This window comes from Enterobacter sp. 4974935 (assembly GCF_058661735.1).
On the sequence record NZ_JBZWGT010000003.1, the window covers coordinates 1,826,708 to 1,881,910 of the forward strand.

Sequence of the window (55,203 nt, forward strand, 5' to 3'; positions counted from 1 at the left end):
CAGCCGGTGCGCAAAGCGGGTCTTATATTCCGCAGACGTCCGTTTATGGCGGTTATCAGATGTACCAGCCAGTGACGGCGCCTGCTGGCCGGTCCTATGTCGACCAGAGCAAGCGTGAATACAACATTAATCTGTCGGGTGGCGTTGCGCCGGGAACTGACCTCGACCGGCAGCTCCGGGAAGCAGTCGAAAAACTCGACCGGGAAGAAAGAGCACGCCAGCGCTCAAGTATGCGCCATGACGGATGAGGGCTAAAACATGTTAATGGTACTGGGTTTATTTGTGTTTGAGCGCTGCACGCTGCCTTATCAGTCGATGCAGTACTCAAAGGACTACCGCTGGGCGTCAAACGACCGCATCGGTAAACCACCGGCTTATCAGTATCTCGGCGAGGGGGAAACCTCGCGCACGCTCTCGGGCGTGCTGTACCCCGAAATCACCGGCGGCCGCCTGTCGCTGACGACTGTCGAACTGATGGCCGACGAAGGGAGGGCATGGCCGCTAATTGACGGAACGGGCATGATCCACGGTATGTATGTCATCGATAAAGTGACCCACACGCACACCGAATTATTCAGCGACGGCGCAGCCAGAAAAATTGAGTTTAGCCTCTCGCTGAAACGTGTCGATGACTCGCTCGCGGCGATTTACGGCGACCTGAAAACGCAGGCTGACAATCTGGTGACGTCTGCCGGTAACTGGCTGGGAGGGCTGGCGGGATGATTACGGGTCTGAATATTCAGGCCGGGGCGCAGATTGCCCCGGCGTTTATGCTCACGCTCGATGGCGATGATATCACGCAGAATTTCAGCGACCGGCTAATCAGCCTGACCATGACGGACAACCGCGGATTCGAAGCCGACCAGCTCGACATCGAGCTCGATGACAGCGACGGGCTTGTCGAGTTGCCGCCGCGCGGTGCAAAGCTGACGCTGTGGTTAGGCTGGCAGGGATCCGCCTTGCTGAATAAAGGGAGTTTCACGGTCGATGAAATCGAGCACCGGGGCGCGCCAGATACGCTCACTATCCGGGGGCGCAGCGCTGATTTTCGCGGGTCGCTTAATTCACGCCGGGAACAGTCATGGCATGACACCACGCTCGGGGTCATTGTGGAGACCATCGCTGCGCGCAACAAGCTGACGGCCAGCGTGGCGGATACGCTGAAAACGATCCCCGTGCCTCACATTGACCAGACGCAGGAATCTGACGCGGTATTTCTGGCGAGGCTGGCGGAGCGCAACGGCGCATCTGTCGCGGTGAAGTTTGGGAAACTGTTATTCCTGAAAGCCGGTAGCGCGGTGACGGCCAGTGGCAAGCCTATCCCGCAAATGACCGTAGAGCGTGGCGACGGCGACCGGCATCAGTTCGCCATCGCTGACCGGGAAGCCTACACCGGCGTAACGGCAAAATGGCTGCACACCAAAGACCCGAAGCCGCAAAAGCAAAAGGTGAAGCTCAAACGCAAACCAAAGGTACAGCACCTGCGCGCGCTGCAGCATCCGAAAGCGACCAAAACCACGGCAAAGGCAAAAGCCAAAAAAGAGCAGGAAGCGCGCGAGGGTGAGTATATGGCCGGTGAATCTGACAATGTGCTGGAGCTGACGACCATTTACGCGACAAAGGCGCAGGCCATGCGCGCCGCTCAGGCAAAGTGGGACAAGCTGCAGCGCGGCGTCGCGGAGTTTTCAATCTCGCTGGCTATTGGCAGGGCTGATTTATTTCCTGAAACGCCGGTTGCGGTGAAAGGCTTTAAGCGCGTTATAGACGAGCAGGCTTGGATAATCAGCCGGGTGGTGCATAACCTTAACGGGAACGGCTACACGACGGGCTTAGAGCTTGAGGTTAAGGTTTCGGATGTGGAGTATGAAAGCGAGGAGTTAAATCAATAATTATGATTTAAGTATTTGTTAAATAAGGTTTTAATGGTTAAAATTAGCTCATCGGAAATTAAAAGAGGTGCTCGCCATGTTTCACTGTCCTAAATGCCATTTTGCCGCTCACGCTCGCACAAGCCGCTATTTTTCTGACACCACAAAAGAGCGCTATCACCAGTGCACAAACATCAACTGCAGTGCTACGTTTGTGACAACTGAGACGGTTGAGCGTTTTATTGTTTCGCCGGGTGAAGTAGTTCTGGCACCGCCGCACCCTGCGCCCTCAGGCCAGCAACAAATCACTTGGATGTAACCAAAAGAAAGCCCCGCAAACAAATGCGGGGCTTTCTTTTGGTTAATAAATAAAAAAATCGATAGATTTCGACTGTAGCGTGAGGGTATAAACTCATTGATTTTTATTGTTTTTTAGGGTTGTTGTTGAAGCTATGGATATTTGTATGCAAATATGTATTCATTATTGCTGATAAGCTTATCAGCTAAGTCGCCATAGATAAATTTTACACAGTTTCGATTAGATATCATTGTTACTAATTTTTTGACCTTTTAATTTTAACTTATAACTTTTGGCAATGGAGAAACATGAAACAGATTAAAATAAATACGATCCATGAGTTGGAGGTCTTGATAGATGAATTTGGTCAAGACGTATTATTTAGAGGGCAGCATACTCATTATGGCTCGCCCGGTGAACCATCTGTTATTGCTTCATTTGATCGCCAAGATTGTATTCCATCGGAAACCATCAAGTGGTCTCGCTATGCGAGCAAGGTCCTTGAGGCACTAATTGGTGAGCATGTTAATGACTTAGGCTATGTTCAAGCACTGTTACAACATTACGGATGGAGATCATTTTATGTTGATTGTTCTTCAAGTCCCGCGGTTAGTGCATGGTTTGCTAGTCATAAATCCACCGAATCATACCGTATCGACATGTGCGAAGACTGTGATGAAAACTTTCTATGGGAGAGAAAAAAATACGCTGGCTATGATTATGAGGAGGGAATAGGTCACCTTTATGTGATTGATAAAACGTTCGCAAATGGCATTGGTCTAATCGACCTTGCCACGTTAACAATTGAACCATTTTATCCCCGAACTGAAGCGCAAAAGGCCTGGCTCTTAGGACCTATGATGGGTAATGAAGTTCCTAAAGATTGCTTTATTGCTCAAATTACTGCAAACCGAGCTATTTTTCGTGATTATGCAGCCTTACATGGTTTAACCAATACAGATTCTATTTTCCCACCAGTGTCAAAAGATCCCATACTCAAGGCACTTTTAGATTTGCCATGGAGAGAAATAGAGTCATTACGTGATCCTAATTTCCCTGTGCCAGTTTTCAAACGCGCGCTTGAATTGCCTGAGTATCAGGATAGTTTTAAAAAAATCGCTTCGCCATCCACAGCATTTTATCAAGGTGGTAAAATTAGCGAAATTTTCAATTCGCTTGATACGATTAAGGGAGAACTTACTGGGGGTAAAGTTGTTTCAGCCCCTGGGGTAATGATTTTTGGTACTGCTCCAGTCGGATTCCCATTAAGCTTCCCTAAAATCGAAAAAATGCTTGAAGGTAAACCTTACCTTGCTTTTGAAATCGATGAAATTATTAAGCATCCCGGCATGGGGTATGACACTGTGTACCAAAAAGGAATTGGTATAATCAATCACGGAACAGATCTTTTTGAGATTTGCGAGTTAGTGGTCATGCATCCTGGTTTAAAGATGACGAAGGCTGGTTTATGCCCTGGGTGGTACTATCGCAGAAAACCATCCGGCTTATGGGAGCGTGAACATAACGATAATGAATGTGGCTGCAAAAACGATAGCATCCATAAAAGACATCTTTCAGCTCTTCTTATAGCTGAGCATGAACTTCGTTAACTAGAGCGAAAGCGGTTTAATCTCTGGATTTTTGAGCGGAAAGGTTCGATATCATATCATTAAGAGTAGGCCCCGCATCAGCAGGGCTTCAAGTATCGATGAGGTCAATATGTGGACGTGACCTGAAATAAATCCTTTTATTTCATTTGGTTGAAGCATTTAAAATGGCTCCCGAGGGAGCCTTTCATTTCAGAACACTTTTTTATACGGGCGAACCGTGACTTTCTCGTACACGCCGGCTGCGACGTACGGGTCTGCTTCTGCCCAGGCCTGCGCGGCTTCCAGAGATTCAAACTCGGCAATCACCGTGGAGCCGGTAAAACCCGCTGCTCCCGGATCGTTGCTGTCAACGGCAGGCATCGGGCCTGCGGTCAGCAACCGACCTTCATCCTGTAGCAGCTGTAAACGCGCCAGATGGGCAGGGCGAACGGAAAGACGTTTTTCCAGAGAATCAGGTACATCTTCAGCGTAAATCACATAAAGCACGGCAAAGCTCCTTAACCGGTAAAAGTGACATTTACGTTATGTGAAAGCACAAATGACTGCAATGTAAAGATAATAACAATGTTAAAACCCTGATCTGGATGCCCCTTTTTTGCCCTCTTATACGCTTAAATTGCGCCAGGACAAAGTGTCTTATTGAATATGATTGCTATTTGCATTTAAAATCGAGGTTCGGTTTTTTAACGTTGATGATTATGACTTCGATGACCCTTGATTTACCTCGCCGCTTTCCATGGCCGACGCTGCTTTCCGTCGTTATTCACGGTGCTGTCGTGGCGGGTCTGCTCTATACCTCGGTTCATCAGGTTATTGAAATGCCAGCGCCAGCGCAGCCAATTTCTGTGACCATGGTATCGCCCGCGGATCTTGAACCGCCGCAGGTTGCGCCGCCGCCGCCACAGCCCGTTGTTGAACCCGAGCCGGAACCCGAGCCGATTCCTGAACCGCCAAAAGAAGCGCCGGTGGTGATCCATAAGCCAGAGCCGAAACCTAAGCCGAAGCCAAAACCCAAGCCGGTCAAAAAGGTGGAAGAGCGTCCGAAACGCGAAGTGCGTCCGGTTGAGCCACGCACCACGCAGCCGGTTGAAAATGCCGCCCCGTCACGTCCGCTGATGAGTAACACCACGACCGCGACAAAACCGACGGTAACGGCGCCAGCGGGCCCGCGCGCGCTGAGCCGTAACCAGCCGCAGTATCCGGCACGTGCTCAGGCGTTACGTATTGAAGGGCGTGTACGGGTGAAATTCGACGTTACGGCTGATGGACGTGTGGATAACGTGGAAATCCTGTCCGCACAGCCGGCGAATATGTTTGAACGCGAAGTTAAATCGGCCATGCGCAGGTGGCGTTATGAAGCCGGTAAACCCGGCAATGGGTTGATTGTAAATATTGTCTTCCGCCTGAACGGCGGGGCACAGATGGAATAAAAGAAGCCTCCGCAAGGAGGCTTTTTTTTACCTGAGGATCAGCTCCGTGGGAGCTGGCGGGGCTTACCGTCGCTATCCACTGCCACGTAGATGAACAGGGCCTCCGTCGCCTTATAGCGCTGACCAATCGGTTCAGAAGAGACTTTTTTCACCCATACTTCAATGTTAATGGAGATAGACGTATTGCCGCGTTTTACGCAGCGTGCGTAACAGCACACCACGTCCCCCACCGCGACAGGGCGCAGGAAGGTCATGCCATCGACCCGGACGGTTACCACGCGCCCGTGTGCAATCTCTTTTGCCAGGATTGCACCGCCCATATCCATCTGCGACATTAACCAGCCGCCAAAAATATCGCCATTGGCATTCGTATCCGCAGGCATTGCCAGTGTGCGTAAAACCAGTTCGCCCTGTGGGGCGTCATTTGTTGTCATTGTTTTTAAACTCGTAACTGAAGACTTCAGGCGGGATGCTACTATGATTTCTGGCTGGAGAGAATAGGGTTAGCGCCCGCAGCGCGGGCGCCTGAAGGTCAGAAGGACATGGTTACGCCAGCGTAATAGGCGCGGCCCGGTTCGTTATAGGTAGATGCACCGTCATTTTCACGGTAAATCTGCTTGTCAAAGAGGTTGCTGATGCCGGCATTCAGGCGCAGGTTTTTGGTCAGCTGATAGTTACTGCCGATACCCACGATGGAATACGCGCCGATCTCTCTGTTGGACATCGCATTTTCCTCTTTGCGGATTTCAGCGTTTTCTCTGGGCTTCTGGCGGCCGTACATCGTCCAGCTTACGTTGGCTGAAAGCTTGCTGTTAACCTCCCAGTCCAGCATGGTGTTGACGGTATATTTGGGGATAATCGACAACGGATTACCGGTGTCTTTACTTTCAGACTGAATCATATACGTCGCATTAGTACGCCAGGTTAGCGTGTCGCGAATAACAGGGACGGTGAGGTTGCCTTCCAGACCTTCAACAACGGCCTTACCGCCGTTCTCCCATTGCAGGATATTTGCGCCGCTGCTTGTCTGCCCCAGCACGTCCGTTCCTGAAACGATCTTGTTTTTGTAATCATTGCGGAACCAGGTAATTCCAGCCTCGTAGCCTTCCAGGGCAAAGGCCAGGCCGATCTCTTTGTTCACGCTGATTTCCGGATCCAGATCCGGGTTACCTAACAGATAACAGCTTCCTTCGGAAACGTTATTCGGGCAGCCATTACCGCGGGTGGAAAGCAGATAGCCTTCGCTGGATTGATACAAGTTCGGCGCTTTAAATACCCGAGCGATACCCGCTTTAACCTTGAACATATCACCCAAATCCTGAGAGAGGTTCAGGCTCGGACTCCAGTTGCTGCCAAATTGATTGTGATAATCAAAGCGGAGCCCTGGGATCAGGTTGGTGCCCTGACGCGCTTCAATATTGTCCTCAAGATAGATGCCGGTGAGGTCAGCGCTGTTTTTGCTGTTGCGCTCAGAAGCCGTGCCGGGAACGCCGTTAATCACTTCTCCCGACACATTTGTCGACTGCATTGAGGCCGGATCGTTCAGTTCATCACGGTTCCATTCTGCACCCACGGTTAGCGTCTGTTCGACCAGCCAGAAGAAAGGAATGTTCAGTTCACCCGTTGAACGGTATGACTCCAGCCGGCTGGTATCGTATTTATCGCTATTGATCATCCCTTCAACTTTGCCCGTAGAGCCTTCTTCCAGTCGGGTGTTGTTGGTCTTTTCATAATAAACCCCGAACTTTGACTGACCCCAGTCCCAGATGCCGTTGTGCGTAATGCCATAAGACTGGCGGTACATTCGGTTGGTTTCGTGTCCATACAGGGACGACACCAGACCGTCAGGGCTGACGTTGCTGTTGCTGTATTGAGTATCACCCGCGTAGATATTGCCCTGGCGGCTGTAGCTGTAGTCGAAATCGATAATCTGCTGTGGTGTGAGTTTCCAGGAGAGCAGGGCATTAATGTCCTTGTTACGTACGCCCTCTCGCCCGGCGGCGTAAGAGCCGTTTTGCGCGGTGTTGATGTCCTGAGCATCTGCGTCGGTTTTGTTGATGTTCCCGTACAGGCGCATCGTTAACGCATCGCCCGCGAGGGGGCCGCTCAGATCAAAATTAGCGCGTTTCGTCGCCCCCTCTTTATCATTTTCAGGCTGGTTAGTGTACAGGGAGAGGGAGCCGTGCCAGTCGTTGGACGGGCGTTTGGTAATGATGTTGACGACGCCGCCGGCAGCCCCCGAACCATAGCGGGCGGCAGCTGGTCCCCGGAGTACTTCAATGCGCTCAACCATCTCTGGCGGAACCCAGTTGGTGTCCCCGCGGGTGTCGCGCTCCCCGCGCCAGCTGTAGCGCACCGAGTTACGTGACGTCACCGGCACACCGTCAATCAGAATCAGCGTGTTCTCTGGCCCCATACCGCGGATGTCGATCTGGCGGTTGTTACCACGACTGCCTGTCGCGCTGTTTCCGGTGAGGTTAACCCCGGGCATTTTGCGAATAATTTCCGAAAGATCGTTAACCGGTGGATCCTTTTCTATGTCCTTTGCCGTGATGATGGAAACCCCCGGCTGTTGCTTTAGGGCCTCTTCAGCGGTTGCCTGAACGACCATTGTTTCACCATCGGCGAGAGGATCTTCCGCTGCGTGCGCGCTCTGGTATAGCGTTGAAAGAATGGCGAGTGTAAGTGTAGCCGGGGCAAATCTTATTATGTTATTCATCAACTCATTTCCATTTGTTAAAAATGCGATGAAGAATATTAATGATAGTGATTCTCATTACAATAAAGCGACAGCAATCTCCATAAAATCTTCATGATTCAGACATTTTCGCAGGAAGGTTGTGGAGAAAAGGGAAGGCGGGAAAAGAGGCCAGACCGCGTGACGATCTGGCCAGAAGGATCAGTGCTTGTCATCCTGCGGCATGTGGCGATAAATATAAACGCCGCTGAGCAGGGTGAAGATAAGGGTCAGCGCCGTCAGGCCAAACACCTTGAAGTTGACCCAGATATTCTGCGGCAGCCAGAATGCGATATAGATATTCGCCAGACCACACAGAATAAAAAATAGCGCCCAGGCGATATTCAGACGCCCCCACACAGCCTGCGGCAGCGTCAGTTCTTTCCCCAGCATGCGCTGGATCAGCGGCTTCTTCATCACCCACTGGCTGATGAGCAGCGCGCCCGCAAACAGGCCGTAAATCACTGTGACCTTCCATTTGATAAATTCATCATTGTGGAAGAACAACGTCAGACCACCAAACACCGCCACCATCAGGAAAGTGATGAGCGCCATCTTTTCAACTTTGCGATAGCGAACCCAGCTGTAAATCAGCACCACAGCCGTTGCCACAATCAACGCCAGCGTGCCGGCATAGATGTCGTACAACTTATAAAAAGCGAAAAATACGATCAGCGGTAAAAAATCAAGAAACTGCTTCATTCTGCGATCCCGGTTACTGACGAATTAACATGTACAGGCGGAACAAATAGACCAGCAGTACAGCTGAAATCAGATTGCTCAGCGTATTGGCGACAACCGCGCCGACGTTTGGCGTTAATACCGCAAAATTCGGCGCAAACAGCAACAGTAGAGTCTTGGCCAGCAACCAGCTGATAACGGCCGGGGCGACCAGACGCATATTCGCCCACGCGAGCCTTATACTGCTGCGCATGGCGGTGAAAATACCCATTTTGTCCTGCACAACCATTACTGGCGCAAATGAAAGCACGATAGCCAGCAGCACGCCCGGAACGACAACCAACATTATCCCCATCTGGACCAGCAGCGTAGTCAGGAAGATGAGGATAAACAGTTTCGGCAGCACCGGAGCACTGGCCCCGATGGCACGTAACGCGCTGACGCGTTGGCCGGCAGACACCAGCTGGATCATCAGCAACACGCCACCTGCCAGAATGGCGTTGCCGATTAGCCCCGAGAAGGTAGATGCCGCAGATGCACGCAGCAAGATTTGCTGTTGCTCTGGCGTCATATTCTGCACAAGGTCAAATAACCCTGCGCTGCCTGCAAGATGATCCCCCTGGCTCAGCGAGGCAATCTGTTCATCACTGGGTGAGAACGCATGACCCAGCACCACCGTAATGAAGGCGCACAACAACGCGATCAGTAAAAAAGTAACGAACTGATTGCGGAAAAAATTTCCCGTGTCACGGTAGACAGACTTCGCCGTGATAGACATGCACTCTCCTTGAGTATTGCAGGTGTTAATTAGCCGGCAATTGTACACCGGATAACACGCTGGTGGCAGCATCAAGGCTTGTATGGAAAAGCATATCTTTGTAAAGCGGCGGTAATCCATAGCGGGCGCGGGCGCGATTGCATGCCTCATTGACCTGCCCATCCTCTCCCGACATCGCGAAAGTGCGGCACGGGCTGGGGCGATCCGCGTAAATGGAACAGCGGGTGGATACCCCAGGTTCACCTTGCAGTGCCACACAGCGGCTCTGTTTTTGGTTGGTGCCGCGCATGCAACGCAGGAAAGGGGTCAAGGGTTCAGTGAGATCAACCGGAACGGTGCCGCCGCCATCGCTGGCTTCAGCCCAGTAGAAAGAGACTCGAAAATACGCACAACAGGCTCCGCACGTCATGCACGGGTTATGATCACTCATGGCACACCTGCAAAAGTAGAACGCATCAAATCAGATTGTGAGAGCGATAAATTATCCAGCCGCTACAGGAAGCGCAAGAGAGGAAAAAAAGAAAATTTTTTAACTATGAAATGCCAAAAATTGACGCGGTAACAACTTATTGCTTTATGAGGCGTCACCAAAAATTAACCTAGATCAATGAATGTTAACTTACTGGTTTTAATGTGATCTGTGTTAGATCACTTATTACTCATTTGTGAGTATATTCTCCTCCGCAATTAAAACCACAACGATGGAGCGGATATGAAAAAATTAGCGGTGGCAGCCCTTATCTTAAGCAGTCTCTCTGGCGGCGCGTACGCGCATGAAGCAGGTGAATTCTTTATTCGTGCCGGTTCGGCAACGGTGCGTCCAACGGAAGGTTCCGACAATGTACTGGGTATGGGCGGGTTTAACGTTAGCAATAACACCCAGTTAGGCCTGACATTCACGTATATGGCTACGGATAACATTGGCGTTGAGCTTCTGGCCGCCACGCCATTCCGTCACCGCGTCGGTTTAGGGCCGACCGGGGACATTGCTACGGTGCACCATTTACCACCAACCCTGATGGCGCAGTGGTACTTCGGCGATTCCAGCAGCAAGGTGCGCCCTTATATTGGTGCAGGCGTTAACTACACCACCTTCTTTGATGAGAAATTTAACGATACCGGTAAAGAGGCCGGGCTCTCCGATCTCAGCCTGAAAGACTCGTGGGGCATGGCGGGGCAGGTTGGTCTGGATTATCTGATTAACCGTGACTGGCTGATCAACGCCTCGGTCTGGTATATGGACATTGATACAGACGTGCGCTTTAAAGCTGGCGGCCAGCAGCAAAGTATCAATACCCGTCTGGATCCGTGGGTATTTATGTTCTCAGCAGGCTATCGTTTCTGACAGAAGATATATCCCCTGTCAGCCGGGGATTGCTGTATGGTGGTTGTTCCACATACCTGGCTGGAGGGGATATCCCCAACATCAAATTTGAGTGTCCGGTTTGTGCAGGTAAACAGTTTCAGTTCACGACGTTCAGCCCAGCACATAGCCTACCTCACGGTGCTATCTGTTCCGTTTGCGGAACACGTCTCACCATTCATTCATGCCTGCCGAAGCTCAGACGACGACGGTGGCCAAAGCCAGTAAACTAGAAAAGGCCTCTGAGAGGCCTTTTTCGATCGTGAAATCACTTCTGAATTAAATAACGAATGGTTGGTCCGTCCTGCTGGATATCTAGCACGGTATAGCCGTGATTTTTGGCATCAAGCGGAATGTTATTGATCGACTGGGGGCAATCGCTCACCACTTCCAGAATTTCACCTTTCTTAAGCTGCGGTAACGCCTCAAGCGTGGCAACGGCCGGGTAAGGGCAGGGTTCACCCACCATATCGAGACGATAATCAGGCACGATCTCTTTCATGCGGCATTCTCCTGAGTTTCAGTTTTGACGGTGGCACGCCGGAAGAAGCGCTTTTCTTGCGCAATAACCAGTAAGAAGGCGATAAGCAGCAGGGCGTAGGTCACCGTGAGCCCCCCGAGTGGACCAAAGGTATTCAGCAAATTGACCTTGTCCCAGTTGGTTGCCAGTACTGGAGAGACGTCATCCCAGTAGTACGCCAGGAGGGTTGAGCCAATCACGTTACCCAGACCAACCCACCAGTAATGCACCTGGCCTTCCACGGCGCGATACATCCAGCCAGTTTCACACCCGCCCGCCAGCACGATGCCAAAACCAAACAGCAGCCCGCCAATGACGGCATTTGGGCCCGCCCACATGATTTTCGGTTCCACGCCGAGCTGAACGTAGCTGAAGATGCCGATCGCGCTCACGGCCATACCGGCAATGATCGCCTTCGCCATCATGGTTCGTCCGGTGATCCACATATCGCGAAACGCGGAGGTAAAGCAGATCTGCGCGCGTTCAATCAGCAGACCAAAGCCGACGCCGAACAGCATGGCCAGACCGAGTTTGGGCTGATTCATCGCCGTGCAAATCGCCCAGGCAACCATAGCAAAAAAGACCAGCATACCGAGGCGGAAGCGACGACGCGCCTGATCGGGTTTTTGCGTTAACGGAGATGCAGCGCTAACTTTCGTCATTTTCACCGGAATGCGGAACAGTGGCAGCAGGGTGAACTTTGCACCGAAATATGAGCCAATGGCGGTGGCGACGGCAAAGAACCAGGCATGCAGCGAGAACTGCGGAATACCGGTAAAGAACGCGGCCAGATTACAGCCCATCGCCAGGCGGGCGCCAAACCCGGCAATGATACCGCCGACTACGGCCTGCATAATGCGGATGCGGCTTTTCGGCATGCGCAACTTAACGTTGTTGGCCCACAGCGCGGCCGCAAAACATCCGCCAAACATGCCAATGATCATCATCCCGTCGATGCGGGTCAGCGGTGTGCCCTCAAGATGGATCAGTTTGAAGTAACCCCACTCTTCGGCATGAACGCCTGCCAGCTGTAATAGCTGCCCACCCCAGCGGGTAAACTCGCCCGTAACAGCCCAGAAGGTGCCGGTAATACCGAAATAATAGGTAGAGAGAATGCCTGCCGCGATAACGGCCGGAACAGGTGACCAGAACTTAACCAGGTAAGTCTGTTTGAAGGAATGCCAGGACATGAATAACCTCTGAACTCAGAAGGGTAACGCTAAAAAGAGCCCAGATCATACGCTTACGCGAAAGTTTGAAAAGTCATTCACACCGAAAATATCGACAGGATCAATTTTGACCTGCTTCTTTCAGGAAGAGAGAAGGGAAAACCGCCTGACGCCGGGGCCAGACGGTGTTAACGGTTACGCCTTGTGTGTGGCCGCTTTCATGGATGTGACGAATGCGTGTAACTCAGCCAGCATCTGCTCTGGCTTATCCACATTCTTCTCGATGATTTTCACGATAGCCGAACCGGAAATGGCCCCGGCGGCTTTCGCGTCAATCGCCGCAGTAACCTGATCCGGAGAGGAAATCCCAAAGCCCTGAAGCGGCGGTGCAGCATGGTATTCTGCCAGCTTCTCCACCAGATGATGCAGCGGAAGCGCGGCTTTGTTTTCCGCACCGGTGACGCCCGCACGGGAGAGCAGGTAGGTGTAACCCCGTCCGTAAGAGGCAATCTGGCGCAACAGATCGTCATCGGCATTCGGTGGACAGATGAAAATCGGCGCGACGTTGTGGCGCATCGCCGCCTGACGGAACGGCGCAGACTCTTCAACGGGCACGTCAGCCACCAGCACGGAGTCAACGCCCACGCGGGCGCACTCTGCGTAAAACGCATCAATACCGCGGCTGAACACCAGGTTGGCGTACATCAGCAGGCCGATCGGAATGGTCGGGTGCTTCTGGCGGATCGCCGCCAGCATTTCGAAGCACTGGCCCGGCGTCACGCCCGCAGCAAACGCGCGAAGCGTCGCGTTCTGGATGGTCGGGCCATCCGCCAGCGGATCGGAGAACGGAATCCCCAATTCCAGCGCGTCGGCACCGGCGTCAATCAGGGTATCGATAATCTTCAGCGACAGCTCCGGACCGGGGTCGCCCAGCGTCACGAAGGGAACGAAAGCGCCTTCCTGGCGGGCTTTCAGTTGTGAAAATGCGTTGTCGTAGCGTTCCATCAGATTTCCCCTCGTGCTTTCAGAATATCGTGAACGGTGAAAATATCTTTGTCACCGCGACCGGAAAGGTTTACCACCAGCAGTTGCTCTTTTTCCGGGTTTTCCTTCATCATTTTCAGCGCGTGTGCCAGCGCGTGGGAAGACTCCAGCGCCGGGATGATCCCTTCATTGCGACACAGCGTTTTGAAGGCCTCCAGCGCTTCGTCATCAGTGATGGAGACATAATCCGCGCGGCCGGTGCTGTTGAGGAACGCGTGCTGCGGCCCTACGGACGGGAAATCCAGCCCGGCTGAAATTGAGTAAGACTCCTCAATCTGCCCTTCATCGGTCTGCATCATCGGGGCCTTCATGCCGAAATAGATCCCCACGCGACCATGCTTCAGCGGCGCACCGTGCTCGCCCGTTTCAATGCCGTGGCCGGCAGGCTCAACGCCAATCAGCCCAACGCTGGTTTCGTCGATAAAATCGGCAAACATGCCGATGGCGTTAGATCCGCCGCCAACGCAGGCGATTACCGCATCCGGCAGGCGACCCTCTTTTTCGAGGATCTGCGCTTTAGTCTCTTCACCGATCATGCGCTGGAATTCACGCACGATGGTCGGGAACGGGTGCGGGCCTGCCGCGGTACCGAGCATGTAGTGGGCGGTTTCGTAGCTGCCAGACCAGTCGCGCAGCGCTTCATTACAGGCATCTTTCAGCGTGGCAGAACCGCTGTGTACAGGGATCACTTCCGCCCCCATCAGACGCATACGGAACACGTTAGGCGACTGGCGTTCAACGTCTTTCGCCCCCATATAGATGCGGCACTTCAGGCCGAGCAGGGCGCTGGCGAGGGCAGAGGCCACGCCGTGCTGGCCTGCGCCGGTTTCGGCGATAATTTCGGTTTTACCCATACGTTTGGCGAGCAGAGCCTGGCCAAGCACCTGATTAGTTTTATGCGCGCCGCCGTGCAGCAGATCTTCACGTTTAAGGTAGAGCGTGGTTCTGGTGCCTTCGGTCAGGTTGCGGCATTTGGTCAGTGCCGTCGGACGACCGGCGTAGTTTTTCAGCAGGTCAGTAAACTCCGCCTGAAACGCCGGATCTTTCTGCGCGCTCACGAACGCTTCTTCCAGCTGGCGCAGCGCGGGCATCAGGATTTGTGGGACGTACATCCCACCAAACTCACCAAAATACGGGTTAAGTAATGTCGTCATCTTCTCTTCCTTAATATGCACGCAGAGTTTTAAATACCGATGCCAGCTTGCTGGCGTCTTTTATGCCCGGTTGGGACTCTACGCCTGAATTGAAATCGAGGCCGGCGCAGCCGGTTTTGGCTGCTTCCACACAGTTATCGGGGCTTAATCCCCCCGCCAGCAGGACATTGTCCAGCACTTCGCCACGCAGCAGTGACCAGTCGAAACGCTGCCCCGTACCGCCCTGGCCGTTATCGAGCACGTATTTATCAACATGCGTAAGGTTACGCGCGGGCAGGATGGCGCCAACGCTTTGCGCTTTCCAGATCTGAACCTGAGGTGCCAGAACATGTCGCAGAGCATCGATGTATGTCTGATCTTCATCGCCATGTAGCTGAACCGCGCTCAGGGATAACGCGTCCGCTTTCGCCGCAACGTCGTTAATATCCGCATTGCGGAACACGCCCACGTAGCTCAGTGGCGCAGCCGCAATCACCTTGCGCGCCTGTTCTTCATTAACGGCGCGAGGAGAGGACTCAACAAAGATCAGACCACCATAGATTGCGCCCGCCTCATACGCCGCCTGCGCATCCTGTTCACGGGTCAGGCCGCAAACTTTGTTCTCACCCAGCAGCACGCGGCGCACGGCCGCATTAAGATCGTCGTGTTCCATCATCGCGGAACCGATCAGGAAACCGTTGGCAAAGTGGCTGAGTTCGCGCACCTGAGCGTAGCTGTTGATTCCGGATTCGCTGATCACCGTGACGCCCGCACCCAGACGCGGCGCAAGCTGGCGCGTACGGTTGAGGTCAATCGACAGGTCGCGCAGGTCGCGGTTGTTAATGCCGACCACTTTGGCTTCCAGCGCGATGGCGCGCTCCAGCTCCTCTTCGTTGCTCACTTCGGTAAGCACGCCCATATTCAGGCTGTGCGCGACGGCGGAGAGCTGGCGATACTGTTCGTCATCCAGCACGGAGAGCATCAGCAGGCAGGCATCGGCCTGGTAAAAGCGCGCCAGCCAGATCTGATACGGGTCGATAATAAAGTCTTTGCACAGAATCGGCTGCGGCGCGATGCCGCTGACTACGGGCAGAAAATCGAAGCTGCCCTGGAAATATTTCTCATCCGTCAGCACAGAAATGGCAGACGCATGATGCTTGTAGATACCGGCAATACGCGCCGGGTCGAAATCGTCACGGATCACGCCTTTGGACGGAGACGCTTTTTTACACTCCAGAATAAACGCGGTACGCGCGCCCTGGAGGGCATCATAGAAACGACGGCTGCTCGGAACGACGTCATTCTGAAAACTGGCGAGCGGCTGCTGTTGCTTACGGGCTTCCACCCAGATGGCCTTATCGGCGACGATTTTCGCTAAAACGGTCTGCATTATTTACCCTCTTGCCGCAAGTGCGGTAACGCGATCGTAAGCTGCACCGGAGCGCAGTACGTCCAGAACTTTTTGGGCGTTGGCTTTCAGATCTTCCTCGCCATGTAAACGCATCAGCATGGCTACGTTGGCCGCCACGGCGGCCTCATGGGCGGCCTCACCTTTACCTTGTAATAAGCGCGTGAGAATGTCACGGTTTTCTTCCGGCGTGCCGCCCGCCAGGGCGTCCTGATGGTACGGGGTCAACCCGAAATCAGCGGCCTCAAGCTGATAGTTCAGCACTTCGCCGTTATTCAGTTCGGCCACCAGCGTGGGCGCATGCAGGGAAACTTCATCCATCCCGCCGCTGTGTACCACGGCGGCGCGTTGGTAACCGAGGACGCGCAGCGTCTCCGCAATCGGCAGGACCAGCTCCGGACTGTAAACGCCAATCAGCGCCAGCGGCGGGTGCGCCGGGTTAATGAGTGGACCGAGCACATTAAACAGCGTCCGGGTTTTAAGCTGCTGGCGAACGGGCATCGCGTGGCGGAAACCGGTGTGATACTTCGGCGCAAACAGGAAACAGACGCCCAGGTCATCCAGCGCTTCACGGGAACGCTCGGCGTTCATGTCCAGGTTGATACCGAAAGCCGCCAGCAGGTCGGACGATCCGGAACGGCTGGACACGCTGCGGTTGCCGTGCTTCGCCACTTTCAGTCCGCATGCCGCCGCCACAAAGGCGCTGGCGGTCGAAATATTGATGCTGTTGCTGCCGTCGCCACCGGTCCCAACGATATCGGCAAACGGATAGTCCGGGCGCGGGAACGGGGCGGCATTTTCCAGCAGCGCGGTTGCCGCACCGGCGATCTCCTGCGGGCTTTCGCCGCGCACTTTCATGCTCACCAGCGCAGCGGCCAGCTGCTCAGGCTTCAGCTCGCCGCGCACGACGGCGGAGAAAAGCTGGTGGCTCTCCTGCTGGCTCAGGGTCTGGGCCTGATACAGTTTTTCCAGAATCGGTTGCAGGGTGTTGGTCTGCTCCAGCTTTTGCAACGCCCAGTTGAGCGTTTGCTCCAGCAGGCGCGCGCCGTTAGACGTCAGGATAGATTCCGGGTGGAACTGCATCCCGCAGACGCGATCCGCATCGTGACGCACCGCCATCACCATCCCTTCAAACGAGGCGTTAATCGTCAGCCCGGCCGGAATATTGCTGCCGACCAGTGAGTGGTAACGCGCCACCGGAAGCGGGTTCGGCAGACCGGCAAACATCGCCTGACCGTCATGTTCAATGCTTGACGCTTTACCATGCAGGATCTCCCCCGCCTGACCCACGTAACCACCGTAGGCTTCGACAATCGCCTGGTGGCCGAGGCAGATGCCGATAATCGGCAGCTTGCCGCGCATACGGGTCAACAGCTCAGGCATACAGCCCGCTTCGCTCGGTGCGCCTGGCCCCGGGGAGAGCATCAGCACCGGGTTTTGCATGGTCGCCAGACGGTCAATCAGCGTCTGGGCCGGAACGTGGTTGCGATAGATAACGACGTTGTGTCCATTCGCACGCAGCTGATCTGCCAGGTTGTAGGTAAAGGAGTCGATATTATCGAGCAGCAGAATGTCAGCCATCAGAAAATCTCCTGTGCATGGTGTGCGGTAGCAATGGCGCGCAGTACCGCGCGCGCTTTACTGCGGGTTTCGTCGGCTTCCGACTGCGGAACAGAATCCAGCACAATCCCGGCCCCGGCCTGGACGGTAGCAATGCCGTCCTCAACGTAGGCGGAGCGAATCACGATGCAGGTATCGAGGTCACCGTGAGCGGTGAAATAGCCCACCGCGCCACCGTAGCTGCCGCGACGGCGGCCTTCAGCTTCGGCAATCAGCTGCATGGCGCGGACTTTCGGCGCGCCGCTCAACGTGCCCATGTTCATGCAGGCGCGGTAGGCGTGCAGGACGTCGAGGTCGTGGCGCAGCTCACCCACCACGCGGGATACCAGATGCATGACGAAGGAGTAGCGGTCGACTTTGGTCAGGTCTGCCACATAGCGGCTGCCCGGCGTACAAATACGCGCCAGGTCGTTACGTGCCAGGTCAACCAGCATCAGGTGTTCGGAGAGCTCTTTGTGGTCGGTACGCATTTCCAGTTCGATGCGGCTGTCGAGATCGCGGTCCAGGGAGCCATCGGCACGACGGCCGCGTGGACGGGTTCCCGCTATCGGGTAGATCTCAATCTGGCGGCTGGTGGCGTCGTACTTGAGGGAGCTTTCCGGTGACGCGCCGAACAGAGTGAAATCATTGTCCTGCATAAAGAACATGTACGGGCTTGGGTTGCTCTTTTTCAGCACATCGTAAGCCGCCAGCGGCGACGGGCAGGGCAGTGAAAAGCGACGGGACGGCACCACCTGGAAAATCTCCCCGGCACGAATCGCTTTTTGCATCTGACGCACCACCGCGCCGTACTGATCGTCGGTCTGACTCACCTCGCAGGTCATCTTTTCAACACGCTGCACCGGGAGCGCGGGCGGTGCTTCTGACATCTGCTGTTGCAGTTGGGCGATGCGCTGCGCGAGGCGATTTTTCTCAGACACAGATGGCGTGAACAGGCTTGCCTGAATGCGGGTGTATTTTTTCTGATGGTCGATCACCAGCAGGGTTTCGGCCAGGTAGAAGCAGTAGTCCGGGCAGCGGTTACCCTGCTCGGTTTCCGGTAAATCTTCAAAGCCAGCAACCAGGTCGTAAGCAAACAGCCCGCCAAAGAACATTGCTTCGCGCTCATCTTCCGGCACAATGACCAGATTTTGCAGCAGGCGGAAGGCGTCGAAAACGGAGAGTGAGCAGAGGCGGGCATCTTCATCCAGCAACTGGCTTACCGGCGGGAAATACAGAATTCGCAGGTCCGGATGACGCTCATTTTCAATGCCTGAAGGCAGAGCCGCATCCAGCAGCGGCAGCAGCGACGCGCCATTCTCGGATAACGCCTTAATAGTGACAGTGTCACCCGATGCGGTAATGCGCAGCGCGCTGTCAACCAGCAGCAGGCTTTTGAGATCGTCCTTACTGTCGATATCAGCAGATTCCAGCAGCAGCGTCGCAGGACGTGCACCGCACACCTGATGAAAGAGCGCGGTAGGGTTATGGCGATAGGCCGCCTCGCAGGTCAGCAGTTCGAGGTGGGGTTTGGCTGTTTGCATGTTGTTATTCTCATATTCTGTTCAAAAAAAAGCCCGCTTGGGAGCGGGCCGGGTATCTGTTTGCTTTTCGCAGACGCGTGACACTGCCCGAAGATCAGGAAGTACGCCACCAACCGTGCAGAGCGAAATGTGCTGTCATTTTCAGATACCTTTCTCGTGTGAACTTGCGTACTAGTTAACTAGTTCGATGGCGTGTTGTCAACCCCTGATTTCAGTATTTCGCGGTAAGTCGGTATCATAGGTGCTTCGGATGTCTCCAGACTGTTATGGGAAGTGCTTTGAGCGATACCACCTACGCCGTAATTTATGATTTACACAGCCATACGCAGGCTTCAGATGGCCTGCTGACGCCCGAAGCCCTGGTCCATCGCGCCGTTGAAATGCGTGTCGGCACGCTGGCAATAACCGATCACGACACAACAGACGCCATCCCCGCCGCGCGCGCCGAGATTGCCCGAAGCGGGCTGGCGCTAAATCTGGTGCCCGGGGTCGAGATCTCCACGCTCTGGGAAAACCACGAAATTCATATCGTTGGCCTGAATATTGATACAGAACATCCGGCAATGTGCGCATTTTTGCAAGAACAAAAAGCACGACGCAATCAACGCGCGGAGTTGATAGGCGAACGTCTTGAGAAGGCGCATATCCCCGGTGCGCTGGAAGGCGCGCGCAAGCTGGCGAACGGTGGGGCGGTCACGCGCGGCCATTTCGCCCGTTTTCTGGTTGACGCCGGTAAAGCGACGACCATGGCGAATGTGTTTAAAAAGTATCTGGCGCGCGGGAAAACCGGATACGTTCCTCCCCAGTGGTGTACAATAAAACAAGCTATTGATGTGATTCATCATTCTGGTGGTAAGGCCGTATTGGCCCATCCGGGGCGGTATAATCTTTCTGCTAAATGGCTGAAAAGGTTGCTGGCCCACTTTGCCGAATCCGGCGGTGAGGCGATGGAAGTTGCCCAGTGTCAGCAGGCACCCAATGAGCGTTCGCAGCTCGCGACCTACGCCCGTCAGTTTGGCCTGCTTGGGTCACAGGGTTCAGATTTCCATCAACCCTGCGCGTGGATTGAACTGGGGCGCAAGCTCTGGTTACCCGCTGGCGTTGAGCCCGTCTGGCAGCTCTGGGAACAGCCACAGCAAATTGAAGAGAGGGAAGTATGAGTCAGTTTTTCTATATCCATCCGGATAACCCACAGCCACGTCTGATTAATCAGGCTGTGGAAATCGTCCGTAAAGGCGGCGTTATTGTCTACCCAACCGATTCTGGCTACGCGCTGGGCTGTAAAATCGAGGATAAAGGGGCGATGGAGCGCATCTGTCGCATCCGCCAGCTGCCGGACGGCCACAACTTCACCCTAATGTGTCGCGATCTATCTGAGCTGTCGACCTATGCGTATGTCGACAACGTGGCCTTTCGCCTGATCAAAAACAACACGCCGGGAAACTACACCTTCATTCTGAAAGGGACAAAAGAGGTGCCGCGTCGTCTGTTGCAGGAAAAACGTAAAACCATCGGCATGCGCGTGCCGTCGAACCCGATTGCCCAGGCGCTGCTGGAAACCCTCGGCGAGCCGATGCTGTCTACCTCGCTGATGCTGCCGGGCAGTGAGTTTACCGAGTCCGACCCGGAAGAGATCAAAGATCGTCTGGAGAAAGTGGTGGAGCTGATTATTCATGGCGGCTATCTAGGCCAGCAACCGACCACCGTGGTGGATCTCACCGAAGACGCGCCAGAAGTGATTCGTGAAGGCGTGGGCGATGTTAAGCCTTTCTTGTAAGGGTGTAAGCAGATATACTACGCGGCCATCAAAGCAGGGCGTTGCCCTGTTTTTGACCTGATTCGACGCCTGTGAAGGCGACACCTGAGGAAGCTCAATGAGCGAGAAGTTACAGAAAGTGCTGGCGCGTGCCGGCCACGGTTCGCGCCGTGAAATCGAAGCCATTATTGAAGCAGGTCGCGTGAGTGTGGACGGTAAAATCGCCACACTCGGTGACCGCGTTGAAATCGTACCGGGGCTGAAGATCCGCATTGACGGCCATCTTATCTCCGTGAAAGAGTCCGCTGAACAGATCTGCCGCGTGCTGGCTTACTACAAGCCGGAAGGCGAACTGTGTACCCGCAACGACCCGGAAGGCCGCCCGACGGTGTTCGACCGTCTGCCAAAACTGCGTGGCGCCCGCTGGATTGCCGTAGGGCGTCTGGACGTGAATACCTGTGGCCTGCTGCTGTTCACCACCGATGGTGAACTGGCAAACCGCCTGATGCACCCGAGTCGTGAAGTGGAGCGTGAATACGCCGTGCGCGTCTTCGGTCAGGTTGATGAGAACAAATTGCGCGATCTGTCGCGTGGCGTTCAGCTAGAAGACGGCCCAGCGGCGTTCAAAACCATCAAGTTTACCGGTGGTGAAGGCATTAACCAGTGGTACAACGTTACCCTGACAGAGGGACGTAACCGCGAGGTGCGTCGTCTGTGGGAAGCGGTCGGTGTCCAGGTAAGCCGTTTGATTCGTGTCCGCTATGGCGACATCCTGCTGCCGAAAGGCCTGCCACGTGGCGGCTATACCGAGCTGGATCTGACGCAAACCAACTACCTGCGCGATCTGGTTGGCCTGACGCCAGAAACCACATCGAAAGTGGCGGTAGAGAAAGATCGTCGTCGTATGAAGGCGAATCAGATCCGCCGTGCGGTTAAACGTCACAGCCAGGTTAGCAGCAATCGCCGCTCTGGCAGCCGTAATAACAACGGTTAATCTAAAAGCCCGGTGAATATACCGGGCTTTTTTCTTCAGTAATCAATCCCTATTTGCGCTTTGATACCCGCATCGAACGCATGCTTAACCGGACGCAGTTCGCTGACGGTATCGGCCAGCTCCAGAATGTCCCGATGACACCCGCGCCCCGTGACGATCGCCGTCTGGTGTGCAGGGCGGTTCCTGAGGGCCTCCAGCACGGCTTCCAGCGGCAGGTAGTCATAGGCCACCATATAGGTGATCTCATCCAGCAACACCATGTTCAGCGACGGGTCAGAGAGCATTCTTTTGGCATGCTCCCAGACGGCGAGGCAGGCTGCGGTATCTGTTTCCCGGTTCTGGGTATCCCAGGTAAAACCGGTCGCCATCACCTGAAACTCAACACCTTGCGGTTCGAGCAGATTACGCTCGCCGTTGGGCCATTCACCCTTGATAAACTGGATCACGCCCACTTTCTGACCGTGCCCGACTGCGCGGGTGGCGGTACCGAATGCGGCGGTGGTTTTGCCTTTGCCGTTGCCGGTGAACACGATGAGGATCCCGCGCTCGTCCTGAGCGGCCGCCACGCGTGCATCAACCTGTTCTTTCAGACGCTGCTGGCGCTGTTGATGACGGTCTTCACTCATTGCGATATCCCCGGTTTGCGGCCTGGCTGAGCATCGAATGTTATTCCGGTTTTACGACGGCTGTCGTCACCCATTAGCCACAGGTAAAGAGGCATAATATCGGCCGGGGTTTTAAGCTTTTGCGGATCTTCTGTCGGGAACGCGCTGGCACGCATTTTAGTGCGCGTACCGCCAGGGTTAATACAGTTAACCCGCAGATGGCGGTTTTGATACTCTTCGGCCAGCACCTGCATCATTCCTTCCGTGGCAAATTTTGAGGCGGCGTAAGCCCCCCAGTTCGCACGACCCTGACGCCCCACGCTGGAGGAGGTAAACACCAGCGAACCGGAATCTGAGTTAAGTAATAAAGGAAGCAAGGCCTGGGTCAGGAAAAACGTCCCATTGACGTTAACCTGCATCACCTGCTGCCAAATCTCCGGATCCTGTTCATCCATCGGGCGCACTTCGCCCAGTAACCCCGCGTTGTGTAGTACGCCGTCCAGACGCGAATAATGCGTACTAATGCGCTGGGCAAGGGCCTGACATGACGCTGACGTACAGGTCAGCAGATCGAGCGTATACCAGGGCGTGGGGGTACCGCCGGCGTTTTCGATTTCACGGGCAACGGCTTTGAGCTTTTCTTCATTACGTCCCAGCAGAATAAGGCTCGCACCGTATTCAGAATAAGTCAGCGCCGCTTCGCGACCAATCCCGTCGCTGGCACCGGTAACCAGAATGATGCGGTTCTGTAGAAGGTTTTTTTGTGGCTGATAATGCACGGTGGCTCCTCAGGCGCATTGGGCGTGACTTGCACCTTTATTTATGACTTTTCGGCTTTATGCCCGAAACCGCGTCAGAATTCAATCAGTCTACAGGACAGAACGCTGGGAAATTAACAATTTGCAAAGATTTAAACCAGAAACGGGGGATTCCTGAAGCCGCCTCGCAGAGCTAATGTCCAGAGCGAGACGCCTGCGCAGGGCTGTTGTACACTGGCGTGTAAGATTCGTGGTTAAATCAAGGTGGAACGCGTGGAATTACTTTCTCAGTATGGGTTGTTTTTGGCCAAAATCGCTACGGTGGTTATTGCTGTCGCGGTGATTGCCGTCCTGATTGTCAACCTGACGCAGCGTAAGCGTCAGCGTGGTGAGTTACGCATTACCCGCCTGAGCGAGCAGTATAAAGAGATGCGGGAAGAGATGTCTCTGGCGCTGCTTGACGATCATCAACAGAAGCTGTGGCTAAAAGCCCAGAAGAAAAAACATAAGCAGGACGCCAAAGCCGCGAAGGCGAAAGCTAAGCTCGCCACGCCACAGGCTGACGCAAAACCGCGCGTCTATGTGCTCGATTTTAAAGGTAGCATGGATGCGCATGAAGTCTCCTCTCTGCGTGAGGAAGTGACCGCGGTGCTGGCCGTGGCGACAGCCCAGGATCAGGTGGTGGTACGCCTTGAAAGCCCGGGCGGCGTAGTGCATGGGTATGGACTGGCGGCTTCGCAGTTACAACGTCTGCGGGATAAACAGATCCCGCTCACCGTGGCGGTAGATAAGGTCGCGGCGAGTGGCGGCTATATGATGGCGTGCGTGGCGGATAAAATCGTCGCAGCACCGTTCTCCATTATCGGCTCGATTGGGGTGGTTGCGCAGATCCCTAACTTCAATCGTTTCCTGAAAAATAAAGAGATCGACATCGAATTGCATACGGCGGGTCAGTACAAACGTACGCTGACGCTGCTCGGCGAAAATACCGAAGAGGGACGGCAGAAGTTCCGGGAAGATCTGAACGAAACTCACCATCTGTTCAAGGATTTCGTGCACCGCATGCGCCCAACGCTGGACATTGAGCAGGTGGCTACGGGCGAACACTGGTACGGCACGCAGGCGCAGGAGAAAGGGCTGGTGGATGAAGTGGGTACCAGCGACGACCTCCTGCTCAACCTGATGGAAGGTCGTGAGCTGGTGGGGGTGCGCTTCACCCGACGTAAGCGCCTGCTCGACCGTTTAACCAATAGTGCGGCAGAAAGCGCGGATCGCCTGCTGATACGCTGGTTGCAGCGCGGACAAAAGCCGCTGCTGTAAAGAAAAACGCGAGGCAGATGCCTCGCGTTTTCGTTTTAATCGACCAGGTGGTACTTCTCTGAGAGGGTATGCGCCAGGTATTTAAACATGTTAAACACGGCGGTGCTTTTCGGGGTTGGTAACCCTTGTTCATCAAGGAAGTATTCACCGCTGAACACCAGCACGCCATTACGTTGTTCCACGCCAGTCGCTTCAATACCCGCCAGGGTGTCTTCATGGTCGCGAATGAGTTTGTTTGCTTCGATAAGCAGTGAAGCTCGGTCAATGGGTTGGGTCGTATTCTGCATATTCCACTCCTTAAACAGTGACAATAGTCTACGCCTGGGTCGCTTCGGGGGCAAATTTTCCCTGCTATTCGCGGGTATAAGGAACAGGGGCTGGCTGGCGGGATTTGCTTTTGCATGCTAATAAAGTTGCGTAACGAATTTTATCAGGTACAGTGTGCGCTTTCGTCATTCTGGCAACAGAATTGCTTGACATTCGACCGGGAATTCGTCACGAATGAACTTTGATGTGAGAAAAATACCCGAAAACTCAATGACCTGGATGTCGCCATACTGACGTTCGGTAAGACAAAGGGGTTGATATCCCCTGACGACGTCGCAATATCAATGGCTCGTCGTCAGCGGAAGGGAAATCAACGTGCGGCGTATTCCTGGAAGAATTAAATTAGGTAAAGGTGAATATGGGTAAAGCTCTCGTCATCGTTGAGTCCCCGGCAAAAGCCAAAACGATCAATAAATATCTGGGCAATGACTACGTGGTTAAGTCCAGCGTTGGTCACATTCGCGATTTGCCGACAAGTGGCTCAGCCAGCAAAAAGAGCGCAGACTCTACCTCCACCAAAGGGGCTAAAAAGCCTAAAAAGGATGAACGTAGCGCGCTTGTCAACCGCATGGGTGTTAACCCATGGCACAACTGGGATGCACAATACGAAGTGCTGCCAGGCAAAGAAAAAGTCGTTAACGAGCTGAAACAGCTTGCTGAAAAAGCAGACCACATTTATCTCGCAACCGACCTTGACCGCGAAGGGGAGGCCATCGCATGGCACCTGCGGGAAGTGATTGGGGGTGATGACAAACGCTACAGCCGTGTAGTGTTTAACGAAATTACAAAGAATGCGATTCGTCAGGCGTTTGAAAAGCCGGGTGAACTGAATATCGACCGTGTTAACGCTCAGCAGGCGCGTCGCTTTATGGACCGCGTTGTAGGCTACATGGTTTCGCCGTTGCTGTGGAAAAAGGTCGCTCGCGGCCTGTCTGCGGGACGAGTGCAGTCTGTGGCTGTTCGTCTTGTTGTCGAACGTGAACGCGAGATCAAAGCGTTTGTCCCGGAAGAGTTCTGGGAAGTGGATGCGAATGTCACCACGCCGGGCGGCGATGCGCTGCCGTTGCAGGTGAGCCACCACAACGACAAACCGTTCCGTCCTGAAAATCGCGATCAGACCATGGCCGCCGTAGCGCTGCTGGAAAAAGCGCGTTATCAGGTGCTGGATCGTGAAGATAAACCGACCAGCAGTAAGCCTGGCGCACCGTTTATCACGTCAACGCTTCAGCAGGCGGCAAGTACGCGTCTGGGTTACGGCGTGAAGAAAACCATGATGATGGCCCAGCGTTTGTATGAAGCGGGTTACATCACCTACATGCGTACTGACTCCACCAACCTTAGCCAGGACGCTGTCAGCATGGTGCGTGGCTATATCGAGGACAACTTCGGTAAGAAATACCTGCCGGACAGTCCTAATCAGTACGCCAGCAAAGAGAATTCTCAGGAAGCGCACGAAGCGATCCGTCCTTCTGACGTTTCCGTTCTGGCGGAATCTCTTAAAGATATGGAAGCGGACGCCCAGAAGCTGTATCAGCTGATCTGGCGCCAGTTCGTGGCCTGCCAGATGACGCCAGCGAAATACGACTCCACTACGCTGACCGTTGGCGCGGGTGATTTCCGCCTGAAAGCGCGCGGCCGCATTCTGCGTTTCGACGGCTGGACAAAAGTGATGCCTGCGCTGCGTAAAGGTGATGAAGACAGAACGCTGCCTTCCGTCAACAAAGGCGACGAGCTGTCGCTGGTTGATCTGGTACCGGCCCAGCACTTCACCAAGCCGCCTGCGCGTTTCAGCGAAGCGTCGCTGGTAAAAGAGCTGGAAAAACGCGGCATCGGTCGCCCGTCTACCTATGCGTCAATCATTTCGACCATTCAGGATCGTGGATACGTTCGCGTTGAGAACCGTCGTTTCTATGCTGAAAAAATGGGTGAGATTGTTACCGACCGTCTGGAAGCTAACTTCCGTGAGTTGATGAACTATGACTTCACCGCGCAGATGGAGGACAGTCTCGATGAGGTTGCCAGCCATAAGGCCGAGTGGAAGAAAGTTCTCGACAGCTTCTTCAGCGATTTTACCAACCAGCTTGAGAAAGCTGAGAAAGATCCTGAAGAAGGCGGCATGCTGCCTAACCAGATGGTACTGACCAGCATCGACTGCCCAACCTGTGGCCGTAAAATGGGGATCCGTACCGCAACCACGGGCGTGTTCCTCGGCTGTTCTGGTTATGCGCTTTCGCCGAAAGAGCGTTGCAAAACCACTATCAACCTCGTGCCGGAGAACGAAGTTCTCAACGTGCTGGAAGGTGACGATGCGGAGACCAACGCACTGCGCGCCAAGCGCCGCTGTAAGAAATGCGGCACGGCGATGGACAGCTACCTGATCGATCCAAAACGTAAACTGCACGTTTGCGGTAATAACCCAACCTGCGACGGTTATGAGATCGAAGAAGGTGAGTTCCGCATTAAGGGCTATGACGGTCCGATCGTTGAGTGTGAGAAATGTGGTTCCGAAATGCACCTGAAAATGGGACGCTTCGGTAAGTACATGGCATGTACCAACGACGACTGTAAAAACACGCGTAAGATCCTGCGTAACGGTGAAGTTGCGCCGCCGAAGGAAGATCCGGTTCCGCTTCCTGAGCTGCCGTGCGAGAAGTCAGATGCGTATTTCGTGCTGCGTGACGGCGCTGCCGGGGTATTCCTGGCGGCCAACACCTTCCCGAAATCGCGCGAAACCCGTGCGCCGCTGGTAGAAGAGCTGTACCGCTTCCGTGACCGTCTGCCGGAGAAACTGCGTTACCTGGCCGATGCGCCACAGCAGGATCCGGAAGGCAACAAAACCGTGGTGCGCTTTAGCCGTAAAACGAAGCAGCAGTACGTGGCGGCAGAGAAAGAGGGTAAAGCGACCGGTTGGTCAGCCTTCTTTGTCGACGAAAAATGGGTTGCAGGTAAAAAATAATCTTCACTTACCGTAACTTACCTGTGAAAGGGCCGGACTTCCGGCCCTTTTTTATTACGTTGTTATTATTTTTTGTTCCGTACTATACAGCCTGGCTATAAATGATATAGTGGTTATAGTTAACCCGTTTCTTATTATCAAATCGTATTAAGCGATTGACGCATGCGCTAAATCGGATGGTCTGGCATGAAATTACAGCAGCTTCGCTATATCGTTGAGGTCGTCAATCATAACCTCAATGTCTCTTCCACCGCAGAAGGTCTTTATACCTCGCAGCCTGGCATCAGTAAGCAGGTGCGTATGCTGGAGGATGAATTAGGTATTCAGATATTTGCCCGCAGCGGTAAGCACCTGACTCAGGTCACGCCGGCAGGGCAGGAAATCATTCGCATCGCACGAGAAGTGCTTTCCAAAGTCGACGCCATTAAATCCGTCGCCGGGGAACATACCTGGCCGGATAAAGGCTCCCTTTATATTGCCACCACGCACACACAGGCGCGTTATGCGCTTCCCGGGGTGATCAAAGGTTTCATCGAACGCTATCCCCGCGTTTCCCTGCATATGCATCAGGGCTCACCGACGCAAATCGCAGAGGCCGTGTCTAAAGGCAATGCCGATTTTGCCATCGCGACGGAAGCTCTTCATCTGTACGATGATCTGGTCATGCTCCCGTGCTACCACTGGAACCGCTCTATTGTCGTGACCCCCGATCATCCGCTGGCGGGGAAGGGCGAAGTGACAATCGAAGAGCTGGCGCAATACCCGCTGGTTACCTATACGTTCGGATTTACGGGCCGTTCTGAGCTAGACACCGCCTTTAACCGCGCCGGCTTAACGCCACGGATCGTCTTCACTGCAACGGATGCGGACGTCATTAAAACGTACGTGCGTCTGGGTCTGGGCGTAGGCGTTATTGCCAGCATGGCGGTGGATCCTGTATCAGACCCGGATCTGGTGCGTCTGGACGCGCATGATATCTTCAGCCACAGCACCACCAAGATAGGTTTTCGTCGCAGCACGTTCCTTCGCAGCTATATGTATGATTTTATTCAGCGCTTCGCACCGCATTTAACGCGTGACGTGGTCGACACGGCCGTGGCGTTACGCTCCAATGAAGACATCGAAGAGATGTTTAAAGACATCAAACTTCCTGCCAAATAATTACACCCGGTATCTTTCTCTTCAGGAAAGATACCGGTTTCCCCCTTTAAATCTAAATTAGAATTAACCTCATCTGCGCCTACTGTCATATATCGTCATAACCCATTTGATGAATAGGGTTTTACTGTCGCAAATTTGCGACAAAAGTAGAAACTAATTTACAGGTGTGCAAATTATTCTTTTCAATTATTTATTTCTGGTCAAAAGATTGAATTTTCCCAGGCTCAGATTCGTAAATTCACTGGCTTTTCGGCTAAAGTTTCTTTAGGATTTATCTCATCAGATGATTACTTGTGCCAATTGTTTGGTCTCTAAATGATAAGCGATATCGATTGTATGAGGTTAGCAATGCCGTCAGGAAGTGAAGAACCGCAAAGGGATCCCGCGCTTAAGCGTAAAGCCTGGCTGGCGGTCTTTCTCGGCTCTGCCCTGTTCTGGGTGGTTGTTGCTCTTCTCGTCTGGAAATATTGGGGTTGAATATGGTCATGACGGTGCGTACTGACGCGAGAAAAGAGATGTGTCAGCTTCGTGACAATGCTCACAAAGCGCGTAAGGCGCCAGGAACCAGCGTGCCAGCCTCCTGGCAACTGACGCCACAGCAGCAGGCCTTTATTGATGTGTTCGCAGAAGACGAACCCAAAAAACAATAATTTTGATTTTTGCGTAATGATGCAAATAGTCTGAATAAAGACTGTGCACTTTTGTACTCCTTAATAAATACACATCAGCAATATAGAACGAGGGCAGACCTCGCATCCTTAAATAATTAAAGTCTGGTGTCCCTATGATGAATAACATGACAACCGTAAAATACTGGTCATGGCTCGGCGTATTCTCAGCGTCGATCCTCTTCTGGTGTCAGCTCCTCTGGCTGGCCTTACACTAAATCGTAAAACCTCGCCACGGCGGGGTTTTTTGTTTAATCCCTCGCGTTGGACCATTCCTAAATTTATCAATTTGGGTTGTTATCAAAACGTTACGACATCTTTGTGTTATCTTTAATTACAGCCCTGATGATTGTCAGGACATCCCTGTTTTTAAGGAGGAGCTTATGTCGTTAACCCTACGCGAAGCCAGTAAGGACACATTACAGGCGGAAAATAAAACCTGGCGCTACTACAGCTTACCGCTGGCTGCCAGGACGCTTGGGGACATTTCGCGGTTACCCAAGTCGTTGAAAGTACTACTGGAAAACCTCTTGCGCTGGCAAGATGGCGACTCGGTTACCGAGGAGGATATCCAGGCTCTGGCAGGGTGGCTGAAAAATGCTCATGCAGACAAAGAAATTGCCTACCGCCCGGCCAGGGTATTGATGCAGGATTTCACCGGCGTGCCGGCGGTTGTGGACTTGGCCGCCATGCGTGAAGCTGTTATGCGTCTCGGGGGCGATACGGCTAAGGTGAACCCGCTCTCACCGGTAGACCTCGTCATCGACCACTCCGTCACCGTCGATCACTTTGGTGACGACGATGCTTTCGGTGAAAACGTCCGTCTGGAGATGGAACGTAACCATGAACGCTATGTCTTCCTCAAATGGGGTCAGCAGGCGTTCAGCCGCTTCAGCGTTGTTCCACCAGGCACCGGCATTTGTCACCAGGTCAACCTGGAATATCTCGGCAAAGCCGTCTGGAGTGAATTGCAGGATAAAGAATGGGTGGCTTACCCGGATACGCTGGTGGGCACCGATTCACACACGACCATGATTAACGGCCTTGGCGTTCTGGGCTGGGGCGTCGGTGGTATTGAAGCGGAAGCGGCCATGCTCGGCCAGCCGGTATCGATGCTCATTCCCGATGTGGTGGGCTTTAAGCTGACCGGTAAATTGTCCGAAGGCATTACCGCCACGGATCTGGTTCTGACGGTCACCCAGATGCTGCGTAAGCATGGCGTGGTGGGTAAATTCGTTGAATTTTATGGTGATGGTCTGGATTCACTGCCGCTGGCGGACCGGGCCACCATCGCCAACATGGCGCCGGAATATGGTGCGACCTGCGGCTTTTTCCCGATTGATAGCGTTACGCTTGAGTATATGCGCCTCAGTGGTCGCAGCGAGGAGCAGGTGGCGCTCGTAGAGGCCTACACCAAAGCGCAGGGCATGTGGCGTAACCCGGGTGACGAGCCGGTATTTACCAGCACGCTGGAACTGGATATGGGCACCGTTGAGGCAAGCCTCGCAGGGCCGAAACGACCGCAGGACCGCGTCGCCCTGAGCAACGTTCCGAAAGCCTTTGCCGCCAGCAATGAGCTGGAGGTTAACGCCGCGCAAAAAGATCACCGTCCTGTGGACTATGTTCTGAACGGGCATCAGTATCAGCTCCCTGACGGCGCCGTGGTGATCGCCGCTATCACCTCCTGTACCAACACGTCCAACCCGAGTGTGCTGATGGCAGCCGGGCTGCTAGCGAAAAAAGCGGTAGAACTGGGGCTCAAGCCACAGCCGTGGGTTAAGGCGTCGCTGGCGCCTGGTTCGAAAGTGGTTTCCGATTACCTGGCGCAGGCCAGACTCACGCCGTACCTCGACGAGTTGGGCTTTAACCTGGTGGGCTACGGCTGTACGACCTGCATCGGTAACTCTGGTCCACTGCCTGAGCCTATTGAAGTGGCGATCAAGCAGGGTGATTTGACCGTTGGCGCGGTACTTTCCGGTAACCGAAACTTTGAGGGGCGTATTCATCCGCTGGTGAAAACCAACTGGCTGGCCTCGCCGCCGCTGGTTGTAGCCTATGCTCTGGCCGGAAACATGAACATTAACCTGGCGACCGATCCGATTGGTCACGATCGCAAAAATGAACCTGTCTATCTGAAAGACATCTGGCCATCATCGCGTGAAATTGCGCGCGCGGTAGAGAAAGTTTCCACCGAGATGTTCCGCAAAGAGTATGCGGAAGTGTTCGAAGGTACAGCGGAATGGAAAGCGATTGACGTGGTGGGTTCCGATACCTATGACTGGCAGGATGATTCCACCTATATTCGTCTGTCGCCCTTCTTCGATGAGATGCTGGCGGAGCCTGCACCGCTGAAAGATATACACGGCGCGCGCATTCTGGCGATGCTGGGCGATTCCGTCACCACTGACCATATCTCACCAGCGGGGAGCATCAAAGCGGACAGTCCGGCAGGTCGGTATCTGCAAAGCCGTGGCGTGGAACGTCGCGATTTTAACTCCTACGGTTCGCGCCGCGGTAACCACGAAGTGATGATGCGCGGGACATTTGCCAACATCCGCATTCGTAATGAAATGGTCCCGGGCGTGGAAGGGGGCATGACGCGCCACCTGCCAGATACAGAGGTCATTTCAATTTATGACGCAGCCATGAAGTATCAGCAGGAGGGTACGCCACTGGCCGTTATTGCCGGTAAAGAGTACGGCTCTGGTTCCAGTCGCGACTGGGCGGCTAAAGGTCCACGTCTGCTCGGGGTTCGCGTGGTGATTGCCGAATCCTTTGAACGTATCCACCGCTCAAACCTGATCGGGATGGGGATCCTGCCGCTGGAGTTCCCGCAGGGCATAACGCGTAAAACGCTGGGTCTGACCGGGGAAGAGCAGATTGATATCAGCGGTCTGCAAAATCTGCAACCGGGTAAAACCGTTCCGGTGAAGTTAACGCGGGCAGATGGTACAACAGAAGTGCTGGATTGTCGGTGTCGTATTGATACGGCAACAGAGCTGACCTATTACCAGAACGACGGCATTTTACATTATGTGATTCGTAAGATGCTGGACTGATCAAACTCGCCCGGCACATGTGCCGGGCGTTTTGCGTTTACTCGCTCAGCAGATGCCCCATTTTGGCAGCTTTGGTATCGAGGTAGTGCGCGTTTTTCGGGTTGCGGCCGACAATCAGCGGTACGCGTTCCACAATATTGATGCCCGCTTCAGTGAGGATCTCCACTTTTTTCGGGTTATTGGTCAACAGACGCACTTCGTCCACGCCCAGCAGCTTGAACATATCTGCGCAGAGGGTGAAATCGCGCTCGTCAGCAGCAAAGCCGAGCTGATGGTTTGCTTCGACGGTGTCATAGCCCTGATCCTGCAACGCGTAGGCGCGGATTTTATTCAGCAGACCGATATTGCGTCCTTCCTGGCGGTGATACAGCAGCACGCCACGTCCCTCCTCTGCGATATGAGAAAGAGCGGCTTCGAGCTGGAAACCGCAGTCACAGCGCAGGCTGAAGAGCGCGTCACCGGTCAGACACTCAGAATGAACGCGGGACAGTACCGGCGTCTGCCCCGAAATGTCACCGTATACCAGGGCGACGTGATCTTGTCCGGTTGCCAGTTCTTCAAAACCCACCATCAGGAAATCGCCCCATGGGGTTGGCAGTTTGGCTTCTGCCACACGTTTAAGCTGCATGTGATTCTCCATACCAGGCTGACACGTTTCGTGCCTTTGCCCCATTTTGCTTTCTGTATTGGACTATTTTGCCACAAGCCCGGCTACTTCACCTAATCACCACCACGCTATACGGACGTTAAACGCACGATCCGACATATCCACCAGAAGGTGGAAATTCAGTTATGATTGTGGTGCTTAGTGAAAAAGGAGAGGACATGCTTTCAATTGCCAGACGCACGGCCGCAGGCGCCGCCGTATTGCTTGTTATACCCCTGATCGTTTGGTTCTCCGGCTGGATGTGGAAGCCCGGACAAAACGAGACGTGGCTGAAAGCCTTATACTGGATAACTGAGACGGTCACCCAGCCCTGGGGGATTATAACGCACGTGCTGCTCTGTGCCTGGTTCCTGTGGTGCCTGCGCTTTCGTCTTCGCGCGGCGCTGGTATTATTTGCCATTCTCGGAGGCGCCATTCTTGTCGGGCAGGGGGTGAAGTCGTGGGTGAAAGATCGCGTGCAGGAACCCCGTCCCTTTGTTATCTGGCTGGAAAAAACGCACCATATTCCGGTAGATGAGTTCTACACTTTAAAGCGTAAGGATCGCGGGGCGTTGGTGAAAGAACAGCTTGCGGAACAGCAGGATATCCCGACATTTTTACGCAAACACTGGCAAAAAGAGACCGGCTTTGCGTTTCCTTCCGGACATACGATGTTTGCTGCCAGCTGGGCACTACTCGGCGTGGGGCTGCTTTGGCCACGTCGACGTACCCTCACGATTGCGATTTTGCTGGTCTGGGCGACAGGCGTAATGGGCAGCCGGATGCTGCTGGGGATGCACTGGCCGCGTGATTTGGTGGTGGCTACGCTGATTTCGTGGGTACTGGTTACGCTGGCGACCTGGCTTGCACAACGTTTTTGTGGGCCTCTGACGCCACCGCAGGAAGAGAAGGAAGAAATAGCCGAAAGGGAGTCAGGCGGAACCTGAAGCTTGATATTCCGCATTTTGACCATAAATCCATGAAGGGCGCATTACTTTTTCCGTTTCGCGCCCGCCACTAAAATGGTAGCTTATAAGGCTGATTGCCGTGAGTTGAACACGCTTTATACGCTCGAACCACATAACGGGAAGTCATGTGAAATATTTACTCATTTTCTTACTGGTGTTGGCGATTTTTGTCATTTCAGTCACATTGGGCGCGCAAAACGATCAACAGGTAAGTTTCAACTATCTGCTGGCGCAGGGCGAGTACCGGGTGTCGAGCCTGCTGGCTGTGTTATTCGCAGCGGGTTTTGTCATCGGCTGGCTTGTATGTGGCCTGTTCTGGCTTAAGGTTCGTGTTTCCCTTGTTCGCGCTGAACGTAAAATTAAACGACTTGAACATCAACTTACGCCTGCGACTGACATTCCGGCGAGCTCTGGTGTGCCGGTAGTCAAGGAATAATCGAATATGCTGGAGTTGTTGTTTCTGCTTTTGCCTGTCGCCGCAGCCTATGGCTGGTATATGGGCCGCAGAAGCGCGCAACAAACAAAACAGGATGAAGCAAACCGACTCTCCCGTGACTACGTTGCGGGGGTGAACTTCCTGCTGAGCAATCAGCAGGATAAAGCGGTCGATCTGTTCCTCGACATGCTCAAAGAGGATACCGGCACCGTAGAGGCGCATCTCACCCTGGGAAACCTGTTCCGCTCGCGCGGAGAGGTTGACCGTGCCATCCGTATCCACCAGACCCTGATGGAAAGCGCATCGTTGACCTATGAGCAACGGTTGCTGGCCGTGCAGCAGTTGGGCAGAGATTACATGGCGGCGGGCCTGTACGATCGTGCAGAAGATATGTTCTCTCAGCTGGTGGATGAGACCGATTTCCGTATCGGTGCGCTTCAGCAACTTCTGCAAATCTACCAGGCAACCAGCGACTGGCAAAAAGCGATTGATACCGCCGAACGGCTGGTCAAACTCGGCAAAGACAAACAGCGCGTCGAAATTGCCCATTTTTACTGCGAGCTTGCCCTTCAGCAAATGGGTAGCGATGACATGGATAAGGCCATGGCATTGCTAAAAAAAGGCGCCGCGGCCGATCGCAACAGCGCCCGCATCTCGATAATGATGGGGCGGGTCTTTATGGCTAATGGTGATTACGCCAAAGCCGTGGAAAGCCTGCTTCGCGTTATCGATCAGGACAAAGAGCTGGTCAGCGAAACGCTGGAAATGCTGCAAACCTGCTATCAGCAGTTAGGTAAGCAGGATGAGTGGGTTGCATTCCTGCGCCGCTGTGTTGAAGAAAACACCGGCGCCACAGCCGAGCTGATGCTGTCGGATGTCGTCGAAGAGCACGAAGGGAGTGATACCGCCCAGGTATACATTACCCGTCAGTTGCAGCGCCATCCGACGATGCGCGTCTTCCACAAGCTGATGGATTATCATCTTAACGATGCAGAAGAAGGGCGCGCTAAAGAGAGCCTGATGGTGCTGCGAGACATGGTCGGTGAACAGGTGCGGAGCAAGCCGCGCTATCGCTGCCAGAAATGCGGCTTCACCGCCTATTCGCTCTACTGGCATTGCCCTTCCTGCCGGGCCTGGTCCACCATCAAGCCAATTCGTGGTCTGGACGGGCAGTGATTTTTTAAAACACTCCATTTTAGTTACAACATACTAAAGAGTGCATTATTTCTTTCAGCACCGTGCGGTCTGTGGTTCAACAGGAAAAGCATTCGATTCTGTTCATTTACCCCGAGGGCAGGTAGAATGCACGCCGTTTATCTGTTCCGCGCCGCTGCGCGCCCATAGACGAAAAGGGCTGGTCATGACGTCTGTTACTTCCTCCACTTCCCGCGTAGTTACCGATTCTCCTGTAGTTGTTGCTCTGGATTACAATAACCGTGACGCCGCACTGGCCTTTGTTGATGGTATTGATCCCCGGGATTGCCGTCTTAAAGTAGGCAAAGAGATGTTTACGCTGTTCGGTCCGCAAATCGTCCGCGATCTGCACCAGCGTGGTTTCGACGTTTTCCTCGACCTGAAATTCCACGATATTCCGAATACCACTGCCCACGCCGTTGCTGCGGCGGCTGAACTGGGTGTGTGGATGGTTAACGTTCATGCCTCCGGTGGGGCACGTATGATGACGGCTGCGCGCGAAGCGCTGGTGCCGTTTGGCAATGACGCTCCGCTTCTTATCGCCGTCACCGTGCTGACCAGTATGGATGAATCTGACCTTCGTGACCTGGGTGTGACGTTGTCACCTGCCGAACATGCGGAGCGTCTGGCGCGCCTCACGAAACAGTGTGGGCTTGATGGCGTGGTCTGTTCAGCTCAGGAGGCGGTTCGCTTCAAATCTGAGTTAGGCCGCGAATTTAAACTGGTGACGCCAGGTATCCGTCCGGCAGGCAGCGAGTCAGGGGATCAGCGACGCATCATGACGCCAGAGCAGGCGCTGAGCGCGGGGGTAGACTATATGGTAATTGGTCGCCCGGTGACGCAATCCGCTCATCCGGCAGAGACTCTGAAAGCGATTAATGCATCACTGAAAAAGGGGGCATAATGCGTGATGCCAACACTCGTCTGGTCTATTCAACAGATACCGGGCGCATTGAAGAGCCAAAAGAGAAAGCTGAACGTCCGAAAGGCGATGGAATCGTGCGTATTCAGCGCCAGACCAGTGGCAGAAAAGGGAAAGGCGTTTGCCTTGTCACCGGCATTGATCTGGATGATGCAGAGCTGGTAAAGCTCGCCGCTGAGCTTAAAAAGAAGTGCGGATGCGGTGGGGCACTAAAAGACGGCATAATTGAGATTCAGGGCGATAAGCGGGATTTAATTAAAACGCTCCTGGAAGCCAAAGGTATGAAAGTCAAACTGGCGGGCGGTTAAAATAAATGAGCCACGGACATTGCCGTGGCTCTTTTTTTTACGTGCGTAAGTCAGACCTGAAAATACAAAATATATTATTATACCGGTGAGAGCCGTTATGGTGATTATTTGCCCACCTGGTGACCGATAATACCACCTACGGCAGCACCACCTAATGTACCCAGCGTACTACCATCCGTTAATACTGCACCACCAAGCGCACCAGCACCGGCACCAATCGCGGTGTTACGGTCACGTTTAGACCAGTTAGAGCAAGCGCTCAGAGACATTGCTACAGTGATTGCCAGAACAGCGGCGGCTAATTTTTTGCTGGTAAAGGTCATAATACTTTCTCCTGAATTATCGATTCACGGAAAGGAATGCACTTTAAGTATAGACAATATCCATACTTAAATTCTGTTCCCGTGAAAGCTGGTCGCGCAGGCGTTACATCATCACGCAGGTGATAGTCACTTCCTGTTATATCGCTAATATTAATTTTACGTGTTTAGAACAGTTTCAACAGGTAAAAACTCTTAAAGGAAGGGTCGGAATACTCTCAGAGAAAGGTTTAAGTGCGCCCATTATTCGGGCGCAGCAGGATAATCAGGCCGTTTTTTTCACAATATCGACAGTCAGGCCGTCTTGTTCTAATTGCTGGCGATATTCTTCGCGTAAACGCTCATCCGTGATCACACGGCTGAAGCGCGAAGCCGGACCCATCGTATAAGGGTGTACGGCGCCAAACTTAGAGCTATCGGTCAGCACAATCGCTTCACACTCTTTGGCGAGTACGGCGTTCACCACGTCTGAACGCATCATGTCGCGACCGGTAAAGCCGGTGTCGGGCTGCCAGCCGTCAATGCCAATGAATGCCTTACTGAAGTGAACCTGCTGAACATATTGACGCGTTAATGGCCCCACCATGCTTTCGCTTTTCTTCTGGTAAATGCCGCCCAGCAGAATGACCTCGCAGCGAGTTTCCTTCAACAGATGGGCGATATAGCTGCTTACGGTAATGATGGTAACGTCTTTTTGATCGGCAAGCGTGCGCGCCAGAAGGGCGTTACTGCTGCCATTTTCAATAAAGACGGTCTCACCGTTATTCACTAAGGATGCAGCAAACTCCGCCAGTTCCCGCTTGAGCGCAAAATTGTTCATCATGCGGGTTTCAACGTCGTCGCTGTCCAGTGGAACGGCATATCCGTGCGCACGCCGCAGGTAGCTCTGTTTTTCCAGAAGATTCAGATCCTGACGAATGGTGACTTCAGAAACGCCGGTAGCTTTAGCGAGATCGACTACGCTTACGCGTCCCTGATCGATCACCATCTGCAAAATGATTTGTTGTCGGGAATTCATAGCATCCATTTAAAAGGCAAGGGCGAAAACGACGTGGTTACACTTCCCACGGGGCTTTTGGTTGAGTGGATTCTGATGCGTTATCAGTGCCGTTCTCAGCCAGCAGTTCAGACTTGAGGATCTCAAGATTACGGATAGCAGAGTGATAATCGCCCGCGACAAGAATATCCAGCACAGTATCAATACGCTGTGCCACGGCTGTTGCATCAATGTTAGACATAAGCTCACCCTGAAGCGAAAAGTTAATATTATCAATGATGCAGAAAATTGATTCAAAAGAGAAGGTAAAAAATGCAATAACCAAAGTTCATAAATGAAAGTGACAAATTTAACCCCTGTATGCTGCGGGTTGTAGGGGTGGATTAGTCTAAAACTGCGCGCAACGCGCTTTTTTATAAGAGGAATTCGACTATGACAGTTATCAACCAGACAACCTGCACATTGTTTACTGATGCTGAACGATTCACTCAACTGGCGGCTTATTATGAGGCCGAACGGCGCACGGTGTGGATGATGTTACGTGCCACGCCACGGCCTTGCTTCAATCATGCGCTGATCGAGGAGATCATGAATCTCTCCTGGCTGGTTCGCCAGTCCGGATATGTCGTTGATTTTTGGGTCACCGGATCGCTGGTCCCTGACATCTACAATACTGGCGGTGATTTACAATTCTTCGTTGAGTGCATCAAAAACAACCGACGCGAAGCGTTACGCGCCTATGCCCGGGCCTGTGTGGACTGCGTTCATGCCGCCTCACGAGGGTTCGATACCGGTGCTGTCACGCTGGCGATGGTGGAAGGAAGCGCGTTAGGGGGCGGGTTTGAAGCCGCGCTCGCGCATCATTTCATTCTGGCCCAGCGCGATGCCCGATTAGGCTTTCCGGAAATCGCGTTCAATCTGTTCCCGGGCATGGGCGGTTATTCACTGGTGGCGCGTCGTGCCGGCATGAAAATGGCAGAGGCGCTGATCTATAAAGGTGAGTCGCATACGGCGGAATGGTATGAACAGCACGGTCTGGTGGATCTCTTATTCGAGCCGTTACAGAGCTATGTTTCGGTACGGACGTTTATCGACACGCTACAGCCGAAGCTGAACGGCGTAAGGGCCATGCTGCGCGCGCGTACGCGTGTTCTGCCACTTCCGCGAAGCGAGTTGATGGACATTACCGAGGATTGGGTGGATGCCGCCTTCTGCCTTGAACCGAAGGATATCGCCTACATGGAGCGGCTGGTTATGCTGCAAAATCGCCATCAGGCGACGGGCTTACGCAAAGCCAGCTAACGGACATTCCTGGCCTGATAGCGCTTTAGCCATCGCTCGAATGCGGCTGCGGGCATGGGCTTAGCAAAAAGATAACCCTGCCGTTCGTTGACGCCATTCTTCGTCAGAAAGGCGTCTTCTTTTGCACTCTCCACCCCTTCAGCAATGACCTGCAGATTCAACGCCTGTGCCACGGCGACTATCGCGCGCACGAGCGACTGTGAAATGGACTGCTTATGGATATCCCGGACGAAGGACTGGTCAAGCTTGATGGCGTCGATAGGGAAGCGCGCCAGCTGCGACAGGGAAGAGTACCCCGTACCAAAGTCATCAAGGTGAATTTGCGCCCCCAGGCGGCTAAATTGCTGGATCACTGACAGGGCCAGCTCTTCATTTTCGATGAGACAGCTTTCGGTCAATTCCACGTCAATCGGGCAGTATTCAAAATTCAGGTCTTTCAGCGCCTGCTTCAGGTCACTGAAGATGGTCTGGTCCGCCAGCTGACGGGCGGAGACGTTGACCGCGACGCGCAGGTTGATCCCTTTGTCGCGCCATTTTGCCACCTGGCGCACCACATCGAGCATAACCCAGCGGCCAAGGGGCACTATCAGCCCTGACTCTTCTGCATAGGAGATAAATTCCATCGGCGGGATCAGGCCACGCTCTGGTGACTGCCAGCGCACCAGCGCCTCCAGACTTCTGACTTCGCCGCGCCAGGTCATTTTTGGCTGGTAGTGAATTAACAGCTGATCGTTATCCAGCGCTTTACGCAGGTTGGTATCCAGCCACAGATATTCAAATACGCGCTGGTTCATCTCTGGCGAGAAGACGCAGAATTTACCCCGGCCATTTTCCTTGGCGGTGTACATGGCGGTGTCGGCATTGCGAATGACGCTTTCCCGATCGTTACCGTGCTGGGGCGCAAGCGCGATACCAAGCGAGCAGCCAGTGTAAACCTCTATCAGCCCGATGCGGAAAGGCTGCCGCAGTCGGGTCAGAATGCGCGACGCCATAGCTTCCAGAGCGCCCTGCGAGGTATCGGTGGCCATCACGATAAACTCATCCCCACCCAGGCGCGCCAGGGTTTGTCCGTCGTCCAGGCAACTCAGGATCGCCAGCGCAACGGCCTGTAGCAGCTGGTCGCCAAACATATGCCCATAGGCATCGTTCACTTTTTTAAAGTTATCCAGATCGAGATAAACCACGCCCACCTGCGTTTCACCCCGGGAGGTGATGGCGTCGGAGATCAGCTCATGGATGGCATTTCGGTTAGGCAAACCGGTAATCGTATCCGTATTGGCGAGAACGCGCAGGCGCTCCTGGGCCCGACGCTCTTCCGTGATGTCGGTACCCGAACAGATGAGGAAAATTTCATTTTTCCCGCTGCCGCTGTGAACGAATTTATTTCTGAAGAGAAACAGGCGTTGCCCCTTGCGGGTCTTGATCCAGCGTTCGACTTCGTAGGAGCTGCCGTTACGAAAAAAACCGGTGATGTTGCGTTTTGAGGCCGCGGCTTCGCTGCGGCTCATGAACAGTTTAAACACGTTTTGCCCGATGACTTCCTGTTCCTTCAGGCCCGTATATTCTTCACTTAAACGGTTGAAGCGCTGAATATTCCCGTTCTGGTCGAGGATGACAATTACGGAGTTAGCTTCGGACACCACCTGTTCGGCGAAGGAGAGTCCCTGCGCCAGATCGCGCGCCACGGAAGGCGTGTCGTTCCATGCTGATGCCGTTCCCGCCCACTCATTTTTGTTAATTTTACGACCGACAAGATGGACGGGAACGTCCAAACCATACAAGGGAAGGGTCATGGCAATGCTGGCGGTGATAACGGTGAGCTGGCGAATCAGAGCAGCCTGCTCATCGTCCAGCGCAACCACCTGAACGATGTCAGCGCTTTCACTGGCAGCAAGATGCAGAGCATTGCTGTCTGCTGTTAGTCGCCACCAGGGGCTATGCGTACCCATGTAACGAAACAGCAAATTCTGCTCCAGATCGTCCATCCCGTTTTCTCCCGCGGCTGCTGAGTAGCGCACAAATTATTCATTTGCAGTCGACTATGACGGCTCTTTTTACTGTAGATAATTCTGGCGAAATGTGGCGGTAGGAAACAGAAAAGTGTGAGAAAAAACGATGATTTTGCGAGAGATAATACTGGGGAGAACTCCCGGCCATCCCTGAACGGAACGGCCGGGAGTCTACGCGGTTATCAGGCGACAGGGCGCGCGATAATGCTGCGGGTTTCCATGCGGACTTCAGCGATGTTTACATCAATCACGTCAGTGACTTTGTAAACCGTTTCGCCTTTAATTTGCACGGTCCCGTTTTCCTGGCTACAAACCAGTTCGTCGCGAACGGCATGCAGGAACGGGGCAGGAATAAAGGCAACGGCGCCATTATCCACCAGACGCACGCGCATACCGCCGCGGCTGATGTCAATGATTTCAGCCGGGAAACGGGTGTCAGTCCCTGCCTTATCATTCAGGAAACGCGCGTACAACCAGTCGCCGACATCACGCTCCGCCATACGGTTCAGACGGCGACGCTCTGCCATCTGCAACGTAGTCTCATCCTGTGGGCGGGCAACAGATTCCCCTTTGATGATCGCTTTCAGCAGACGATGGTTAACCATGTCGCCGTACTTACGGATCGGGGAGGTCCAGGTGGCGTAAGCCTCAAGACCGAGACCGAAGTGCGGGCCTGGCTCCGTGCTGATTTCCGCAAAGGACTGGAAGCGGCGAATGCGGCTGTCAAGGAAACCTGACGGCTGTGCGTCCAGCTCGCGGCGCAGCTTGCAGAAGCCTGGCAGGGTCAGCACCTCTTCCGGATCGACGTGGACGTCATGGGTTTTGAGCAGGACGGCCAGCGCTTCGGTGTTAGCCGGGTCAAAGCCGGTGTGCACGTTGTAAATGCCAAAGCCTAACTTGTCGCGCAGCACGCGTGCGGCGCAAATGTTGGCGGAGATCATCGCTTCTTCAACGATACGGTTGGCAATACGGCGTGGCTCGGCGACGATATTGAGCACTTCGCCTTTTTCCCCCAGCACAAAGCGGTAGTCCGGGCGGTCCTTAAATACCAGCGCGTGGGTCTGGCGCCACTCACTGCGGCTCTGGCAGACGCGATGCAGCAGACGAATTTGCGCAGCGATATTATCGGATTCAGGCTTCCAGCTGCCGGTATTTTCCAGCCAGTCGGACACGTTGTCATAAGCCAGTTTAGCTTTGGATTCGATAGTGGCGGCGAAGAATTCGATATCTTCTTCAATGGTACCGTCAGCCGCGATGGTCATGCGGCAGGCCAGTACCGGACGCACTTCATGGGGACGCAGGGAGCAGAGATCGTCGGAAAGCTCGCGCGGCAGCATCGGGATGTTGAAGCCCGGCAGGTAGTTGGTGAACGAACGCACTTTGGCCATTTCGTCCAGCTTGCTGCCTTCGACAATCCATGCGGTAGGGTCGGCGATGGCGACGGTCAGATGCATTTTGCCATCCGCTGCCTCTTCGGCATACAGCGCATCGTCCATATCCTCGGTGCTGGCGCTGTCGATGGTGACAAAGTCCAGCGCTGTCAGATCGCGACGCTCAAGACCTTCGTCCTGCATTTTGGTCGCTACGCCATCCGGCGCTTCTTTTTCGAGGTTGTGGCGCGCCAGCGTCACCCACCATGGGACGAAATGGTCGTCGCCAAAGGTGATGAACTGGGTCAGCTCGGCGTAGAAACCGCGATCGCCTTTTAAAGGATGACGGCGCATTTCGGCAACCGCCCAGTCACCCTCGACAAAGTCATGCTCAACGCCACGCGCAGCGCGGCAAGGGATGGCATCTTTCAGGAGAGGATGATCCGGTACGATAGAAAGACGATCGTCTTTTTTATGCACTTTCCCGACAAAGCGGGTCAGGAAAGGTTCGATCAGTGCTTCCGGCTCGGCAGACTCTCGTTCCTTTTCGGTATGAATAACGGCCGAAATGCGGTCGCCATGCATCACTTTCTTCATCTGAGGAGGCGGAATGAAGTAGCTCTTCTGTCCGTCAACTTCAAGAAAGCCAAAGCCCTTTTCCGTGGCTTTTACGACCCCTTCTGCACGGGGCGTCTGGGAATGTAGTTGCTGTTTAAGCTGCGCTAGCAGCGGGTTGTCCTGAAACATAATGTTCTATTTTCGTAGCCATTGAGCGGCTGACAGTTTTACGCGATTCTCACTGCTACAGCAAGCGCTCTTTAGGTAAAGCGTGTGGTTATTCCTCTTTGCCAAGCGCCACGCGAAGACGGTCCAGCCAGCCATTAAAAGCGCCGTGGGTTAACAGGTTAATTGCCTTGCCCGGTGGGATACCGGCCTCCGTGAGAGGCGTTAACTGGGCGGCGCTAAAACGATCGGGAGACGTAAGCAGCAGCGTATGGGCGGCTGAGAGCAATGCAGATGGCTGGGCTTCGCTTTGTGGGTGGTTAACCAGTATCTCGCCCGTCAGATTCAGCAGCATCGGCTCATGGCAGAGAACCGGCGTGAGCGCTGAAAGCGCAGGTTCGGCCTGCCAGCGTGAGAGCGCCTCAAGTTGAACCGCACTGGCATATTTTAGTTCGACTACGGGCTGGGTGGCTGTCCATCGGGTAAAGCTCAGCGGTAGTGTATGGGGCTGAATGTGGTGTCCCGGTAGCCAGCGTACCGGATGGCCAAGCAGCGCCTGAAACACTGCAACCGCCCGCGCCTGAAAACCAGTAAAGCCGATGATCTGGTTGATAAGCACAATGTCATACGTTGTCAGTCCCACCTCATCAAGCTGGGTTTGCGCTTTATCGTCAATGACGTCCGGGGAGCTCGCCAGCTGGCGGGCATACTGAGTGATTTCTGCAAGGCGTCGATTGCTTTCCCGGGAAGAGTCGGGGCCCGGAAGGGGGGCGAGGAGCGCCGCGTAGTGGTTACAGAGCCGCTGGACGCCACACGCCTGGGAAACCGTCAACGCCGTGCTCAGTCTGTCGTAGGCGCTAAGCGTGTGCAGACGGTTTACGGGAGTATCGAGCGGGAATAAGAGGCGGCACAAGGTTCGGGCTGGCGTAAGCCACCCACAACAGCTTGCGGCAATGTCGTCAGGCAGGGCTAAATCGAGCAAAAAACGATCGTCGACGTTAGCGGCTTCAGGCACCAGCGGCAGAACGTCCGTCTGCGAATGATTCGACTGGGTTTCGTGATACCAGTGGCCTTTGCCGGAAAAACGGCGTTGTTCCATGGGCGTTCCTTGATCTCAAAATGGCGATCAATATCCTGGCGTAAGGCGGATGAGGGGAAAAATATTGTTAGGTGATAACAAATAGCAGAACGGAATAACGAAGTGCGGGGAGGGGAGAAAACTCTCTTCCCAGTCGGGAAGAGAGTAACAGACTTATTTGATTTCCAGCTCGTTCATGGCAGCGATGTTGAAGCCGCCGTCCACGTGAACCACTTCGCCGGAGATACCCGCGGAAAGGTCAGAGCACAGGAATGCCGCAGAGTTACCCACATCTTCGATGGTAACGGTACGACGAATCGGGGTAACCGCTTCGCAATGTGCCAGCATTTTACGGAAATCTTTGATACCGGAAGCGGCCAGAGTACGGATTGGACCCGCAGAAATTGCGTTAACACGCACGCCTTCAGGACCCATTGCGTTCGCCATATAGCGCACGTTGGCTTCCAGAGATGCTTTCGCCAGACCCATAACGTTGTAGTTAGGGATAGCGCGTTCTGCGCCCAGGTAGGACAGGGTCAGCAGGGCTGCGCCCGGGTTCAGCATCGCGCGGCAGGATTTTGCCATCGCAACGAAGCTGTAGGAGCTGATGTCATGGGCGATTTTGAAGCCATCACGGGTAACCGCGTTCACGTAGTCGCCGTCCAGCTGATCGCCCGGAGCGAAGCCGATGGAGTGAACGAAACCGTCGAATTTCGGCCATGCTTTAGCCAGTTCAGCAAACATGCCATCAATGCTTTCGTCTTGTGCAACGTCACATTCCAGAACAATGCTGGAACCCAGCTGCGCGGCAAATTCTTCAACACGGCCTTTCAGCTTGTCGTTCTGGTAGGTGAACGCCAGCTCAGCGCCTTCGCGATGCATAGCCTGTGCGATGCCGTATGCGATGGACAGTTTGCTGGCAACGCCAGTTACCAGAATGCGCTTACCGGAAAGAAAACCCATAGCTTTAATCCTTATATTCATTGCTTATTTTGCCTTGTAATTCATAGCGTTACAGGCAGTATTTCAAAATCATTCGAAATTAGCTCGAAATTATAGCCCACTCACAGCCCCTTGTGTCACGATATTTCTCGCTCACGTGCCGTGACTGGGCGCACGAAAGACGTTGAACTGACTCTTTATCAGGCTATTTCGTGTGTATTCCAGCAGTATATCACCGGGGGCTGGGTTCGCCTCATCCAACCAGAGGTTGGCCAGAAGCTTCACGCTAAGACGGCCGGATATTAATTCGCTGGCGAGGGGATTCGGGCAATAACCTTAATTTCAAAATCAAATCCGGCCAGCCAGTTAACGCCGATAGCCGTCCAGTTTGGGTAAGGTGGCTGCGGAAACGCCAGTTTTTTCACCTCCATGATGACAGGGAACTGGTTTTCTGGATCGGTATGAAACGTCGTGACATCAATCAGATCGTCAAAAGTGCATCCTGCGGCGGCCAAAGTCGCGTGTAAATTATCGAATGCCAACTGCACCTGAGCGGCGAAATCAGGTTCAGGCGTGCCATCGCTGCGGCTGCCGACCTGACCGGAAACAAATAACAGATCGCCAGAGCGAATGGCAGCCGAATAGCCATGCTCATCATAAAGGGCATGTCGATTGGCAGGGAAGACAGGATTACGTGGATGCATGGCATTTCCTTTTCTGTCAGAGGCGTTGTTGTGGTTACTTAAGAGAAGTAACATACGCAATGTATGTGAAAAAAATGTAATTCACATACGCCGCGTATGTCAAATTAAAAATATCGCTTTTATAGGAAGTTCTATGGCTACAAAACGTCGTGCTGAAACAGCTCAGGAAAATCGCGAAAAAATGATTCATGCGGCGCGAAAGGCGTTTGCTGAGAAAGGCTTTGCTGCAGCGTCGATGGATGAACTGACGGCAAGCGTGGGGTTAACGCGCGGTGCGCTGTATCATAATTTCAGAGATAAGAAAGGGTTACTGGCGGCGGTGGTCGCGCAGATAGACAGCGAAATGGCGGGCAACGCGAAAGCCGTTGCCGCGGCCACAGACGATGATTGGGAGAGACTGCTGGCGGAAGGCATCGCCTACATCAACATGGCGCTCGTTCCGGAAGTTCAGCGTATCGTGCTTCTTGACGGTCCGGCCGTTCTGGGCGATCCGGCGCAATGGCCCAGCCAGAACAGCTGTCTTGAGTCGACCCGCCAGACCATCGAAAAATTAATCGAACGCAACGTGCTTAAAAAAATGGATGCGAAAGTCGCAGCCCATCTGTTGAACGGCGTTGCGCTGAATGCTGCCTCGATGATTGCCGCGAGTGATGAGCCGCAGAAGACGCTGCCGCATGCCATCGAGGTGTTTACTCTGCTGGCAAGCGGGTTACGCAACGGCTAACGATCTTTCCGCCACGCATCGGCCGTCAATGCTTCACCAAAGTGTCCGGCAATCAGGCGTTTTGTCAGGTCGTGGAGCGGGGAGGCCAGCACGTCAGCGGTACTGCCGCGCTCAACGACTTCACCCTGGTGCATCACCAGCACCTGATCGCTGATGTGCTTCATCATGCCCAGGTGCTGAGTCACGTAGATATACGATATCCCCTGCTTTTCCTGTAGCTCCAGCATCAGGTTGATGAGTTGCGAACGCATCGACATGTCCAGCGACGCCAGCGCTTCGTCGGCGATAATGACCTTCGGGCGCAGGATCAGCGCGCGGGCCAGTCCGAGACGCTGTTTTTGGCCCGGAGCCAGCATGTGGGGGTAATAGCTGACATGGTCGGGCAGGAGACCTACCAGACGCAGGGTTTCGACAATCCGTTTGCGACGCGCTTCCGGCTCCAGGTCGGTATTCAACCGCAGCGGGAAATCCAGGATCTGCGAAATACGCTGGCGCGGGTTGAGGGACGTTGACGGATCCTGAAAAATCATCCGAATGCGCTGGCTGCGGAAAGAGTAGTCACCAAATTCCAGAGGATGATCGTCAATCAGTATTTCACCGCCGCTTGGCTCAACCATACCCGCGAGCATTTTTGCCAGGGTCGATTTGCCCGAGCCGTTTTCACCGATAATCGCCAGCGTCTGCTTTTCGCGCAGCGTAAAGCTCAGCGGTTTAACCGCCTCGACGGTCTGACGGTGAAACAGGCCGGTGCGATAGCGAAAGGTCTTACTCAGGTTACGCACTTCCAGTAAGGTTTCGACCATTTCACTCTCTCTCCATGTTCAGCGGGAAATGACAGGCAAACAGATGATTTTTCGGCCCTGTCAGGCGCGGTGTTTCAATGCATTTACGCTGAGCATACGGGCAACGCGGACCCAGACGGCAGCCAATGGGCAGCGATTCCAGCAGCGGAATCGCGCCAGGCAGAGTATTCAGACGGCTCTTGTGTGGCATTGCGCTGCCGAAATCAGGGATCGCCCTGATCAGCGCCTGCGTGTAGGGATGATGCGGCGTCGTCACCAGGTCTTCACTTGGCGCGGTTTCTACCGTTTGTCCGCAATACATCACGTCAATTTTATCCGCCCACTTGCTCAACATTTGCAGGTCGTGGCTGATCAGCAAAATGGTGGTGTTGTTATTCTGGTTCAGACGCGTGAGCAGGCGGAAAATCTGCGCCTGAGTCGTTGGCTCCATCGCGTTCGTCGGTTCGTCCGCAATCAGCAGACGCGGCTGATTGGCCAGGGCGATAGCAATCATCACTTTCTGGCATTCACCGTCGGTCAGTTCGTAGGGGAAACTGCGCATCGCGTCTTTATGGTCTTTGATCCCCACACGGTGCAATAGCTCAATGGCACGGCGTTTACGCCAGCCGAAACGCTGCCACCAGCGGCCTTTATAGGTCCAGCCGGGGATATTCTGCATCAGCTGTTTCCCGACGCGCTCGGACGGATCGAGACAGGATTGCGGCTCCTGAAAAATCATCGAGACGTTATGGCCCACCAGTTTACGGCGTTCGCGCGGGGAGAGACGCAACAGATCGATGTCGTCGAAACGCATACGGTCGGCGGTCACCCGCCAGTTGTCCTTCGCCACGCCGCAAATGGCTTTGGCGATTAGACTCTTACCGGAACCCGATTCGCCCACCAGCCCGCGTATTTCGCCCTCTGCGAGCGTAATACTGATGCGATCCACCGCTTTAACCCAGCCTTCGCCCGTTTTAATTTCGATCGTGAGGTTGCGGATATCAAGTAACGGCATTATTGCACCCCCGCATTGATTGCGCGGCGGATCCCGTCGCCAAGCAGGTTAACGAGCAGAACGCTCACCATGATGGCCGCGCCCGGCAGCATGACCGTCCACGGCGCGACGTAAATCAGCTCCAGAGCATCGCCGAGCATTGCGCCCCATTCCGGGGAGGGGAGCTGCGCGCCCAGGTCCAGGAAGCCCAGCGCTGCGATATCAAGAATCGCCATCGACAGGGCGCGGGTGATCTCCGTCACCAGCCCGGCGGCAATGTTAGGCAGCACGGCAAACCACAAAATATTAAACGTGGTGGCACCGTCCAGACGGGCGGCGACGACATACTCTTTCTCCAGTTCGTCGTGAACCAGGCTGTAAACCGATCGCACCATGCGGGGCAGAATGGCCAGCCAGACGGCGAACATCGCATGTGTGAGGTGCGGCCCCGCGAAGGCCACGACGATAATCGCCAGCAACAGCGAAGGAATCGAGAGCAAGGTATCAAGAATATGATTAAGCACGGCAGACCGCAGCCCGTGGGTTGAGCCGGCAAAAATGCCCAGCGCAAGGCCGCATATCGCGGCGGCCAGGGTGACCACGAACGCGCCGCCTACCGTAGGTGCGGCGCCGCTCAGTAAACGACTTAGCACGTCGCGTCCGAGATCATCAGTCCCCAGGAAGAACGAAACCTCCCCGTAACGCGACCACGATGGCGGTAAAAGCTGATAACCAAGGAACTGCTGATCGATGCCATACGGCGCAAACCACGAACCCAAAACACACAGCAACACGAGGCCAATGCAGCCGTAAAAGCCGATCATCGCCGTGGTGTCGCCGTAGAAATTACGCCACACGGTGCGTAGCGCACCAGGCGTGCGCTTTTCGCTGTAGACGTTATCGTAAGGCATACCATTCCTTATGCTTCAACGGGTTGGCCATGGCACCCAAAATATCGGAAACAACGTTAACAATAATAACCAGCGAGCCAATCACCATCACTCCGGCGGAGATCGCAGCGTAATCCTGCTGGCGAATGGCGTTGATCATCCAGCGTCCAAGGCCCGGCCAGCTGAAAACCATCTCGGTGATCATCGCCAGCGTCAGCATGGTTGAGAATTGCAGCCCAAGCCGTGGGATTACCGGCGGCAACGCATTGTGCAGCACATGGCGACGTAGAATCGTCAGGCGAGACAGTCCGCGTGTGGCGGCGGCTTTCACATAGTTTTGATCGAAGACTTCGATAGTGCTGATGCGCATCAGGCGGATCACTTCGGTCGTCGGTGCGACGGCCAGCGTGAGCACTGGCAGCACCATATGGCGCAGGGCGCTCACGATCATTTCGTCGCGCCAGACTGAATCGGAAAGCCAGGCGTCAACGATGGCGAAGCCGCTCACCGTTTGCACGTTATACAGCAGGTCGAAACGGCCAGACACCGGAAGCCAGCCTAACGTCAGTGAGAAGAAGAGGGTAAGCAGCAGCGCCAGCCAGAAAACAGGGATGGAAAAGCCAATTAAGGCAAGCGCGCTGATGAATTTATCCTGCCATTTATTGCGATAAATTCCCGCCAGCATCCCCACCGGGATCCCCACCATGAGGGCAAAGCCAAAGGCGAGTATACACAGCTCCATGGTGGCCGGGAAAACCATCTTCAGCTGCTCAGAGATGAGCTGTCCGTTGATGCTGGACACGCCAAAATCCCAGTGCAACAGGCCGTTAAACCAGAACAGCCAGGCGTCCCAGAGGGATGAGCCCTGAAGCGGGGCGTGCGGCGTAAAGTAGCTAAGGCTAAAGCCGACAAAGGTCAGGAAGAACAGGGTGACCAGCAGTAACAGCAGCCGCCGCAAGGTAAATATAATCATGGTTTTTTCACCTCTTGTTCTTTCTCACGAGTCACGCCCGCGAAGGAGGCGTTACCAAACGGGCTGAGTACCAGCCCTTTTATATCGTAACGGTAGGCCTGAAGGCGCAGGGAAGAGGCAAGCGGCAACACGGGAAGCTCTCTGGCCAGAATATTTTGCGCTTCATCGTAGGCCTCAATGCGTGAAGCAAGCTGTTGAGATGAGAGGGCTTTTTGCAGCACAGCATCAAATTCCCGGTTACACCAGTGCGCGTAGTTGGTCTGGGAGTTGATCGCCGCACAGCTCAGCAGCGGACGGAAGAAGCTGTCCGGGTCGTTACTGTCGGTAGACCAGCCAGCCAGCGTTAAGTCGTGATTCATGTCCATCAGACGCGCCTCCTGGAAACGGCCTTCGACAGGAACGATGTTCACCTTCACGCCCACCTGGGCCATATCTGCCTGCAACAGTTCGGCGGTTTTCAGCGGGCTAGGGTTCCACGCCTGAGAGCTGGTGGGTACCCATAGCTGAAGCGTCAGGTTTTCTGCCCCCAGTGCTTTAAGCTGTTCGCGCGCTTTCGCCGGATTATATTCCGTGATCTTCGCCTCGCCGTCATAGGCCCAGGAGGCGCGGGGCAGAATTGAGGCGGCGGTTTCCGCGGTGCCGTAATAAATCGACTGCATCAGACGCTGATTGTTGATCGCTAACGCCAGCGCATGGCGCACGGCCGGATTATTCAGCGGTGGCTTATCGGTGTTAAACGCCAGATAGGCGATGTTCATTCCCGGGCGTAGGGTCAGGCGCAGGCGGGGGTCGTCGCGCAAAATAGTCAACTGGCTGGCCGCAGGCCACGCAAGGACGTCGCACTCACCGGTCAGCAGTTTGGAGAGGCGGCCTGTTCCACCTGAACCCAGATCAACAATAACCTGCGGCATCAGCGGTTTGCCGCGCCAGAAATGATCGTGTCGTTGCAGGCGAATGTATTGTCCGGCGCGGTACTCAGCTAACTGGAAGGGTCCTGTGCCCACAGGCTCACGATCGAGACGTTCCTGACGATCCTTTTTCGTCAGCTGATCCGCGTATTCGGCTGACATGACGGACGCGTAGTGCGTCGCCAGGTGCCAGAGGAAGGAGGCGTCCGGGCGCGTCAGGCGAAACTCAACCGTGCGGTTATCCAGCTTACGAACGCTTTTGACCGTGTCCGCGAATTGCAGACTGTCGAAGTAGGGGAAGTTTCCGCCGTTGACGTTATGCCACGGATGGTTGCGGTTAAAGATGCGCTGGAAGGTGAAAACCACGTCATCCGCGTTGAGCTTGCGGGTTGGGGTAAACCACGGGGTGTGCTGAAAAGCCACATCATCGCGTAGACGGAAGCGGTACGTGGCGCCGTTATCAAGCACTTCCCAACTTTCAGCAAGCTCCGGAACCAGCCGATAGGTATAAGGATCGACGTCGAGCAGGCGATCGTAAATCTGTGCGGCCAGCGTATCAACAATCACGCCGCTCCCCGCCTTTTGCGGGTTAAAGGTATCAACTTGCCCGCTGACGCAATAGACGAAACCACTATCACGAATATCAGGAGGCGCAGTACGATCGGGCGCAGCAAAGGCCAGATTGCTGAACAGACCGAGTGCAAACAGGGATGATAAAACCAGGCGCATAGTTTTTAAGGTTTTTAGATTCGATCTGCAAAGTGTATCGCACTTACGCCTGCTTCGTAAAAATGTCTGGGGGTAAGTGCTGATAATGTCAGCGCATTTGATGTTTTTTGAGCAATGCCCTTAACTGATGGTAGGTCAGACCCAGCAGTTCAGCTGCCCGTTTCTGGTTATATTTCGCCTCTTTCAGGCTCCGTTCCAGCAGTTGCTGCTCCTGCTGATGCTGGAACTGGCGTAAATCGAGCGGCAACGCCGGATCATGCTGGCGCGCCGCCGGAGCAAGGGGCTGTTTAACCTCGCGCCGAAACGGATCGAGAATAATGTTGTCCAGTTCGGTCTCGCTGCTGCCATGACGGTAAACAGACCGTTCCACCACGTTTTTCAGTTCACGGATATTCCCCGGCCAGTGGTAACCGAGCAGGGTCTCGGTGGCCTGTTCGCTGAAGCCCGGAAAGAGCGGCAGGCCCAGTTCCCGGCACATCTGAATGGCAAATTGATCGGCCAGCAGCATGATATCGCTGCGCCGCTCACGCAGCGGCGGCAACTGGACGACATCGAAAGCCAGCCGGTCCAGCAGGTCGGCGCGGAATTTATCTTCTGCCACCATCGCGGGCAGATCGGCGTTAGTGGCGCACACCAGGCGAACGTTAACCTGAAGCGGCTGACTTCCGCCAACGCGTTCCAGTTCGCCATACTCAATGACGCGCAGCAGCTTTTCCTGCACCAGCATTGGCGCGGTCGCCAGCTCGTCGAGAAAGAGCGTTCCGCCGTCGGCACGTTCAAAACGACCGGGGTGCCGTTTTTGTGCGCCAGTAAACGCGCCGGCTTCATGACCGAAAAGCTCCGTGTCGAGCAGATTTTCATTCAGCGCCGCGCAGTTGAGCGAAATAAAAGGCCCGTCCCAGCGGCCAGACAGAAAGTGCAGACGGTTAGCGATAAGTTCTTTACCCGTACCGCGCTCACCGATAATGAGCACCGGTTTATTCAGCGGCGCCAGGCGCGATACCTGCTCAAGCACTTCCAGGAAGCTGTTTGCCTCGCCAAGCAAATTGTCTTTATATTCAGCCATGATGAAATTAACCACTCCTTAGTGATATTCACCAGGTGATAATAGCCGCTGGATGGATAAATATCAATCACACCCAGTAAAATCAATAAGATAAAAAGTTGGCATGGGATTTGTATTAACTACTCAGCAGGGCATCGCCCGATAACAGAACTATGAGGATTGAATTATGGGTATTTTTTCTCGTTTTGCCGACATCGTGAACGCCAACATCAACTCGCTGCTGGAGAAAGCAGAAGATCCGCAGAAGCTGGTGCGCCTGATGATTCAGGAGATGGAAGACACGCTGGTTGAAGTACGCTCCACCTCCGCCCGCGCGCTGGCAGAGAAGAAGCAGTTAACGCGTCGTATTGAGCAGGCGACTGCCCAGCTTAACGAGTGGCAGGAAAAAGCTGAACTGGCGCTGCGCAAAGATAAAGAAGATCTGGCCCGCGCTGCGCTGATTGAGAAGCAGAAGCTGACCGACATGGTGGCCACGCTGGAACATGAAGTGACGCTGGTGGATGATACTCTGACGCGTATGAAGAAAGAGATTGGTGAGCTTGAAAACAAACTCAGCGAAACCCGTGCACGTCAACAGGCGCTGGCGCTGCGCCACCAGGCTGCAAGTTCGTCCCGCGACGTGCGTCGCCAGCTGGACAGCGGCAAACTGGATGAAGCGATGGCGCGTTTCGAATCGTTCGAACGTCGTATCGACCACATGGAAGCGGAAGCCGAAAGCCACAGCATCGGTAAGCAGAAAACCCTGGATCAGCAGTTTGCTGACCTGAAAGCCGATGATGAAATTAGCGAGCAGCTGGCGGCGCTGAAAGCCAAAATGAAGCAAGACAACCAATAATAAATCCTGCGGCACCTGAGCGTGCCGCATCGCAAGACAAGGAGTACACATGAGCGCGCTTTTTCTGGCAATACCCCTGACAATTTTCGTGCTGTTTGTTCTGCCCATCTGGTTATGGCTGCACTACAGCAACCGCTCTTCTCGCGGGGAGCTGTCGCAAAGCGAGCAACAGCGGCTGGCGCAGCTCTCTTCTGAGGCAAACAAAATGCGCGAACGTATTCAGGCGCTGGAAGCCATCCTGGATGCGGAACACCCGAACTGGAGGGAGCGTTAATGGCTGGACTAAATCTGAATAAAAAACTGTGGCGCATCCCGCAGCAGGGCATGGTTCGGGGCGTTTGCGCCGGGCTGGCACACTATCTGGATGTCCCGGTAAAACTGGTACGTGTGGTCACTGTATTGTCGATTTTCTTTGGCCTGGCCTTTATTACACTGGTGGCTTACATCATTCTGTCGTTTGTACTTGATCCGATGCCGGAGGGTGAGCTGGATGCGGAAAACACGCCAACCAGCAGCGATCTTCTTAACGCGGTGGATGAACAGCTGAGCGCAGGGGAGAAGCGATTGCGCGAGATGGAACGTTATGTCACCTCCGAT

At 54.2% G+C, this 55,203-nt stretch carries 60 protein-coding genes and 1 other annotated feature (2 of these 61 only partly in view); of the genes, 28 read left to right on the forward strand and 32 right to left on the reverse strand.

The window, feature by feature from the left end:
• The 5 genes from AC4OVS_RS09895 to AC4OVS_RS09915 all read left to right on the forward strand — a co-directional run.
• Window positions 1–248: the 3' end of a phage tail tape measure protein gene (locus AC4OVS_RS09895; protein WP_047352916.1), read on the forward strand. 2,203 nt of this gene lie to the left of the window's left edge; only the last 248 of its 2,451 coding nucleotides appear in the window; its start codon lies off the left edge, out of view; its stop codon occupies window positions 246–248.
• 10 nt (window positions 249–258) lie between these two features.
• A complete protein-coding gene (locus AC4OVS_RS09900; RefSeq protein WP_047352917.1) occupies window positions 259–723 on the forward strand; it encodes a phage tail protein in 465 nt (154 codons plus the stop codon).
• Window positions 720–1,889: a phage late control D family protein gene (locus AC4OVS_RS09905; protein WP_047352918.1), complete on the forward strand. Its 1,170-nt coding sequence runs from the start codon at window positions 720–722 to the stop codon at window positions 1,887–1,889. The genes AC4OVS_RS09900 and AC4OVS_RS09905 overlap by 4 nt, the downstream gene beginning before the upstream one ends.
• Window positions 1,890–1,965: 76 nt before the next feature.
• Window positions 1,966–2,187 carry a DNA-binding transcriptional regulator gene (locus tag AC4OVS_RS09910; protein WP_048338910.1) on the forward strand — a complete coding sequence of 74 codons (222 nt, stop codon included), beginning with the start codon at window positions 1,966–1,968 and terminating at the stop codon, window positions 2,185–2,187.
• 287 nt (window positions 2,188–2,474) lie between these two features.
• A complete protein-coding gene (locus AC4OVS_RS09915; protein WP_047352919.1) occupies window positions 2,475–3,776 on the forward strand; it encodes an FRG domain-containing protein in 1,302 nt (433 codons plus the stop codon).
• A 189-nt stretch (window positions 3,777–3,965) separates the two neighbouring features.
• On the opposite strand, the gene AC4OVS_RS09920 is transcribed toward AC4OVS_RS09915, so the two are convergent.
• Window positions 3,966–4,262 (reverse strand): YciI family protein, encoded by a 297-nt coding sequence (locus AC4OVS_RS09920; RefSeq protein ID WP_003856755.1) that lies wholly within the window; start codon window positions 4,260–4,262, stop codon window positions 3,966–3,968.
• A gap of 221 nt (window positions 4,263–4,483) precedes the next feature.
• Between AC4OVS_RS09920 and tonB the strand changes: the two genes are divergently transcribed.
• Window positions 4,484–5,206 carry a TonB system transport protein TonB gene (gene tonB / locus AC4OVS_RS09925; protein WP_032622462.1) on the forward strand — a complete coding sequence of 241 codons (723 nt, stop codon included), beginning with the start codon at window positions 4,484–4,486 and terminating at the stop codon, window positions 5,204–5,206.
• Between the two features lie 38 nt (window positions 5,207–5,244).
• Here the strand turns inward: tonB and yciA are convergent, their stop codons facing one another.
• From yciA to AC4OVS_RS09950, 5 genes are all read right to left on the reverse strand, one after another.
• Entirely contained in the window at window positions 5,245–5,640 is a 396-nt protein-coding gene (yciA, locus tag AC4OVS_RS09930) for an acyl-CoA thioester hydrolase YciA (protein ID WP_022648341.1), read from the reverse strand.
• A 98-nt stretch (window positions 5,641–5,738) separates the two neighbouring features.
• Entirely contained in the window at window positions 5,739–7,925 is a 2,187-nt protein-coding gene (locus AC4OVS_RS09935; protein ID WP_045622002.1) for a TonB-dependent siderophore receptor, read from the reverse strand.
• A gap of 180 nt (window positions 7,926–8,105) precedes the next feature.
• The gene (locus tag AC4OVS_RS09940; protein ID WP_003856762.1) at window positions 8,106–8,645 is read right to left on the reverse strand and encodes a septation protein A; all 540 of its coding nucleotides are present in this window, start codon (window positions 8,643–8,645) and stop codon (window positions 8,106–8,108) included.
• Between the two features lie 13 nt (window positions 8,646–8,658).
• A complete protein-coding gene (locus AC4OVS_RS09945) occupies window positions 8,659–9,402 on the reverse strand; it encodes a YciC family protein (RefSeq protein ID WP_023300270.1) in 744 nt (247 codons plus the stop codon).
• Window positions 9,403–9,427: 25 nt separating this feature from the next.
• Entirely contained in the window at window positions 9,428–9,832 is a 405-nt protein-coding gene (locus AC4OVS_RS09950; protein ID WP_017384228.1) for a YkgJ family cysteine cluster protein, read from the reverse strand.
• Between the two features lie 282 nt (window positions 9,833–10,114).
• Between AC4OVS_RS09950 and ompW the strand changes: the two genes are divergently transcribed.
• Both ompW and ymcF read left to right on the forward strand, forming a co-directional pair.
• Window positions 10,115–10,747 (forward strand): outer membrane protein OmpW, encoded by a 633-nt coding sequence (gene ompW, locus AC4OVS_RS09955; protein ID WP_003856769.1) that lies wholly within the window; start codon window positions 10,115–10,117, stop codon window positions 10,745–10,747.
• A complete protein-coding gene (gene ymcF, locus AC4OVS_RS09960) occupies window positions 10,711–10,998 on the forward strand; it encodes a cold shock small protein YmcF (protein ID WP_465038526.1) in 288 nt (95 codons plus the stop codon). Before ompW ends, ymcF begins: the two co-directional genes overlap by 37 nt.
• Before the next feature lie 35 nt (window positions 10,999–11,033).
• On the opposite strand, the gene yedF is transcribed toward ymcF, so the two are convergent.
• From yedF to trpL, 8 genes are all read right to left on the reverse strand, one after another.
• Entirely contained in the window at window positions 11,034–11,267 is a 234-nt protein-coding gene (yedF, locus tag AC4OVS_RS09965; protein WP_003856774.1) for a sulfurtransferase-like selenium metabolism protein YedF, read from the reverse strand.
• Window positions 11,264–12,475 carry a selenium metabolism membrane protein YedE/FdhT gene (yedE, locus tag AC4OVS_RS09970; protein ID WP_491922353.1) on the reverse strand — a complete coding sequence of 404 codons (1,212 nt, stop codon included), beginning with the start codon at window positions 12,473–12,475 and terminating at the stop codon, window positions 11,264–11,266. Before yedE ends, yedF begins: the two co-directional genes overlap by 4 nt.
• A gap of 174 nt (window positions 12,476–12,649) precedes the next feature.
• A complete protein-coding gene (trpA, locus tag AC4OVS_RS09975; RefSeq protein WP_063146359.1) occupies window positions 12,650–13,459 on the reverse strand; it encodes a tryptophan synthase subunit alpha in 810 nt (269 codons plus the stop codon).
• The gene (trpB, locus tag AC4OVS_RS09980; protein ID WP_022648334.1) at window positions 13,459–14,652 is read right to left on the reverse strand and encodes a tryptophan synthase subunit beta; all 1,194 of its coding nucleotides are present in this window, start codon (window positions 14,650–14,652) and stop codon (window positions 13,459–13,461) included. Before trpB ends, trpA begins: the two co-directional genes overlap by 1 nt.
• 10 nt (window positions 14,653–14,662) lie before the next feature.
• The gene (gene trpCF / locus AC4OVS_RS09985; protein ID WP_032624116.1) at window positions 14,663–16,021 is read right to left on the reverse strand and encodes a bifunctional indole-3-glycerol-phosphate synthase TrpC/phosphoribosylanthranilate isomerase TrpF; all 1,359 of its coding nucleotides are present in this window, start codon (window positions 16,019–16,021) and stop codon (window positions 14,663–14,665) included.
• Window positions 16,022–16,024: 3 nt separating this feature from the next.
• The gene (gene trpD, locus AC4OVS_RS09990; protein ID WP_022648332.1) at window positions 16,025–17,620 is read right to left on the reverse strand and encodes a bifunctional anthranilate synthase glutamate amidotransferase component TrpG/anthranilate phosphoribosyltransferase TrpD; all 1,596 of its coding nucleotides are present in this window, start codon (window positions 17,618–17,620) and stop codon (window positions 16,025–16,027) included.
• Complete coding sequence (locus AC4OVS_RS09995) at window positions 17,620–19,182, reverse strand: anthranilate synthase component 1 (protein WP_192970023.1); 1,563 nt, start codon at window positions 19,180–19,182, stop codon at window positions 17,620–17,622. The genes trpD and AC4OVS_RS09995 overlap by 1 nt, the downstream gene beginning before the upstream one ends.
• 23 nt (window positions 19,183–19,205) lie before the next feature.
• Window positions 19,206–19,300: a sequence feature (Trp leader region), on the reverse strand.
• Complete coding sequence (gene trpL / locus AC4OVS_RS10000) at window positions 19,277–19,321, reverse strand: trp operon leader peptide (protein ID WP_071524153.1); 45 nt, start codon at window positions 19,319–19,321, stop codon at window positions 19,277–19,279. It overlaps the preceding feature by 24 nt.
• Before the next feature lie 139 nt (window positions 19,322–19,460).
• On the opposite strand from trpL, the gene rnm reads away from it, so the two are divergent.
• The 3 genes from rnm to rluB all read left to right on the forward strand — a co-directional run bounded on the left by rnm (window position 19,461) and on the right by rluB (window position 21,932).
• Complete coding sequence (rnm, locus tag AC4OVS_RS10005; protein ID WP_032622438.1) at window positions 19,461–20,342, forward strand: RNase RNM; 882 nt, start codon at window positions 19,461–19,463, stop codon at window positions 20,340–20,342.
• Window positions 20,339–20,959 (forward strand): L-threonylcarbamoyladenylate synthase, encoded by a 621-nt coding sequence (locus AC4OVS_RS10010; protein ID WP_003856793.1) that lies wholly within the window; start codon window positions 20,339–20,341, stop codon window positions 20,957–20,959. Before rnm ends, AC4OVS_RS10010 begins: the two co-directional genes overlap by 4 nt.
• A 97-nt stretch (window positions 20,960–21,056) precedes the next feature.
• Entirely contained in the window at window positions 21,057–21,932 is an 876-nt protein-coding gene (rluB, locus tag AC4OVS_RS10015) for a 23S rRNA pseudouridine(2605) synthase RluB (protein WP_003856794.1), read from the forward strand.
• A 35-nt stretch (window positions 21,933–21,967) separates the two neighbouring features.
• Here rluB and cobO read toward each other — a convergent pair whose 3' ends face one another.
• Together cobO and AC4OVS_RS10025 are read right to left on the reverse strand one after the other, a co-directional pair.
• The gene (cobO, locus tag AC4OVS_RS10020; protein WP_045308895.1) at window positions 21,968–22,558 is read right to left on the reverse strand and encodes a cob(I)yrinic acid a,c-diamide adenosyltransferase; all 591 of its coding nucleotides are present in this window, start codon (window positions 22,556–22,558) and stop codon (window positions 21,968–21,970) included.
• Window positions 22,555–23,316, reverse strand: a complete 762-nt coding sequence (locus tag AC4OVS_RS10025) for a YciK family oxidoreductase (RefSeq protein WP_045308896.1) — start codon at window positions 23,314–23,316, stop codon at window positions 22,555–22,557. The genes cobO and AC4OVS_RS10025 overlap by 4 nt, the downstream gene beginning before the upstream one ends.
• A 252-nt stretch (window positions 23,317–23,568) precedes the next feature.
• Here AC4OVS_RS10025 and sohB point away from each other — a divergent pair, with 252 nt between their 5' ends.
• The gene (sohB, locus tag AC4OVS_RS10030; protein ID WP_045621558.1) at window positions 23,569–24,615 is read left to right on the forward strand and encodes a protease SohB; all 1,047 of its coding nucleotides are present in this window, start codon (window positions 23,569–23,571) and stop codon (window positions 24,613–24,615) included.
• A 35-nt stretch (window positions 24,616–24,650) separates the two neighbouring features.
• Here the strand turns inward: sohB and AC4OVS_RS10035 are convergent, their stop codons facing one another.
• A complete protein-coding gene (locus AC4OVS_RS10035) occupies window positions 24,651–24,902 on the reverse strand; it encodes a YciN family protein (protein ID WP_003856804.1) in 252 nt (83 codons plus the stop codon).
• Between the two features lie 398 nt (window positions 24,903–25,300).
• Between AC4OVS_RS10035 and topA the strand changes: the two genes are divergently transcribed.
• From topA to acnA, 6 genes are all read left to right on the forward strand, one after another.
• Complete coding sequence (gene topA / locus AC4OVS_RS10040) at window positions 25,301–27,898, forward strand: type I DNA topoisomerase (protein WP_491922354.1); 2,598 nt, start codon at window positions 25,301–25,303, stop codon at window positions 27,896–27,898.
• Between the two features lie 186 nt (window positions 27,899–28,084).
• Window positions 28,085–29,059: an HTH-type transcriptional regulator CysB gene (gene cysB, locus AC4OVS_RS10045; RefSeq protein WP_006810844.1), complete on the forward strand. Its 975-nt coding sequence runs from the start codon at window positions 28,085–28,087 to the stop codon at window positions 29,057–29,059.
• A gap of 336 nt (window positions 29,060–29,395) precedes the next feature.
• Complete coding sequence (locus AC4OVS_RS10050) at window positions 29,396–29,536, forward strand: YmiA family putative membrane protein (RefSeq protein WP_096168876.1); 141 nt, start codon at window positions 29,396–29,398, stop codon at window positions 29,534–29,536.
• A gap of 2 nt (window positions 29,537–29,538) precedes the next feature.
• The gene (locus tag AC4OVS_RS10055; RefSeq protein ID WP_032677277.1) at window positions 29,539–29,709 is read left to right on the forward strand and encodes a YciX family protein; all 171 of its coding nucleotides are present in this window, start codon (window positions 29,539–29,541) and stop codon (window positions 29,707–29,709) included.
• 137 nt (window positions 29,710–29,846) lie between these two features.
• Complete coding sequence (gene ymiC / locus AC4OVS_RS10060) at window positions 29,847–29,945, forward strand: small membrane protein YmiC (RefSeq protein ID WP_032103392.1); 99 nt, start codon at window positions 29,847–29,849, stop codon at window positions 29,943–29,945.
• 165 nt (window positions 29,946–30,110) lie between these two features.
• Window positions 30,111–32,786: an aconitate hydratase AcnA gene (acnA, locus tag AC4OVS_RS10065; RefSeq protein WP_199126584.1), complete on the forward strand. Its 2,676-nt coding sequence runs from the start codon at window positions 30,111–30,113 to the stop codon at window positions 32,784–32,786.
• Window positions 32,787–32,823: 37 nt separating this feature from the next.
• Here acnA and ribA read toward each other — a convergent pair whose 3' ends face one another.
• On the reverse strand, window positions 32,824–33,414 hold the full coding sequence (ribA, locus tag AC4OVS_RS10070) for a GTP cyclohydrolase II (protein ID WP_013096372.1): 591 nt from the start codon (window positions 33,412–33,414) through the stop codon (window positions 32,824–32,826).
• Window positions 33,415–33,611: 197 nt separating this feature from the next.
• Between ribA and pgpB the strand changes: the two genes are divergently transcribed.
• The 5 genes from pgpB to yciH all read left to right on the forward strand — a co-directional run bounded on the left by pgpB (window position 33,612) and on the right by yciH (window position 37,260).
• Window positions 33,612–34,379 carry a phosphatidylglycerophosphatase B gene (gene pgpB / locus AC4OVS_RS10075; RefSeq protein WP_032622464.1) on the forward strand — a complete coding sequence of 256 codons (768 nt, stop codon included), beginning with the start codon at window positions 33,612–33,614 and terminating at the stop codon, window positions 34,377–34,379.
• 148 nt (window positions 34,380–34,527) lie between these two features.
• Window positions 34,528–34,836, forward strand: a complete 309-nt coding sequence (locus AC4OVS_RS10080; RefSeq protein WP_006810839.1) for a LapA family protein — start codon at window positions 34,528–34,530, stop codon at window positions 34,834–34,836.
• 6 nt (window positions 34,837–34,842) lie between these two features.
• Window positions 34,843–36,012: a lipopolysaccharide assembly protein LapB gene (gene lapB / locus AC4OVS_RS10085; RefSeq protein ID WP_003856819.1), complete on the forward strand. Its 1,170-nt coding sequence runs from the start codon at window positions 34,843–34,845 to the stop codon at window positions 36,010–36,012.
• Window positions 36,013–36,196: 184 nt separating this feature from the next.
• Window positions 36,197–36,934, forward strand: a complete 738-nt coding sequence (gene pyrF / locus AC4OVS_RS10090; protein ID WP_063841841.1) for an orotidine-5'-phosphate decarboxylase — start codon at window positions 36,197–36,199, stop codon at window positions 36,932–36,934.
• The gene (gene yciH, locus AC4OVS_RS10095; RefSeq protein WP_038416160.1) at window positions 36,934–37,260 is read left to right on the forward strand and encodes a stress response translation initiation inhibitor YciH; all 327 of its coding nucleotides are present in this window, start codon (window positions 36,934–36,936) and stop codon (window positions 37,258–37,260) included. Before pyrF ends, yciH begins: the two co-directional genes overlap by 1 nt.
• A 104-nt stretch (window positions 37,261–37,364) precedes the next feature.
• Here the strand turns inward: yciH and osmB are convergent, their stop codons facing one another.
• From osmB to AC4OVS_RS10110, 3 genes are all read right to left on the reverse strand, one after another.
• Window positions 37,365–37,583, reverse strand: coding sequence for an osmotically-inducible lipoprotein OsmB (gene osmB, locus AC4OVS_RS10100; protein WP_003856823.1), 219 nt, complete (start codon window positions 37,581–37,583; stop codon window positions 37,365–37,367).
• Between the two features lie 262 nt (window positions 37,584–37,845).
• Window positions 37,846–38,598 carry a DNA-binding transcriptional regulator YciT gene (gene yciT, locus AC4OVS_RS10105; RefSeq protein ID WP_126502867.1) on the reverse strand — a complete coding sequence of 251 codons (753 nt, stop codon included), beginning with the start codon at window positions 38,596–38,598 and terminating at the stop codon, window positions 37,846–37,848.
• 37 nt (window positions 38,599–38,635) lie between these two features.
• Entirely contained in the window at window positions 38,636–38,818 is a 183-nt protein-coding gene (locus AC4OVS_RS10110; protein WP_022648315.1) for a YciZ family protein, read from the reverse strand.
• A gap of 191 nt (window positions 38,819–39,009) precedes the next feature.
• Between AC4OVS_RS10110 and AC4OVS_RS10115 the strand changes: the two genes are divergently transcribed.
• Window positions 39,010–39,879 carry a crotonase/enoyl-CoA hydratase family protein gene (locus AC4OVS_RS10115; protein ID WP_022648314.1) on the forward strand — a complete coding sequence of 290 codons (870 nt, stop codon included), beginning with the start codon at window positions 39,010–39,012 and terminating at the stop codon, window positions 39,877–39,879.
• Here the strand turns inward: AC4OVS_RS10115 and pdeR are convergent.
• From pdeR to AC4OVS_RS10140, 5 genes are all read right to left on the reverse strand, one after another.
• Window positions 39,876–41,864, reverse strand: a complete 1,989-nt coding sequence (pdeR, locus tag AC4OVS_RS10120; protein ID WP_032624132.1) for a cyclic di-GMP phosphodiesterase — start codon at window positions 41,862–41,864, stop codon at window positions 39,876–39,878. The two genes, AC4OVS_RS10115 and pdeR, sit on opposite strands and share 4 nt — an antisense overlap.
• Before the next feature lie 206 nt (window positions 41,865–42,070).
• Entirely contained in the window at window positions 42,071–44,005 is a 1,935-nt protein-coding gene (locus tag AC4OVS_RS10125; RefSeq protein WP_491922355.1) for an exoribonuclease II, read from the reverse strand.
• Between the two features lie 88 nt (window positions 44,006–44,093).
• A complete protein-coding gene (locus tag AC4OVS_RS10130; RefSeq protein ID WP_069596640.1) occupies window positions 44,094–45,080 on the reverse strand; it encodes an oxidoreductase in 987 nt (328 codons plus the stop codon).
• 153 nt (window positions 45,081–45,233) lie between these two features.
• Window positions 45,234–46,022: an enoyl-ACP reductase FabI gene (fabI, locus tag AC4OVS_RS10135; protein ID WP_003856831.1), complete on the reverse strand. Its 789-nt coding sequence runs from the start codon at window positions 46,020–46,022 to the stop codon at window positions 45,234–45,236.
• Between the two features lie 281 nt (window positions 46,023–46,303).
• Window positions 46,304–46,705 (reverse strand): RidA family protein, encoded by a 402-nt coding sequence (locus tag AC4OVS_RS10140; RefSeq protein WP_038416155.1) that lies wholly within the window; start codon window positions 46,703–46,705, stop codon window positions 46,304–46,306.
• Window positions 46,706–46,838: 133 nt separating this feature from the next.
• Between AC4OVS_RS10140 and AC4OVS_RS10145 the strand changes: the two genes are divergently transcribed.
• Window positions 46,839–47,429 (forward strand): TetR/AcrR family transcriptional regulator, encoded by a 591-nt coding sequence (locus AC4OVS_RS10145; RefSeq protein ID WP_491922356.1) that lies wholly within the window; start codon window positions 46,839–46,841, stop codon window positions 47,427–47,429.
• Here AC4OVS_RS10145 and sapF read toward each other — a convergent pair.
• From sapF to pspF, 6 genes are all read right to left on the reverse strand, one after another.
• Entirely contained in the window at window positions 47,426–48,232 is an 807-nt protein-coding gene (sapF, locus tag AC4OVS_RS10150; protein ID WP_003856838.1) for a putrescine export ABC transporter ATP-binding protein SapF, read from the reverse strand. The genes AC4OVS_RS10145 and sapF overlap by 4 nt on opposite strands.
• Window position 48,233: 1 nt before the next feature.
• A complete protein-coding gene (gene sapD, locus AC4OVS_RS10155; RefSeq protein ID WP_003856840.1) occupies window positions 48,234–49,226 on the reverse strand; it encodes a putrescine export ABC transporter ATP-binding protein SapD in 993 nt (330 codons plus the stop codon).
• The gene (gene sapC, locus AC4OVS_RS10160; RefSeq protein ID WP_003856843.1) at window positions 49,226–50,116 is read right to left on the reverse strand and encodes a putrescine export ABC transporter permease SapC; all 891 of its coding nucleotides are present in this window, start codon (window positions 50,114–50,116) and stop codon (window positions 49,226–49,228) included. The genes sapD and sapC overlap by 1 nt, the downstream gene beginning before the upstream one ends.
• Window positions 50,103–51,068 (reverse strand): putrescine export ABC transporter permease SapB, encoded by a 966-nt coding sequence (gene sapB, locus AC4OVS_RS10165; protein WP_022648308.1) that lies wholly within the window; start codon window positions 51,066–51,068, stop codon window positions 50,103–50,105. The genes sapC and sapB overlap by 14 nt, the downstream gene beginning before the upstream one ends.
• On the reverse strand, window positions 51,065–52,705 hold the full coding sequence (sapA, locus tag AC4OVS_RS10170; protein WP_491922357.1) for an ABC transporter substrate-binding protein SapA: 1,641 nt from the start codon (window positions 52,703–52,705) through the stop codon (window positions 51,065–51,067). The genes sapB and sapA overlap by 4 nt, the downstream gene beginning before the upstream one ends.
• Window positions 52,706–52,793: 88 nt before the next feature.
• On the reverse strand, window positions 52,794–53,786 hold the full coding sequence (pspF, locus tag AC4OVS_RS10175; RefSeq protein WP_162882544.1) for a phage shock protein operon transcriptional activator: 993 nt from the start codon (window positions 53,784–53,786) through the stop codon (window positions 52,794–52,796).
• A 151-nt stretch (window positions 53,787–53,937) separates the two neighbouring features.
• Between pspF and pspA the strand changes: the two genes are divergently transcribed.
• The 3 genes in view from pspA to pspC are tightly spaced (at most 49 nt apart) and all read left to right on the forward strand, a layout consistent with a single transcriptional unit that may run on beyond the window.
• Window positions 53,938–54,606: a phage shock protein PspA gene (gene pspA, locus AC4OVS_RS10180; protein WP_022651342.1), complete on the forward strand. Its 669-nt coding sequence runs from the start codon at window positions 53,938–53,940 to the stop codon at window positions 54,604–54,606.
• Between the two features lie 49 nt (window positions 54,607–54,655).
• Window positions 54,656–54,880 carry an envelope stress response membrane protein PspB gene (gene pspB, locus AC4OVS_RS10185; RefSeq protein WP_022648304.1) on the forward strand — a complete coding sequence of 75 codons (225 nt, stop codon included), beginning with the start codon at window positions 54,656–54,658 and terminating at the stop codon, window positions 54,878–54,880.
• Window positions 54,880–55,203 carry the 5' portion of an envelope stress response membrane protein PspC gene (gene pspC / locus AC4OVS_RS10190; RefSeq protein WP_006810819.1) on the forward strand. Its footprint extends 36 nt past the window's final position, so only the first 324 of its 360 coding nucleotides appear in the window; the start codon lies at window positions 54,880–54,882; its stop codon lies off the right edge, out of view. The genes pspB and pspC overlap by 1 nt, the downstream gene beginning before the upstream one ends.

What these genes read in the sequence shown, in the direction of transcription:
- trpCF (WP_032624116.1), bottom strand. Translation starts at nt 16,021, where the DNA reads ATGCAGACCGTTTTAGCGAAAATCGTCGCCGATAAGGCCATCTGGGTG.
- AC4OVS_RS09910 (WP_048338910.1), top strand. Translation starts at nt 1,966, where the DNA reads ATGTTTCACTGTCCTAAATGCCATTTTGCCGCTCACGCTCGCACAAGC.
- sapB (WP_022648308.1), bottom strand. Translation starts at nt 51,068, where the DNA reads ATGATTATATTTACCTTGCGGCGGCTGCTGTTACTGCTGGTCACCCTG.
- AC4OVS_RS10115 (WP_022648314.1), top strand. Translation starts at nt 39,010, where the DNA reads ATGACAGTTATCAACCAGACAACCTGCACATTGTTTACTGATGCTGAA.
- ompW (WP_003856769.1), top strand. Translation starts at nt 10,115, where the DNA reads ATGAAAAAATTAGCGGTGGCAGCCCTTATCTTAAGCAGTCTCTCTGGC.
- AC4OVS_RS10035 (WP_003856804.1), bottom strand. Translation starts at nt 24,902, where the DNA reads ATGCAGAATACGACCCAACCCATTGACCGAGCTTCACTGCTTATCGAA.
- cysB (WP_006810844.1), top strand. Translation starts at nt 28,085, where the DNA reads ATGAAATTACAGCAGCTTCGCTATATCGTTGAGGTCGTCAATCATAAC.
- yciT (WP_126502867.1), bottom strand. Translation starts at nt 38,598, where the DNA reads ATGAATTCCCGACAACAAATCATTTTGCAGATGGTGATCGATCAGGGA.
- lapB (WP_003856819.1), top strand. Translation starts at nt 34,843, where the DNA reads ATGCTGGAGTTGTTGTTTCTGCTTTTGCCTGTCGCCGCAGCCTATGGC.
- topA (WP_491922354.1), top strand. Translation starts at nt 25,301, where the DNA reads ATGGGTAAAGCTCTCGTCATCGTTGAGTCCCCGGCAAAAGCCAAAACG.
- yedF (WP_003856774.1), bottom strand. Translation starts at nt 11,267, where the DNA reads ATGAAAGAGATCGTGCCTGATTATCGTCTCGATATGGTGGGTGAACCC.
- AC4OVS_RS09905 (WP_047352918.1), top strand. Translation starts at nt 720, where the DNA reads ATGATTACGGGTCTGAATATTCAGGCCGGGGCGCAGATTGCCCCGGCG.
- AC4OVS_RS10130 (WP_069596640.1), bottom strand. Translation starts at nt 45,080, where the DNA reads ATGGAACAACGCCGTTTTTCCGGCAAAGGCCACTGGTATCACGAAACC.
- yciA (WP_022648341.1), bottom strand. Translation starts at nt 5,640, where the DNA reads ATGACAACAAATGACGCCCCACAGGGCGAACTGGTTTTACGCACACTG.
- pgpB (WP_032622464.1), top strand. Translation starts at nt 33,612, where the DNA reads ATGCTTTCAATTGCCAGACGCACGGCCGCAGGCGCCGCCGTATTGCTT.
- tonB (WP_032622462.1), top strand. Translation starts at nt 4,484, where the DNA reads ATGACCCTTGATTTACCTCGCCGCTTTCCATGGCCGACGCTGCTTTCC.
- ymiC (WP_032103392.1), top strand. Translation starts at nt 29,847, where the DNA reads ATGAATAACATGACAACCGTAAAATACTGGTCATGGCTCGGCGTATTC.
- pyrF (WP_063841841.1), top strand. Translation starts at nt 36,197, where the DNA reads ATGACGTCTGTTACTTCCTCCACTTCCCGCGTAGTTACCGATTCTCCT.
- sapC (WP_003856843.1), bottom strand. Translation starts at nt 50,116, where the DNA reads ATGCCTTACGATAACGTCTACAGCGAAAAGCGCACGCCTGGTGCGCTA.
- AC4OVS_RS09900 (WP_047352917.1), top strand. Translation starts at nt 259, where the DNA reads ATGTTAATGGTACTGGGTTTATTTGTGTTTGAGCGCTGCACGCTGCCT.
- AC4OVS_RS09940 (WP_003856762.1), bottom strand. Translation starts at nt 8,645, where the DNA reads ATGAAGCAGTTTCTTGATTTTTTACCGCTGATCGTATTTTTCGCTTTT.
- AC4OVS_RS10055 (WP_032677277.1), top strand. Translation starts at nt 29,539, where the DNA reads ATGGTCATGACGGTGCGTACTGACGCGAGAAAAGAGATGTGTCAGCTT.
- cobO (WP_045308895.1), bottom strand. Translation starts at nt 22,558, where the DNA reads ATGAGTGAAGACCGTCATCAACAGCGCCAGCAGCGTCTGAAAGAACAG.
- rluB (WP_003856794.1), top strand. Translation starts at nt 21,057, where the DNA reads ATGAGCGAGAAGTTACAGAAAGTGCTGGCGCGTGCCGGCCACGGTTCG.
- sapA (WP_491922357.1), bottom strand. Translation starts at nt 52,705, where the DNA reads ATGCGCCTGGTTTTATCATCCCTGTTTGCACTCGGTCTGTTCAGCAAT.
- AC4OVS_RS10140 (WP_038416155.1), bottom strand. Translation starts at nt 46,705, where the DNA reads ATGCATCCACGTAATCCTGTCTTCCCTGCCAATCGACATGCCCTTTAT.
- AC4OVS_RS09935 (WP_045622002.1), bottom strand. Translation starts at nt 7,925, where the DNA reads ATGAATAACATAATAAGATTTGCCCCGGCTACACTTACACTCGCCATT.
- AC4OVS_RS09995 (WP_192970023.1), bottom strand. Translation starts at nt 19,182, where the DNA reads ATGCAAACAGCCAAACCCCACCTCGAACTGCTGACCTGCGAGGCGGCC.
- acnA (WP_199126584.1), top strand. Translation starts at nt 30,111, where the DNA reads ATGTCGTTAACCCTACGCGAAGCCAGTAAGGACACATTACAGGCGGAA.
- yedE (WP_491922353.1), bottom strand. Translation starts at nt 12,475, where the DNA reads ATGTCCTGGCATTCCTTCAAACAGACTTACCTGGTTAAGTTCTGGTCA.
- sapF (WP_003856838.1), bottom strand. Translation starts at nt 48,232, where the DNA reads ATGGTCGAAACCTTACTGGAAGTGCGTAACCTGAGTAAGACCTTTCGC.
- AC4OVS_RS10010 (WP_003856793.1), top strand. Translation starts at nt 20,339, where the DNA reads ATGAGTCAGTTTTTCTATATCCATCCGGATAACCCACAGCCACGTCTG.
- AC4OVS_RS09950 (WP_017384228.1), bottom strand. Translation starts at nt 9,832, where the DNA reads ATGAGTGATCATAACCCGTGCATGACGTGCGGAGCCTGTTGTGCGTAT.
- yciH (WP_038416160.1), top strand. Translation starts at nt 36,934, where the DNA reads ATGCGTGATGCCAACACTCGTCTGGTCTATTCAACAGATACCGGGCGC.
- AC4OVS_RS09945 (WP_023300270.1), bottom strand. Translation starts at nt 9,402, where the DNA reads ATGTCTATCACGGCGAAGTCTGTCTACCGTGACACGGGAAATTTTTTC.
- trpB (WP_022648334.1), bottom strand. Translation starts at nt 14,652, where the DNA reads ATGACGACATTACTTAACCCGTATTTTGGTGAGTTTGGTGGGATGTAC.
- AC4OVS_RS09915 (WP_047352919.1), top strand. Translation starts at nt 2,475, where the DNA reads ATGAAACAGATTAAAATAAATACGATCCATGAGTTGGAGGTCTTGATA.
- osmB (WP_003856823.1), bottom strand. Translation starts at nt 37,583, where the DNA reads ATGACCTTTACCAGCAAAAAATTAGCCGCCGCTGTTCTGGCAATCACT.
- sapD (WP_003856840.1), bottom strand. Translation starts at nt 49,226, where the DNA reads ATGCCGTTACTTGATATCCGCAACCTCACGATCGAAATTAAAACGGGC.
- pspA (WP_022651342.1), top strand. Translation starts at nt 53,938, where the DNA reads ATGGGTATTTTTTCTCGTTTTGCCGACATCGTGAACGCCAACATCAAC.
- AC4OVS_RS10110 (WP_022648315.1), bottom strand. Translation starts at nt 38,818, where the DNA reads ATGTCTAACATTGATGCAACAGCCGTGGCACAGCGTATTGATACTGTG.
- pdeR (WP_032624132.1), bottom strand. Translation starts at nt 41,864, where the DNA reads ATGGACGATCTGGAGCAGAATTTGCTGTTTCGTTACATGGGTACGCAT.
- trpD (WP_022648332.1), bottom strand. Translation starts at nt 17,620, where the DNA reads ATGGCTGACATTCTGCTGCTCGATAATATCGACTCCTTTACCTACAAC.
- pspB (WP_022648304.1), top strand. Translation starts at nt 54,656, where the DNA reads ATGAGCGCGCTTTTTCTGGCAATACCCCTGACAATTTTCGTGCTGTTT.
- AC4OVS_RS10050 (WP_096168876.1), top strand. Translation starts at nt 29,396, where the DNA reads ATGAGGTTAGCAATGCCGTCAGGAAGTGAAGAACCGCAAAGGGATCCC.
- ribA (WP_013096372.1), bottom strand. Translation starts at nt 33,414, where the DNA reads ATGCAGCTTAAACGTGTGGCAGAAGCCAAACTGCCAACCCCATGGGGC.
- fabI (WP_003856831.1), bottom strand. Translation starts at nt 46,022, where the DNA reads ATGGGTTTTCTTTCCGGTAAGCGCATTCTGGTAACTGGCGTTGCCAGC.
- AC4OVS_RS10125 (WP_491922355.1), bottom strand. Translation starts at nt 44,005, where the DNA reads ATGTTTCAGGACAACCCGCTGCTAGCGCAGCTTAAACAGCAACTACAT.
- AC4OVS_RS10145 (WP_491922356.1), top strand. Translation starts at nt 46,839, where the DNA reads ATGGCTACAAAACGTCGTGCTGAAACAGCTCAGGAAAATCGCGAAAAA.
- trpA (WP_063146359.1), bottom strand. Translation starts at nt 13,459, where the DNA reads ATGGAACGCTACGACAACGCATTTTCACAACTGAAAGCCCGCCAGGAA.